General features: G+C 66.3%; 59 protein-coding genes, 4 tRNA genes and 1 pseudogene (1 of these 64 cut by a window edge). 36 read left to right on the top strand and 28 right to left on the bottom strand.

Features of this window, described 5'->3' with window-relative positions; genetic code table 11:
- Positions 1-90, bottom strand: the 5' portion of a protein-coding gene (locus B9A95_RS23355) for a peptidylprolyl isomerase (protein ID WP_084049463.1). It extends 912 nt beyond the left edge of the window; only the first 90 of its 1002 coding nucleotides appear in the window; it begins with the start codon at positions 88-90; the stop codon falls past the left edge of the window.
- 88 nt (positions 91-178) lie between these two features.
- Here B9A95_RS23355 and B9A95_RS23360 point away from each other — a divergent pair, with 88 nt between their 5' ends.
- Positions 179-1243 (top strand): lipid II:glycine glycyltransferase FemX, encoded by a 1065-nt coding sequence (locus B9A95_RS23360; RefSeq protein ID WP_084049464.1) that lies wholly within the window; start codon positions 179-181, stop codon positions 1241-1243.
- Between the two features lie 21 nt (positions 1244-1264).
- On the opposite strand, the gene B9A95_RS23365 is transcribed toward B9A95_RS23360, so the two are convergent.
- A complete protein-coding gene (locus B9A95_RS23365; protein ID WP_084049465.1) occupies positions 1265-1750 on the bottom strand; it encodes an anthrone oxygenase family protein in 486 nt (161 codons plus the stop codon).
- Positions 1751-2143: 393 nt separating this feature from the next.
- On the opposite strand from B9A95_RS23365, the gene B9A95_RS23370 reads away from it, so the two are divergent.
- Entirely contained in the window at positions 2144-2785 is a 642-nt protein-coding gene (locus B9A95_RS23370) for a TetR/AcrR family transcriptional regulator (RefSeq protein ID WP_084049466.1), read from the top strand.
- 69 nt (positions 2786-2854) lie between these two features.
- On the opposite strand, the gene B9A95_RS23375 is transcribed toward B9A95_RS23370, so the two are convergent.
- Entirely contained in the window at positions 2855-3448 is a 594-nt protein-coding gene (locus B9A95_RS23375; RefSeq protein WP_425429965.1) for a DedA family protein, read from the bottom strand.
- A 249-nt stretch (positions 3449-3697) separates the two neighbouring features.
- On the opposite strand from B9A95_RS23375, the gene B9A95_RS23380 reads away from it, so the two are divergent.
- The gene (locus tag B9A95_RS23380; protein WP_084049467.1) at positions 3698-4837 is read left to right on the top strand and encodes an acyl-CoA dehydrogenase family protein; all 1140 of its coding nucleotides are present in this window, start codon (positions 3698-3700) and stop codon (positions 4835-4837) included.
- Between the two features lie 19 nt (positions 4838-4856).
- Here B9A95_RS23380 and B9A95_RS23385 read toward each other — a convergent pair whose 3' ends face one another.
- Positions 4857-5273 carry a hypothetical protein gene (locus tag B9A95_RS23385; RefSeq protein WP_084049468.1) on the bottom strand — a complete coding sequence of 139 codons (417 nt, stop codon included), beginning with the start codon at positions 5271-5273 and terminating at the stop codon, positions 4857-4859.
- Positions 5274-5503: 230 nt separating this feature from the next.
- On the opposite strand from B9A95_RS23385, the gene B9A95_RS23390 reads away from it, so the two are divergent.
- From B9A95_RS23390 to B9A95_RS23410, 5 genes are all read left to right on the top strand, one after another.
- Complete coding sequence (locus tag B9A95_RS23390) at positions 5504-6661, top strand: ABC transporter substrate-binding protein (RefSeq protein ID WP_084049469.1); 1158 nt, start codon at positions 5504-5506, stop codon at positions 6659-6661.
- 86 nt (positions 6662-6747) lie between these two features.
- The gene (locus B9A95_RS23395; RefSeq protein ID WP_084049470.1) at positions 6748-7722 is read left to right on the top strand and encodes a branched-chain amino acid ABC transporter permease; all 975 of its coding nucleotides are present in this window, start codon (positions 6748-6750) and stop codon (positions 7720-7722) included.
- A gap of 3 nt (positions 7723-7725) precedes the next feature.
- Positions 7726-8658 (top strand): branched-chain amino acid ABC transporter permease, encoded by a 933-nt coding sequence (locus tag B9A95_RS23400; protein ID WP_084049471.1) that lies wholly within the window; start codon positions 7726-7728, stop codon positions 8656-8658.
- A complete protein-coding gene (locus B9A95_RS23405; RefSeq protein ID WP_084049472.1) occupies positions 8655-9419 on the top strand; it encodes an ABC transporter ATP-binding protein in 765 nt (254 codons plus the stop codon). Before B9A95_RS23400 ends, B9A95_RS23405 begins: the two co-directional genes overlap by 4 nt.
- Positions 9419-10129, top strand: coding sequence for an ABC transporter ATP-binding protein (locus B9A95_RS23410; RefSeq protein ID WP_084049473.1), 711 nt, complete (start codon positions 9419-9421; stop codon positions 10127-10129). The genes B9A95_RS23405 and B9A95_RS23410 overlap by 1 nt, the downstream gene beginning before the upstream one ends.
- Positions 10130-10215: 86 nt before the next feature.
- On the opposite strand, the gene ftsY is transcribed toward B9A95_RS23410, so the two are convergent.
- From ftsY to B9A95_RS23440, 6 genes are all read right to left on the bottom strand, one after another.
- Positions 10216-11181, bottom strand: coding sequence for a signal recognition particle-docking protein FtsY (ftsY, locus tag B9A95_RS23415; protein ID WP_084049474.1), 966 nt, complete (start codon positions 11179-11181; stop codon positions 10216-10218).
- A 22-nt stretch (positions 11182-11203) separates the two neighbouring features.
- Complete coding sequence (locus tag B9A95_RS23420; protein WP_084049475.1) at positions 11204-11461, bottom strand: glutaredoxin family protein; 258 nt, start codon at positions 11459-11461, stop codon at positions 11204-11206.
- A gap of 14 nt (positions 11462-11475) precedes the next feature.
- Positions 11476-13524 (bottom strand): protein kinase domain-containing protein, encoded by a 2049-nt coding sequence (locus B9A95_RS23425; protein ID WP_245808453.1) that lies wholly within the window; start codon positions 13522-13524, stop codon positions 11476-11478.
- Between the two features lie 152 nt (positions 13525-13676).
- The gene (gene ruvA, locus B9A95_RS23430; protein ID WP_084049476.1) at positions 13677-14273 is read right to left on the bottom strand and encodes a Holliday junction branch migration protein RuvA; all 597 of its coding nucleotides are present in this window, start codon (positions 14271-14273) and stop codon (positions 13677-13679) included.
- A 30-nt stretch (positions 14274-14303) separates the two neighbouring features.
- On the bottom strand, positions 14304-14795 hold the full coding sequence (locus B9A95_RS23435; RefSeq protein WP_084049477.1) for a CAP domain-containing protein: 492 nt from the start codon (positions 14793-14795) through the stop codon (positions 14304-14306).
- A gap of 344 nt (positions 14796-15139) precedes the next feature.
- Positions 15140-17200 carry a M3 family metallopeptidase gene (locus tag B9A95_RS23440; RefSeq protein ID WP_084049478.1) on the bottom strand — a complete coding sequence of 687 codons (2061 nt, stop codon included), beginning with the start codon at positions 17198-17200 and terminating at the stop codon, positions 15140-15142.
- Positions 17201-17286: 86 nt separating this feature from the next.
- On the opposite strand from B9A95_RS23440, the gene B9A95_RS23445 reads away from it, so the two are divergent.
- Positions 17287-18276, top strand: coding sequence for a GNAT family N-acetyltransferase (locus tag B9A95_RS23445; RefSeq protein WP_084049479.1), 990 nt, complete (start codon positions 17287-17289; stop codon positions 18274-18276).
- 636 nt (positions 18277-18912) lie between these two features.
- On the opposite strand, the gene queA is transcribed toward B9A95_RS23445, so the two are convergent.
- The 4 genes and pseudogenes from queA to B9A95_RS34755 all read right to left on the bottom strand — a co-directional run bounded on the left by queA (position 18913) and on the right by B9A95_RS34755 (position 21213).
- Positions 18913-20010: a tRNA preQ1(34) S-adenosylmethionine ribosyltransferase-isomerase QueA gene (queA, locus tag B9A95_RS23450; protein WP_084049480.1), complete on the bottom strand. Its 1098-nt coding sequence runs from the start codon at positions 20008-20010 to the stop codon at positions 18913-18915.
- Between the two features lie 5 nt (positions 20011-20015).
- The gene (locus tag B9A95_RS35655) at positions 20016-20600 is read right to left on the bottom strand and encodes a LabA-like NYN domain-containing protein (protein ID WP_139807079.1); all 585 of its coding nucleotides are present in this window, start codon (positions 20598-20600) and stop codon (positions 20016-20018) included.
- A 276-nt stretch (positions 20601-20876) separates the two neighbouring features.
- A pseudogene (locus B9A95_RS35660) lies at positions 20877-21050 on the bottom strand (DUF805 domain-containing protein); the annotation flags it as partial.
- On the bottom strand, positions 20977-21213 hold the full coding sequence (locus tag B9A95_RS34755; protein ID WP_212648373.1) for a DUF805 domain-containing protein: 237 nt from the start codon (positions 21211-21213) through the stop codon (positions 20977-20979). The gene B9A95_RS34755 and the pseudogene B9A95_RS35660, both read right to left, overlap by 74 nt.
- 71 nt (positions 21214-21284) lie before the next feature.
- Here B9A95_RS34755 and B9A95_RS23460 point away from each other — a divergent pair, with 71 nt between their 5' ends.
- The gene (locus B9A95_RS23460) at positions 21285-22337 is read left to right on the top strand and encodes a metallophosphoesterase (RefSeq protein WP_245808454.1); all 1053 of its coding nucleotides are present in this window, start codon (positions 21285-21287) and stop codon (positions 22335-22337) included.
- 192 nt (positions 22338-22529) lie between these two features.
- Here B9A95_RS23460 and B9A95_RS23465 read toward each other — a convergent pair whose 3' ends face one another.
- Together B9A95_RS23465 and infC are read right to left on the bottom strand one after the other, a co-directional pair.
- Positions 22530-22775 carry a glutaredoxin domain-containing protein gene (locus B9A95_RS23465; protein WP_084049482.1) on the bottom strand — a complete coding sequence of 82 codons (246 nt, stop codon included), beginning with the start codon at positions 22773-22775 and terminating at the stop codon, positions 22530-22532.
- Between the two features lie 136 nt (positions 22776-22911).
- Positions 22912-23535, bottom strand: a complete 624-nt coding sequence (gene infC, locus B9A95_RS23470) for a translation initiation factor IF-3 (RefSeq protein ID WP_084050934.1) — start codon at positions 23533-23535, stop codon at positions 22912-22914.
- Positions 23536-23718: 183 nt separating this feature from the next.
- Here infC and B9A95_RS23475 point away from each other — a divergent pair, with 183 nt between their 5' ends.
- Positions 23719-25734: an amylo-alpha-1,6-glucosidase gene (locus tag B9A95_RS23475; protein WP_245808455.1), complete on the top strand. Its 2016-nt coding sequence runs from the start codon at positions 23719-23721 to the stop codon at positions 25732-25734.
- A 33-nt stretch (positions 25735-25767) separates the two neighbouring features.
- A complete protein-coding gene (locus tag B9A95_RS23480; RefSeq protein ID WP_084049484.1) occupies positions 25768-26445 on the top strand; it encodes an NUDIX hydrolase in 678 nt (225 codons plus the stop codon).
- Positions 26446-26459: 14 nt separating this feature from the next.
- On the opposite strand, the gene B9A95_RS23485 is transcribed toward B9A95_RS23480, so the two are convergent.
- A complete protein-coding gene (locus B9A95_RS23485; protein WP_084049485.1) occupies positions 26460-26936 on the bottom strand; it encodes a hypothetical protein in 477 nt (158 codons plus the stop codon).
- A 154-nt stretch (positions 26937-27090) separates the two neighbouring features.
- Here B9A95_RS23485 and B9A95_RS23490 point away from each other — a divergent pair, with 154 nt between their 5' ends.
- The 5 genes from B9A95_RS23490 (at position 27091) to B9A95_RS23510 (ending at position 29959) form a co-directional block, all read left to right on the top strand.
- Complete coding sequence (locus B9A95_RS23490) at positions 27091-27381, top strand: YbaB/EbfC family nucleoid-associated protein (RefSeq protein ID WP_084049486.1); 291 nt, start codon at positions 27091-27093, stop codon at positions 27379-27381.
- Between the two features lie 46 nt (positions 27382-27427).
- Positions 27428-28027 carry a recombination mediator RecR gene (recR, locus tag B9A95_RS23495; protein WP_084049487.1) on the top strand — a complete coding sequence of 200 codons (600 nt, stop codon included), beginning with the start codon at positions 27428-27430 and terminating at the stop codon, positions 28025-28027.
- 81 nt (positions 28028-28108) lie between these two features.
- Positions 28109-28729, top strand: a complete 621-nt coding sequence (locus B9A95_RS23500; protein WP_084049488.1) for a GNAT family N-acetyltransferase — start codon at positions 28109-28111, stop codon at positions 28727-28729.
- Positions 28730-28775: 46 nt separating this feature from the next.
- A complete protein-coding gene (locus B9A95_RS23505) occupies positions 28776-29276 on the top strand; it encodes a hypothetical protein (protein WP_084049489.1) in 501 nt (166 codons plus the stop codon).
- 68 nt (positions 29277-29344) lie between these two features.
- The gene (locus tag B9A95_RS23510) at positions 29345-29959 is read left to right on the top strand and encodes a TetR/AcrR family transcriptional regulator (protein WP_084049490.1); all 615 of its coding nucleotides are present in this window, start codon (positions 29345-29347) and stop codon (positions 29957-29959) included.
- 90 nt (positions 29960-30049) lie between these two features.
- On the opposite strand, the gene B9A95_RS23515 is transcribed toward B9A95_RS23510, so the two are convergent.
- Positions 30050-30802 (bottom strand): helical backbone metal receptor, encoded by a 753-nt coding sequence (locus tag B9A95_RS23515; protein ID WP_084049491.1) that lies wholly within the window; start codon positions 30800-30802, stop codon positions 30050-30052.
- A gap of 116 nt (positions 30803-30918) precedes the next feature.
- Here B9A95_RS23515 and B9A95_RS23520 point away from each other — a divergent pair, with 116 nt between their 5' ends.
- The 3 genes from B9A95_RS23520 (at position 30919) to B9A95_RS23530 (ending at position 34507) form a co-directional block, all read left to right on the top strand.
- Complete coding sequence (locus B9A95_RS23520) at positions 30919-31785, top strand: c-type cytochrome (RefSeq protein WP_084049492.1); 867 nt, start codon at positions 30919-30921, stop codon at positions 31783-31785.
- Positions 31786-32045: 260 nt separating this feature from the next.
- Positions 32046-32888, top strand: coding sequence for a group III truncated hemoglobin (locus B9A95_RS23525; protein WP_084049493.1), 843 nt, complete (start codon positions 32046-32048; stop codon positions 32886-32888).
- A gap of 5 nt (positions 32889-32893) precedes the next feature.
- Positions 32894-34507 (top strand): S49 family peptidase, encoded by a 1614-nt coding sequence (locus B9A95_RS23530; protein ID WP_084049494.1) that lies wholly within the window; start codon positions 32894-32896, stop codon positions 34505-34507.
- A gap of 88 nt (positions 34508-34595) precedes the next feature.
- Here the strand turns inward: B9A95_RS23530 and B9A95_RS23535 are convergent, their stop codons facing one another.
- Together B9A95_RS23535 and B9A95_RS23540 are read right to left on the bottom strand one after the other, a co-directional pair.
- Entirely contained in the window at positions 34596-36395 is a 1800-nt protein-coding gene (locus B9A95_RS23535) for a M3 family oligoendopeptidase (protein ID WP_084049495.1), read from the bottom strand.
- Positions 36396-36463: 68 nt separating this feature from the next.
- A complete protein-coding gene (locus B9A95_RS23540; RefSeq protein ID WP_084049496.1) occupies positions 36464-37126 on the bottom strand; it encodes a phosphate signaling complex PhoU family protein in 663 nt (220 codons plus the stop codon).
- Positions 37127-37429: 303 nt separating this feature from the next.
- On the opposite strand from B9A95_RS23540, the gene B9A95_RS35665 reads away from it, so the two are divergent.
- From B9A95_RS35665 to B9A95_RS23550, 3 genes are all read left to right on the top strand, one after another.
- On the top strand, positions 37430-37921 hold the full coding sequence (locus tag B9A95_RS35665) for a hypothetical protein (RefSeq protein ID WP_245808456.1): 492 nt from the start codon (positions 37430-37432) through the stop codon (positions 37919-37921).
- Between the two features lie 75 nt (positions 37922-37996).
- Positions 37997-38338 carry a hypothetical protein gene (locus B9A95_RS35670; protein ID WP_245808457.1) on the top strand — a complete coding sequence of 114 codons (342 nt, stop codon included), beginning with the start codon at positions 37997-37999 and terminating at the stop codon, positions 38336-38338.
- 4 nt (positions 38339-38342) lie between these two features.
- Positions 38343-38657, top strand: coding sequence for a hypothetical protein (locus B9A95_RS23550; RefSeq protein WP_084049497.1), 315 nt, complete (start codon positions 38343-38345; stop codon positions 38655-38657).
- 216 nt (positions 38658-38873) lie between these two features.
- Here the strand turns inward: B9A95_RS23550 and pstB are convergent, their stop codons facing one another.
- The 6 genes from pstB to B9A95_RS23580 all read right to left on the bottom strand — a co-directional run bounded on the left by pstB (position 38874) and on the right by B9A95_RS23580 (position 46657).
- Positions 38874-39632, bottom strand: a complete 759-nt coding sequence (gene pstB / locus B9A95_RS23555) for a phosphate ABC transporter ATP-binding protein PstB (protein ID WP_084049498.1) — start codon at positions 39630-39632, stop codon at positions 38874-38876.
- A gap of 80 nt (positions 39633-39712) precedes the next feature.
- Positions 39713-40576, bottom strand: a complete 864-nt coding sequence (pstA, locus tag B9A95_RS23560; protein ID WP_084050935.1) for a phosphate ABC transporter permease PstA — start codon at positions 40574-40576, stop codon at positions 39713-39715.
- Complete coding sequence (pstC, locus tag B9A95_RS23565; protein WP_084049499.1) at positions 40576-41580, bottom strand: phosphate ABC transporter permease subunit PstC; 1005 nt, start codon at positions 41578-41580, stop codon at positions 40576-40578. The genes pstA and pstC overlap by 1 nt, the downstream gene beginning before the upstream one ends.
- 182 nt (positions 41581-41762) lie before the next feature.
- A complete protein-coding gene (gene pstS / locus B9A95_RS23570; RefSeq protein ID WP_084049500.1) occupies positions 41763-42785 on the bottom strand; it encodes a phosphate ABC transporter substrate-binding protein PstS in 1023 nt (340 codons plus the stop codon).
- Between the two features lie 114 nt (positions 42786-42899).
- Positions 42900-44771 carry an ABC transporter ATP-binding protein gene (locus B9A95_RS23575; protein ID WP_084049501.1) on the bottom strand — a complete coding sequence of 624 codons (1872 nt, stop codon included), beginning with the start codon at positions 44769-44771 and terminating at the stop codon, positions 42900-42902.
- On the bottom strand, positions 44768-46657 hold the full coding sequence (locus tag B9A95_RS23580) for an ABC transporter ATP-binding protein (protein ID WP_084050936.1): 1890 nt from the start codon (positions 46655-46657) through the stop codon (positions 44768-44770). The genes B9A95_RS23575 and B9A95_RS23580 overlap by 4 nt, the downstream gene beginning before the upstream one ends.
- 396 nt (positions 46658-47053) lie before the next feature.
- On the opposite strand from B9A95_RS23580, the gene B9A95_RS23585 reads away from it, so the two are divergent.
- The 13 genes from B9A95_RS23585 to B9A95_RS23645 all read left to right on the top strand — a co-directional run bounded on the left by B9A95_RS23585 (position 47054) and on the right by B9A95_RS23645 (position 53360).
- A tRNA-Thr gene (locus B9A95_RS23585) sits at positions 47054-47129 on the top strand.
- A gap of 58 nt (positions 47130-47187) precedes the next feature.
- Positions 47188-47273 (top strand) — tRNA-Tyr (locus tag B9A95_RS23590).
- Between the two features lie 3 nt (positions 47274-47276).
- Positions 47277-47349: transfer RNA gene (locus B9A95_RS23595), tRNA-Gly, on the top strand.
- A gap of 12 nt (positions 47350-47361) precedes the next feature.
- Positions 47362-47436, top strand: a tRNA-Thr gene (locus tag B9A95_RS23600).
- A gap of 140 nt (positions 47437-47576) precedes the next feature.
- Positions 47577-48794 (top strand): elongation factor Tu, encoded by a 1218-nt coding sequence (gene tuf, locus B9A95_RS23605; RefSeq protein WP_084049502.1) that lies wholly within the window; start codon positions 47577-47579, stop codon positions 48792-48794.
- Positions 48795-49483: 689 nt separating this feature from the next.
- Complete coding sequence (gene rpmG / locus B9A95_RS23610; RefSeq protein WP_012692576.1) at positions 49484-49651, top strand: 50S ribosomal protein L33; 168 nt, start codon at positions 49484-49486, stop codon at positions 49649-49651.
- Positions 49652-49727: 76 nt separating this feature from the next.
- Entirely contained in the window at positions 49728-49907 is a 180-nt protein-coding gene (gene secE, locus B9A95_RS23615) for a preprotein translocase subunit SecE (RefSeq protein ID WP_084049503.1), read from the top strand.
- Positions 49904-50476 (top strand): transcription termination/antitermination protein NusG, encoded by a 573-nt coding sequence (nusG, locus tag B9A95_RS23620; protein ID WP_084049504.1) that lies wholly within the window; start codon positions 49904-49906, stop codon positions 50474-50476. Before secE ends, nusG begins: the two co-directional genes overlap by 4 nt.
- 150 nt (positions 50477-50626) lie before the next feature.
- Positions 50627-51061 (top strand): 50S ribosomal protein L11, encoded by a 435-nt coding sequence (gene rplK, locus B9A95_RS23625; protein ID WP_084049505.1) that lies wholly within the window; start codon positions 50627-50629, stop codon positions 51059-51061.
- The gene (rplA, locus tag B9A95_RS23630) at positions 51054-51755 is read left to right on the top strand and encodes a 50S ribosomal protein L1 (RefSeq protein WP_084049506.1); all 702 of its coding nucleotides are present in this window, start codon (positions 51054-51056) and stop codon (positions 51753-51755) included. Before rplK ends, rplA begins: the two co-directional genes overlap by 8 nt.
- A gap of 193 nt (positions 51756-51948) precedes the next feature.
- Positions 51949-52479, top strand: coding sequence for a 50S ribosomal protein L10 (rplJ, locus tag B9A95_RS23635; RefSeq protein WP_084049507.1), 531 nt, complete (start codon positions 51949-51951; stop codon positions 52477-52479).
- Between the two features lie 48 nt (positions 52480-52527).
- The gene (rplL, locus tag B9A95_RS23640) at positions 52528-52890 is read left to right on the top strand and encodes a 50S ribosomal protein L7/L12 (protein WP_084049508.1); all 363 of its coding nucleotides are present in this window, start codon (positions 52528-52530) and stop codon (positions 52888-52890) included.
- 203 nt (positions 52891-53093) lie between these two features.
- On the top strand, positions 53094-53360 hold the full coding sequence (locus tag B9A95_RS23645) for a cold-shock protein (RefSeq protein WP_084049509.1): 267 nt from the start codon (positions 53094-53096) through the stop codon (positions 53358-53360).
- Between the two features lie 577 nt (positions 53361-53937).
- On the opposite strand, the gene B9A95_RS35675 is transcribed toward B9A95_RS23645, so the two are convergent.
- On the bottom strand, positions 53938-54396 hold the full coding sequence (locus B9A95_RS35675; RefSeq protein ID WP_245808458.1) for a hypothetical protein: 459 nt from the start codon (positions 54394-54396) through the stop codon (positions 53938-53940).
- Positions 54317-54703, bottom strand: coding sequence for a hypothetical protein (locus B9A95_RS35680; protein ID WP_245808459.1), 387 nt, complete (start codon positions 54701-54703; stop codon positions 54317-54319). The genes B9A95_RS35675 and B9A95_RS35680 overlap by 80 nt, the downstream gene beginning before the upstream one ends.
- Positions 54704-54861 lie beyond the last annotated feature (158 nt).

Genomic DNA, 54861 nt, shown 5'->3' on the forward strand with positions numbered 1-54861 from the left:
CGGAGGGGTCGTGGTGGCGGGCGTCGTGTCGGTCTGGGCGAGGGCCGCGCCACCCAGCAGCAGGGCGAGCGTCAAAAGCGTCTGTCTCATTCTCTCACTGTAGCGTCCCGCACCTGCCGGGGCAGGTTGGCTCAGCGGCAGGTAAAGCCCGCCGCGCCCCCTGCTACAATCCCCCCCGATGCGCCTGACCCTCTCGGAAACCACCAACCCCCGCGCCTATGACGACGCCGTGCGCTCGCTCCCCCTGACGAGCGCGCTGCAGGGCTGGGGCTACGGCGAGGCGCGGCGGGTACTGGGACAGGTGCCCGTGCGCTACCTGATTCAGGGAAATGGGCAGACCGTGGGCGCGCTGCAGCTGATCCGCAAACGCCTGGTGCCCGGCCTGAGCACCCTGTACGCCCCACGCGGCCCGGCCCTGGAATCGCTGGACCTGCTGCCGGACGTGGCGGAGGCGGTGCGGAAAATCGCCAAACCCACCGACACCCTGCTCAAGATTGAGCCGCCCTCCCCCATTCCCGCCGACGACACCGTGACCGTTCCGGGAGAATACGGCCCTTTCCGCCGCGCCGAGAGCGAGCAGCCCGAGCACACCATCGTCGCGGACTTGACCCGCAGCGAGGACGAGATGTTTGCGGACCTGAACCAAATGGCGCGGCGCAACGTCCGCACCGCGGGGAAGCTCGGCGTGGTGGCAGGTCGGGACGACGATTTCGAGGCGTTCTGGGAGATTTTTACCGCCACCAACGAGCGGGCCAAACTCGGGGCCTTTCCGCGCGCCTACTACGAGACGATGCTGCGCGAGGGCAACGCGTACGGCGGCGAGGCCTATATCGTGCTCGCGCGGCACGAGGGCAAGGCGCTCGCCGGGGGATTTTTCCTGGCGATGGGCACCGGCACCTATTACCTTTTCGGCGGCAGCGTGCGTGACGACCGCCTGCGTGAGGACGGCACGCCCCACAAGGACGTGAAGGCCCCCGACGCCTTCTACTGGAACGCCATGCTGGACGCCAAGCGCCGGGGCTATACCCTGTTCGACTTCTGGGGAATTCCGCGCAAACTCGACGAGGAAAAGCATTCCTACGGCGTCTTCAAGATGAAGCTGAAGTTCTCCGAGCAGCGGGTGTGGTATCCCGCCTACGACCTGAACCTGAACCCCGTCGCGCCCGCCATCGTCAGGGCCCTGCGCTGGCGCAAGACGCAGAACAACCTGCGCAAGCGGGGAAACGCGGACGACGTGCTCTAGGGCCGAGGCCGCGCAGAGCCATCATTCGCCTCTCCCGGCAAGAACGGCGAGGATCAGGGCGGCAGAAGCGAGAAGGGAAGCGGCGGCCCGAAGGCTGTTCCACAGTGTCCAGCTCTCCAGGTAATGTGGCCAGAGGGAGACGGCGCTCCGGGGCGTGGAGGCGATCAGCGCGTCATTGAGGGGCACGTTCCGCAGGGCAGTGACGCCGAGTGAACCCACCAGGTAGAGCAGGGCACCGCCGAGCAGCCAGAAGCTGGAGGGCTCACGCGGAGCAAACAGGGCCGCGCCTGCCAGGACCAGGCAGGCCAGCGCCGAACCCATAAAGACGGGCATAAAGGGTGAGGTCAAGATGGTGGTGTTCACGGCGTTCATGGCCGCCACGCCTGAAGCGGCGGGAAGGCGGGCGAGGGCCGGCATCACGAAACCCGAAAACGCGAAGAAGGTGCCCGCCACCAGACCGCTGCCCAGCGCCGTGGTGAGGGTCAGCAGGGTCATCCACCGGGGCATCAGGAGCCTTCCTTTCGTATCCCACCGGCGGCAAGCGGCGGGACAGCGGCAAAGTGACGCGGTTGGCGGAGCAGCACGTGCTGCTCCGCCAGGGTGACGAAACCCTCGCCGGCTCCACGCTGCTGGGGAAACAGCCGAGTGCTCCGGTCCTGTGCGGCAGCCAAGGCTTTCTGGAACCCTTGCCCGCTGAACCGTTGGCAGGGCCGGATCCGTCGTCCCGGTCCGGTGAAAAGTGGCGTGACGCCCCATCCAGTTTTGCCGCTGCGACCGATCACGGAAATGGGCGCTTGGAGAGAAGCTTCACTTCGGTGCATACCCATCCTCCAAAACATGAACACTGCTCATGTTTGAAAAAGATGATATTTGTTCATATTCTGGACGTCAAGGAGCGTTATGCCGTCGTCCAACCCACCCGCAGACTTCCCCGGGCACCGCCTGCCCGTTCAGCGCCGCAGCCGAGAGCGTGTGGACCGCATCCTGGCGAGCACCCGCAGCCTGATCGAGCAGCAGGGAAGCGACCACCTGAAGATGCGTGAGGTGGCCCGGCACGCCGGTATTCCCATCGGTTCGCTCTACCAGTACTTCGCAGACAAAGGGGCCCTCATCGCGACCCTGGCCCAGCAGTACAACGCGCTGGGCCGCGCCTGCACGTCGGCCGAGCTCGCGGGCGTGCAGGTTCGCGCCGACCTCCCGCCCGCCCTGCAGCGGATCACCGATGGATTTTACAAGTTGTATCTCGAAGAGCCCGTGATGCACGACCTCTGGGCCGCCACCCAGACGGACAAGGCCTTGCAGGCGCTTGAAACCGAGGACGCTGAGGCGCACACCCATATGCTTGTGGACGTCCTCACCCGGCTTTACCCGGAGCGCGAGCCAAACCAGCGCCAAACAGCAGCGCTGCTGGTCATGCACCTCCTCGCCACCACCGTTCGCTTGGCCATCACCCAGGACCGGCCCCGTGGAGAAGCGCTGATCACCACTTTCAAACGCAGCGTGCTGGGCGAACCCCTGAGGGCCTTGTCCGAAGAACCGTGAGGGGTTGGTCGCCGCCCGGGGAACGAATGATTCAGAATCCGCGCTCCAGTACCTGAAGCCGGGGCTGGCCTACAGCCGCCCCCGCTCACGCCGCCAGACCCAGCCCAGCAGCAGCACCACAGCGGCCACAAGCAGCAGGGGTGCCAGGTGGACCTCGGCGCGGCGAAAGACCTGCAGGGCCGCCTCACCGAACTTCCACAGGGCGTACTGCCACAGTCCCACGTGCAGCAACGCCCCCACCAGGGACCACCCGGCAAAGGTGGAAAACGGGACCCCCAAGGTGCGGGCGGTCCAGGTGACCGGGGTGCGAAGAGAACCGACGCTGCGGCTCAGGGCGATCAGGAGGGGAGCAGTCTTCTCGGTCAGGCGGCGGGTGCGGCCGTGCCCGGCCCAGGCGCGCCAGCGCGGCGGCAGATGGGTCAGAATCCAGCCGCCCAGCGCGTAGCCGGCCAGACTGCCCAGAAGATTGCCCAGGGCGCCCCAGAACACGGCGTCCACGTACCCCGTCTTGCCCTCGGTGATCAGCGCGGCCTGCGCCAGCATGGGCAGGACGCCAGGTACACCGGGCACGCCCGCACCCTCAACGAACATCAGGCCGAAAGTGGCGGCGTTCAGCCACAGGGGGTCCAAGGCAGTCAGCCATTCCGGCAGGGGCACTGCCACCTGCGTCATCGGAAAACCGGCAATGGAGGGAAGGGCGGCCAAGTGGGAGGAGCGGGAAGGACCTTCACGTGGAGGTCCATCTTGTCAGGGAAGCGGGACACGCGGCAAGTCGAACCGCCGCGCGCTCCCCAGAGCGTAAGGCACCGTGATAAATTGAACCCAGTTCAGCAAAGTGCTTGGAGGGGCGTTCCACCAGCCTTCCCACCCGTGCTCCCCCGCCGCCCCCGTTTCCTCCCAGGAGCCTCCACCATGATCGACTTTACCCTCACCGACGAGCAAAAGCAGCTTCAGCAACTCGCCCGCGACTTTACACGCAGGGAAATCATTCCCATCGCCGCCGAGTACGATCAGCGCGAGGAGCTGCCCTGGCAGGTGGTGGAAAAAGCCTTTGAGGTGGGCCTCCTGAACGTCGCCATTCCCGAACACGCGGGCGGCCTGGGGCTGGGCATGCTCGACGAGTGCCTGCTGGGCGAGGAGCTCGCCTACGGCTGCATGGGCATCTATACCGTGCTGATGGCCTCTGAACTGGGCATCACGCCCATCCTGGTGGGCGGCACCGAGGAGCAGCAGCAGCGCTTCCTGGGGCCGATGACCGAGAAACCGAGCCTGGCCGCCTTCGCGCTTTCTGAGCCCAACAACGGCTCCGATGCGGCGGCGATGCACACCACGGCGGTGCTCGATGGTGACGAGTGGGTCATCAACGGCACGAAGATGTGGATCAGCAACGGCGGCGTGGCCGAAGTGACGGTGGTGTTCGCCACCACCGACCGTCAGGGGGGGCACAAGGCGACGGTGGCCCTGGTGGTGCCCAAGGACGCGCCGGGCTTCACGTACAACAAGATCAAACACAAGATGGGCCAGCGGGCTTCGCTGACCTCCGAACTCGTGTTCGAGAACGTGCGGGTGCCGCGCGAGAACCAGCTCGGTGGACTGGGCGACGGCTTTCGAATCGCCATGAAGACGCTCGACAAAACCCGCATTCCGGTGGCGGCAGGCTCGGTGGGCATTGCCCGGCGGGCACTGGACGAGAGCGTGAAGTACGCCAAGGAGCGGGCCGCCTTCGGACGCCCCATCGCTCAGTTTCAGGCGATCCAGTTCAAGCTCGCCGAGATGTCCATGGGCATCGAGACGGGCCGACTGATGTACATGAAAGCGGCGTGGCTGGCGGACCAGAACCAGCCCCACGGCACCGAGAGCGCGATTGCCAAGGCCTACTGCTCGGAAATGGCTTTCGACGCCGCGAACGAGGCGATTCAGGTGCACGGCGGATACGGTTATGTGGGCGAGTACCCTGTGGAAAAGCTGCTGCGCGACGTGAAACTCAATCAGATCTACGAGGGCACCAACGAGATTCAGCGCGTGGTCATTGCGCGCAACCTGCTGAAATAGGGCAGAGCGGAGCCGGGTCCTAGCCTTTGGCGTTCATTACGAGCTGCAAGATGCTCAGGGCCCACCAGCCTCCCAGCAGTGACACCGGCGTGGTCAGAAAGAGCGAAGCCCTGACCGGGCGCAGGCGGGACGTGTCCAGGGCCCTCAGCTGCCGGAGGCGCCACAGACTGACCAGCAGCATCGGGGTAGGCACCACCGTGAGCAGCAGGACGGCGGCGGCAATGGGCAACCACAGGGCGGCCGTGGCGCCATAGATGAAAAACGGAACCACCACCAGGGTGCAGCCGAACAGCAGCAGCGCCCGCAGGGCCAGGAGCAGCGCCTCCCGCTCGGGCACCGACGCCTCCCCGTACTCCCGGAGGATGGTCCGGACCAGCGCGAAGGGGAGCACCAGAAAGACGACGCTGCTGAGCAGCGCTACTGCGGCAAAACCCATAATGCCCGGAGTATAGGGAGAAGCGGGGGAGAACCCGGAGCAAGAGGTCTACGGGTGAACTGAACATCTGGCTGGACGGACAGAGCGCCGACGAAGGGTCTTGCGCAGACCGGGACGTAGAGCGTCTCTCCCGCGCTTGACTTCCCTTCCCCTCCACCGGATAGTGGGCCCACCTGAAATACTGTTTATCGGCCGCTCACAGTCAGGCAGCCGATTCCCGGAGGCACCCTATGAAACGAATCTCCACGATGATCATCCTGGGTCTGCTCACGGCGGCGCGCGCCGAGAAGGTCCAGACGCCCGTGCCCATCGGTGTGGCGCTGGCGCAGACGAGCAACACGGCTTTGCTGGGGCAGGAACAGGTGATCGGCGCGCGCCTGGCCGAGAAGTTCATCAACGCGCGCGGCGGCATCAACGGCACGCCCATCAAGCTGGTCTTTCAGGACGCGGCGGGTGACGAGAACAGCGCCATCAACGCCTTTCAGAACCTGATCGGCAAGGGAAACGTGGTCGGCATCGTGGGTCCCACGCTCTCGCAGCAGGCCTTCGCTGCCGATCCCATCGCCGAGCGCGCCAAGGTGCCGGTGGTGGGACCGAGCAACACGGCCAAGGGCATTCCGCAGATCGGGGACTACATCGCCCGCGTGTCCGCGCCCGTCGCAGTGGTGGCCCCCAACGCCGTCAAGCAGGCCCTGAAACTTGATCCCAAGATCAAGAAGGTGGCCGTGCTGTACGCGCAGAACGACGCGTTCTCGACCTCGGAGACGGGCACGTTTCAGGAGACGGCCAAGGCGCAGGGCCTGAACGTCGCCACCGTGCAGAAGTTTCAGACCACCGACACCGATTTCACCACCCAGGTGACCTCCGTGCTGAATGCAGATGTGGACCTCGTGATTATCTCGGGGCTGGCGGCGGATGGCGGCAACTTGGTCAAGCAGCTGCGGCAACTGGGTTACAAGGGCCTGATCATCGGCGGCAATGGGTTGAACACCTCCAATATGTTCCCCGTCTGCCAGAAGTACTGCGACGGCGTGATTATCGCCCAGGCGTACAGTCCAGCCCAGCCCAGCGCCGCCAACCAGGTGTTCGTCAAGGAATACCGCGCCCAGTACAAGAAAGACCCGCCCCAGTTCGCCGCGCAGGCCTACGCGGGCGTGCAAGTCATCGTGGACGCCCTGCGTGCGCTCGACCGCAAGAAGAAACTCGCGCAGTGGGACCTCGACGACCTGCGCACGGCCCTGAACAAGCAGATTCTGGCGGGGAAGTACAACACGCCCCTGGGCGAACTGCGCTTTGAAAAAGACGGTGAGATCATCCAGAAGGAGTTCTACGTCGCGCAGATCAAGATGAAGGACGCGAAGACGGGCTCGTTCGTTTATCTGAAATAACTCGTCAGTTGCCAGTCGCCAGTGACCAGCCCGGAACTGCTGGCGACTGGCGACTGATTGCTGGCGACTCTCCCGAAAGGAACCGCATGGAATTCAGCCAACTCGTCCAGAACCTGCTTAACGGCCTCGCCATCGGCAGCGTGTACGCCATCTTCGCGCTGGGATACACGCTGGTGTTCTCGATCCTGGGCATCATCAATTTCGCGCACGGTGCCGTATTTACCCTGGGTGCGTACTTCACGTACACGCTGGTGGTGGGACAGTTCGAGAACAACGGTCTCCTCAAGGGCATCAATCTGTTCGGGGACAGCTCACCCTTTTCGGGCAACCCGTGGATGTTTGCCCTCGCCACGCTGATCGGCGCGGGGCTGGCGGGGCTGGTGGCCGTGCTGATGGAACGGGTGGCCTTCCGCCCCATGCGGGCGCGTGGCGCGGACCCGCTGCTGGCGCTGGTGAGTAGCCTGGGGGTGGCCCTCGTCGTCGTGAACCTGATTCAGCTCCTCGTGGGCGCGGAGATCTACAACTTTCCGTCGGACGCTTACGGCGACGTGCGCCCGGCCCTGAGCTTTCGCATCGGGGAAAAGACCGTCATCATCCGTACCGTGCAGCTCATCATCTTTGCGGTCAGCCTGGTGATGCTCGCCGTGCTGGGCTACGTGATCGGGCGGACGAAGGTGGGCAAGGCGCTGCGGGCCGTGGCGGAGAATCCCAGCACGGCCAGCCTGCTGGGCATCTCCGTGGACCGTTTCATCCTGATGACCTTCTTCCTGTCGGGCTTTCTGGGCGGGCTGGCGGGCACACTGGTGGGCACGGCCTTCGGCGTGGCGGGGCCGTACTTCGGGGTGACCTACGGACTCAAGGGCCTGGCCGTGATCGTGCTGGGTGGGCTGGGGAGCATTCCGGGGGCGGTGGTGGGCGGCCTGGTCATCGGGCTGGCCGAGGCGTTCGTGCCCTCGCAGTTCAGCGCGTACAAGGACGCGGTGGCCTTCGCGCTGCTGTTCCTGATCCTCCTCGTGCGGCCCCAGGGGCTGCTGGGCCGCGCCCAGATTCAGAAGGTTTAAGGTATGGGCGATTTTCTCGGACAGTACGGCTTCCTCATCGTCACCATGATTCAGGCGGGGTTGCTGGGCCTGAGCCTTTATTTTCCACTTCAGGCGGGGCAGCTGAGCCTCGCCAGTCCGGGCTTTTATGCGGTAGGTGGCTACGTGGCCGCGATTTTGCTTACCAACCCTGCGTTTGCGGACCTGCGCGGCGGGCTGGGCAACTTCATGTTTCCCTTCACCTGGCTTGCCGCGGCGCTCGCGTGCGGCGTCCTCGGCCTGATCGTGGGCATTCCAGCCCTGCGGCTGCGCGGCATCTACTTGGCCCTCGCCACCATCGCCTTCGTCGAGATTCTGCGGGTGGTCAGCCTGAACCTGTCCATCACAGGCGGCGCGGTGGGCATCTTCGGCATTCCGCAGGCGTTCGGCTTTGAAGACCGCTGGCAGTACCTCTGGCTGTTCGGGCCGCTGCTCCTGCTGACGCTGCTGTTCGCCCGGCAACTGGAGCGTTCGCGCGTCGGACGGGCCTTCCGCGCCATCCGCGAGGACGAACTCGCTGCCGACGCCATGGGCGTACCGCCCACGCACTACAAGGTGCTCGCCTTCGTGATCGGCGCGATTCTGGCGGGCATCGTCGGAGCGATGAGCGCGCCCTTCCTCAACACCTGGAATGCCAAGCAGGGCACCTTCGACGCCTCCATCGCCATGCTGGCCTTCGTCCTGATCGGCGGCTCACGCAACATCTGGGGGCCGGTGGTGGGCGGCGCGCTCCTCACAGCGGTGCCCGAATTGCTGCGCTTCCTGGCCGACTGGCGGCTGGTGATCAACGGGCTGGTGCTTGTGGTGGCGAGCCTGTATCTGCCCCAGGGCATCGTGGGCGCGCTGGGACGGCTGCGGCGGCCTCCTCCACCGCGTCGCCCCCCCCATGTCGCTGAAGCCAAGGGAGGAGCGTCGTGACGGCGGGCACCGTGCTGGAAGCCCGTGGCCTGACCCGCCGCTTCGGTGGCCTGGTGGCCGTGGGCGACGTGTCCTTCGACGTGCGTGAGGGCGAGATTTTCGGCCTGATCGGACCGAACGGAGCGGGCAAGACCACCCTTTTTAACCTCATGACGGGGCTGACGCCTCCCAGCAGCGGCACGCTGACGTACCGGGGCCAGAAGGTAACGGGACTAGCGCCCCACCGCATCGCCACGCTGGGCATGAGCCGCACTTTCCAGAACATCCGGCTGTTCCGCGCCCTCTCTGCGCTAGAGAACGTGAAAATTGCCCAGCATGTTCGGACGCGGGCGGGGATCTGGGCTGGGGTCTTCGGCACCTCCCGCGCCGAGGAACAGCGGGTGGAGGAACGCGCCTGGGCGCTCCTGGACCTCGTCGGTCTGGCGGACCGGGCCGGAGAAAGTGCCGGGAACTTCAGCTACGGCGACCAGCGGCGGCTGGAAATCGCCCGCGCCCTGGCGACCGAGCCGCGCGTGCTGCTGCTGGACGAACCGGCGGCGGGCATGAACACGTCCGAGAAGGGACAACTGACGGGCTTTATCCGCGAGGTGCGCGACCGCTTCGATCTCACCGTGCTCGTGATCGAACATCACGTGCCCCTCGTGATGAACCTGTGTGACCGGGTGGCCGTGCTGAACTTCGGACAACTGATCGCCATGGGAGACCCGGCCAGCGTGCAGCGTGACCCCAAAGTGATCGAAGCGTACCTGGGAGGCGAGTGATGGCGCTGCTGGAGATCGAGAACCTGAGCGTAAATTACGGCGGTGTGCAGGCGGTGCGGGGGCTGTCACTGCGGGTGGAAGAAGGCGAGGTGGTTACCCTGATCGGCGCGAACGGGGCGGGCAAGACGACGACGCTGCGGGCCGTATCGCGTATGGTCCGCCCACGTGAAGGCCGCCTCTCCTTTGCTGGGCGCGACATCACCCGCACCGCTCCCGATGAGGTGGTGCGCCTCGGCGTCGCGCAGAGCCCGGAGGGGCGGCAGGTGCTGGCCCGCCAGAGCGTGCAGGACAACCTGGAACTGGGCGGCTACACGCGGAAGAGTGCGGCCGACGTGCGTGCCGACATAAGCCGGATGTACGAACGCTTTCCCCGCCTGGGCGAGCGGCGCAATCAACTTGCGGGCACCCTCTCCGGAGGCGAACAGCAGATGCTTGCCATCGCCCGGGCGCTGATGAGCCGCCCCCGGCTGCTGCTGCTCGACGAGCCGTCGCTGGGCCTGGCCCCCATCATCGTGCGCGAAATCTTTTCGATCATCCGCGAATTGAACGATGACGGCACCACGATCTTGCTGGTGGAGCAAAATGCCAGATTGGCGATGGGACAGAGCCACCGCACCTACGTGCTGGAGGCCGGAGCGCTGACACTGGAGGGCGAGAGCGCAGCCATGCTTAACGATGAGCGCGTGCTGCACGCGTACCTGGGGGGGTAGAGGGCCCGGAGGGCCAGCCCCCTCACCCCTTGCTCCGCATGGCCCTCGAAGGGAGAGGGGAAACCCACAGCCCCACCCTCCGCTTCCTACCGCGCTTCCGCCTGCGGAACGTCCACATCGAACAGCGCCCGCACAAATTCCCGACTGTCGAAGGGGCGCAGGTCCTCGGCACGCTCGCCCACGCCGATGAACTTGATGGGCACGCCGAGTTCACGGACGATAGGCACGAGGATGCCGCCCTTGGCCGTGCCGTCGAGCTTGGTCACGATCACGCCCGTGATGGGCGTGGCCTCGTGGAACTTCTTGGCCTGGGCGAGACCGTTTTGCCCGGTCACGGCGTCCAGCACCAGCCAGACCTCGGTAGGCTCGCCGGGATCGGCCTTGTCCACCACGCGGCGAACCTTTTTCAGCTCCTCCATCAGGTTGTGCTTGTTGTGCAGGCGTCCGGCGGTGTCGATAAACAGCAGGTCCGTGCCGCGGGCGGCGCGGGCGGTGGCGCCGTCGAAAGCGACGGCAGCGGGGTCTCCCCCATCCGCTCCCTGGACTACAGGCACGCCGAGCCGCTCACCCCACACGCCGAGCTGAGCGCCCGCCGCCGCGCGGAAGGTATCGCCCGCCGCGAACATCACGGTCTTGCCCCGGCCCATGTAGTACTCGCCGAGCTTGGCGATGGTGGTCGTCTTGCCCACGCCATTCACGCCCACCACCATCACCACGTGGCCTTTGGGGTCCACCACGGTGCGGCTCGCGTCGGGTGAGAAACCCAGCTTGCGAAACTGCGCGCGCCGGGCATCGGGCTCGAGCTGCAGGGTCAGGGCCTCCATCAGGGCTTCTTGCAGGTTGGACTTGTCGCTCGCCTTGATGTCCTCCAAGATCTCCTCGGTGGCGGCGCGGCCCACATCGGCGGCGATCAGGGCGTACTCGAGGTCCTCGATGGAATCCAGGCGGTTTGTGAAGACGTCCCGCAGGTCGTTGCCGAGGTTGCCGGCGCTGTCGTTCAGTTGCTTGCGGGTCTTGCTCAGGCCGTCCCGCAGGCGCTCTAGCCAGGTCATGCGCTCACCATAGCGCGTGGGCTCAGCCCGGGGCCGTCTCGCGCAGCAGCTGGAGCTTGAGGACACTCAGCCGCCCACGGTTCAGCACCCCCTTGAGCAGCGCGCGGTCTTCCAGGGCCAACACGGGCACGTCGTTGCCATAGCGGGAACGCAAAAGGGGGTCCGAGTCCACGTCCACAGGCACGTAGCGGTAGGCCAGGGCGTTCAGCGCCGCCTGCGCCTGCTCGCACAGGTGGCACCCCGCGCGGGTGTAGAGGGTGAGTTCAGGAAGGCGGGGCACCGTGGCGGGGGTGCTCAGACCCGGACCGGTACGGCCCGCTTAACGAGGGACATGGCCTGCACAGGCGCGTACATATCGCGCGAGGAGAGCAGGTCTCCGGCGGAGGAGTACATCCGCAGCACCTGGCCGCCCTGACGCACGGCGTAGATCTGCCCGGTCTCGGTGACCTGGAGCAGCCACGGCGCGCCCTCGGGTTCCCCCACCAGGGTCTCCAGGGTAAACGCGGGGCCCGGGGTCCCGTCGGGTTCGATGCGGCGCACCTTGCGGGCCACCGAATCGACGATATAGACCGAGCCCGATGGATCCACGCCCAGACCGTCAAGGTCGCGCAGGGCCTCGCTCTTGCGGTCAAGGCGGAAGGCGTAGCGGCTGAGGTACTCGCCCTCCGGGGTAAAGCGCTGCACCTCCTTGTTGCCCACGTCCAGCACGTAGATGTGCCCATCAGGCGCCGACACGATGGTGCGGGGCTTCTCGAAGCGGCCCATGCCCGGTCCCCGGCCTCCGAAGCGCCACGCGAAGCGGCCGGCGGTGTCGTAGACCGTGACCGTACAGGCCTCGCCGTCCAGCACATACACGTGTCCGCGCGACACCGTGAGGCTCACGGGTTGCAGCAGCATGCCCTCGCCCAGCCCGTAGGCACCGAACGCGCCCACCTCACGGCCGTCGGGGGCGAGCTTGCGGACCAGCGCGTTCGTCTTGCCCTGCCGGAACTCCAGCAGGCTGAGGTACAGAAAGCCGTCTGCGTCGCTGGCCAACGCGTTGGGCACGTTGGGCAGTCCGCCCTCGGCCACCGAGAGGTCGCGCAGGCCCACCCGCAACTTGCCCTGCAGGTCCAGCAGGCGCAGCGCTGCCCGCTGCTCACCCACGCCCAGCGCCAGGGCGAAGGGATCGGTAAAGGCGTCGTCGGTCAGCACGCCCTTGTCCAGGCGGGAAATCACCTCATCGAGCGTGGGACGGCTGGCGGCGTCTTTCTCGATCATGTTCAAGATCAGGTCGCTCAAACGGCCCGGCACCTCGATGTTCATCTGCTTGGGCGGCTTGGGGGCCTCGAACACCTGCTGGTGCACCACAGCCTCGTAGCTGCCCTTGAACGCGGGCTCGCCCGTCACCATCTCATAGGCGAGCAGGCCCAGCGAGTACACGTCGCTGCGGGCATCCACCCGGTGGCCCTTGGCCTGTTCGGGCGCCATGTAGATGGGCGTGCCCACCCGCGCGCCGGTCATGGTCAGCCGGGTCAGCACGCGTCCCACCGCGATGCCGAAGTCCATCAGCTTGACGCCGCCCTCACGCAGCAGGCCATCCACAAAAGCCCCTTTAAGGACCATCACGTTGGCAGGCTTGATGTCGCGGTGGACCACGTTCTGCATGTGGATGTGCCGCAGCGCATCGGCAAGCGCCCGGACGATCTGCACCGTCTCGGCAAAACTTAGGGTGCGGTCGTCCAGCACGGCTTCCAGGCTCTCACCATCGAGGAACTCCATGGCGATGTAGTGCTCGGGGTCCTCCATCTTGTAGTCGTACACGCGCACGATGTTGGGGTGGTTGAACCGTTTGAGCACCTCGGCCTCGCGGTAAAAGCGCTTGACGAATTTGGTGTCTTCCAGGTACTTCTCCTGCGGGACTTTCAGGGCCACAGTGCGCCCATCGGTCTTGCGCCGCCCCCGGAACACGCTGCCCATGCCGCCGCTGCCGATGCGCTCCAGCACCTCGTACTCCTGAAAGTGCAGGTCCGGCACCGTGTTGTTGCTCGGCGTGGGAGGTGGGGGAGGCGCGGTCCGCTGAAAGCGCAGGGTCCGCAGAGGACGCGAGTTCGCGAGGTTGGCGATCTGCCCCGGCAGTGGACGCGAACCCAGCACAAAGGCCCCGCTGCCCACGAGCACCGCCGCCACGGCCGCGAGGCCCTGCACCCGGTCGAGTTGACCGTTGCCAAAAGCCAGAAACGTCATGGCGCCGGTCAGCGCAAGCGCGAGCGCCGCCAGCAGCATTCCCAGCACCCGCTCACCCATCCGCAGGGTCAGCAGCAGGCCCACCAGAAACAGGGAGGCGAGCAGCAGGAGATTCAAGCGCTCTCCCCCCCGTCGGACCGCCCGGAAGCGGGCCGTGAACACATTCGCACAGCGGAAGACCTTGTGGGCATGTCCTAAGTTATACCCAATGGGGCCTGTCTAAGACCTTGCAGACGTGCGGCAGACCCCCGAATGCGTTCCTCCCCGCCTCAGCGCAATTTGCCCAGGCTCTTCCGGATCAGGGCGTCGGCGCTCTGCTCTGGGTTCTCGGCCAGCAGCTCGGCCACCACCCCGCGTACCTGCGCCTCGCGGAAGCCCAGCGCCAACAACGCGTCCACCGCGTCGCGGCCCGCCGTACTCGTAACGGCGGCGGGTTTGGTCCCGGGGCCCGCCCCCGCCGTGAGGTGCTCGGGCACCTTGTTCTGCAACTCCAGCACCAGGCGCTCAGCGGTCTTCTTGCCCACGCCCGACACGCTGGAGAGCAGTTTGACATCGCCCGTCAGCAGCCCCTGGGCGACGGCGCTCACCGGCAGGGCAGACAGCAGCGCGAGGCCCAGCTTGGGGCCAACGCCGCTGACCCCCGTCAGCAGGTCAAAGAGGCGCAGGCTGTCGGCATCCATGAAGCCAAACAGCAGCTGCGCGTCCTCCCGCACCACGAAGCGGGTGCTGAGTTCGGCAGGCTGCCCCGGCGAGAGGCGGCCCAGGGTAGAGGTGGGGCAAAACACCTCGTAGCCCACACCCCCCGCCACGATCACGGCGCTCGACTCGCGCACCTCGCGCACGACGCCACTCAGGTAAGCAATCACGCCCTGATTGTAGAGGGCGTGGCCGACGCCCTACCGTGGCCCGCTGCTGAGCACCACGACGTAGGCGGTGCCCCGGCGGCCCTGCACCACGCCCGCCCCGGCCCGGGTGTAACGCGCGTCGGTCAGCACCGAGCAGTGAATGGGCGAGTGCAGCCACCAGTTCACCGCCGCCGCCAGATTCAACCCCGCTCCCAAGTAGATGATCTCGGTCACGCTCGCCGCCCGCACGCCCGTACTCGCGGCGCGAATGCGGGGCGTGCTGCCCCCGGCTCCGAAATGGCTGATGCGTCCGCTGCTGCCCATGTACCCGGCCTGGGTACGGGCGGCAAGGGCGTGGGAGAGGCTGGCTGTCAGGGGCGCAGCGGTGGGACGCCGACCCAAGCCCGGACAGTTCACGCCCCCAGCGCGGGCCCGATTGAGCCCGGCCAGAAGCTGCGCTTCGGCGGACGACTGCGCCTGAACGGTGGGAAGCGTCAACGCCAGAAGCCCGGCCGTCAGCGACAGGAATCGTTGAGCAAGCATGTGAGGGGAGAATAAGAGCTGCAGCAGTGCCTCGGCGTGACGTTGAGGGCAGACAGGGCGGCCACGCTCTGCTAAGGGGAAGCGTGCAGAGCGCCCTCACGCTCCGCTCGCGCGGTCCTCCTCCTTGGGAAGAAGGTCAAACAACATGCGCCTCCGGCATTTCCCGGGCCATTCAAAAGCGTGGGCTCCCACCGGAGTGAGGGCCCGTCCTCATAAAAGAGGTTTAGCGCATCTGTCCGGATGGCGCGGCGCGTGGAAGGGCACCCCTCACGGCGTCATTCTCCTCCTTGCGCAGTTCGCTTGCCAGGCCCGGTCAAAAAGAAGTCCGCACGTTGACAAGTGCTCTAGGCCAACACCAGTCCGCTCCGGCGCAGCAGCGCGCCCGCATCCGGATCGCGGCCCATGAAGTTGCGGTAGAGCTGCGCGGCGTCGGCGCTGTTGCCCTTGCTCAGGATGGCATCGACGAAGGCGCGGCCCGTCTCGCGGTTGAACAGGCCCTCGGCGGCGAAACGAGAGAAGGCGTCGGCGTCGAGCACCTCGGCCCACTTGTAGGAGTAGTACCCGGCCGCGTAGCCCACCGGGCCCGAGAACAGGTGACCGAACTGCGCGACCCGGGCGTAGTTTTCGGGCAGCGGCGCAGGGTAGAAGCGCACCATCACGTCCCGCGCGAAGGCGATGGGGTCTGCTCCAGACGCGTCCGGATCAAAGTGGATGTGCAGCTCGAGGTCCACCGTGCCGAAGGACAGCTGACGCATGGCAGTATTTGCGGCGCGGTAGTTGCGCGCGGCGATCAGGCGGTCAAACAGCTCGTCAGGCAAACGCTCGCCGGTTTGCCAGTGACGGGCGAAGAGGTCCAGGGCCTCGCGTTCGGTCACCCAGTTCTCCATAATCTGCGAGGGCAGCTCCACAAAGTCCCAAGCCACGCGCGTGCCGCTCAGGGAGCGGACCTCCACCTTCGACAGGGCGTGGTGCAGCAGGTGGCCGAACTCGTGAAAGACCGTTTCGACTTCCCGCAGCGAGAGCAGCGCGGGCGTGTTCCCCGAGGGCGGCGTCATGTTGCCGCACATGAGGCCCAAGTGGGGCTCGGCGCCGTTCTCACGCGGCCCACCCGTAATCAGGCCGTTCATCCAGGCCCCGGCCCGCTTGGTGTCGCGCGGGAACCAGTCGGTGTAGAAAGACGCGACGTGCTTCTCTTCCTCGTCCAACACGTCGTAATACTTGACTTCGGGGTGCCAGCCGGGGGCCAGGGCTTCGCGCACCGTCACGCCAAAGACGCGCCGGGTGATCTCGAACATCCCCGTGAGCACGTTCTCCAGGGCGAAGTAGGGACGCAGCGCTTCCTCGTCGAAGCTGTATTTGGCCTGGCGCTGCTTTTCGGCCCAGTAGGCCACGTCCCACGCTTCGGGAGGCGGCGCGTCCCCCCCCGCCTGCTCCCGGTAGAAGGCTTCCAGTTCCGCATTCTCGCGATCGTAAAAGGGCCGGATGCGCGCCTCCAGATCACGCTCGAAGGCCAGCGCCCGTTCGCCTCCGCCCGCCATGCGGTCTTCGAGCACATAGTCGGCAAAGTCGCGGAAGCCCAGCAGCCTCGCCCGCTCGCGGCGGAGCCGCAGAATCTCTGCGACGAGGGGCCGGTTGTCGCGGCCCTCCTGCATTCCGAGCGCGTCCTGGGCCAGCCAGAGTTCGCGGCGGAGCTCGCGGTCGTCCGCGTAGGTCAGGAGGGGGTCCAGGGTGGGCAGGTGCAGCGTCAGGCGGTGACCCTCCCGGCCGCGTTCCTGGGCGTCACGGCGGGTGGCGTCCAGGACGCGCTGCGGCACGCCCGCCAGCCGCTCTGTGGGCGCGTAGAGTTCATACGCGGCAGTGGCGTCCAGCACGTTCTTGGAAAAATCGTTCGTGATCTCGGCCAGCCGGGTGCTGACTTCGAGGAGCCGCGCTTTTTCTGCCTCGGGCAGGTCCGCGCCCTCGCGGCGGAACTCGTCGAGGGTGAGCCTGAGGTGGCGGGCCTGCACGGGGTCCAGGCCGCGCGCCGCCTGCGTTTCCGAGAACGCCTTCAGCGCTGTCCACAAGCCCGGATGTAGGCTCAGGCGGGTGTAGAACTCGGTCAGCTTGGGCAGGATGGCCCGCTTGGCGGCCTGCCACTCCGGCGAGGTGACCACCGCGTCGAGGTGGCTCACGATGGTGCGCACCGTGTCGAGCTGTTCGGTCAACGTATCGAGATCTGCCATAAAGCCCGTAAAGTCGCGTTCGCCCGCTCCAGCCAGGCGTTCGAGGCGCTCTGCGGTGGCGGCGAGCAGGGTATCCACGGCGGGTTCGGCATGCTCAGGGCGAATCCGATCGAAGGGAATGCGGAAGCCCACGTTCAGCAGAGGGTTGGCACCCAGGATGGGTGCCGCTGGCACTTGAGTCATGGAGGCGAGTATAGACAGAGTAGCTGCAGGCTGTACCCGGCAAACCGGCGGATGGTGGGCATGGTAGGCGCGTGCTTTACTTCCGCATGGACGCCCCAACAGACGCCCAGCGCCTACCGCCCTCACGCGCCCTGCGGCCCGCTGCACTGAAGGACCTGCCCGCCGTGGCCGCCTTCCTGACGGAAGCCCACCCCGAATCCCCGGTGGCGGTCGCGGACCTCGAGCGGATGGAGAGCATGCGCCTGGAAGGCGAGCCTTTCATCCGGACGCTGGCCTTGGAGGGCACGCGCATCGTTGGTCTGGCGGAAACAGGCGTGCCGAGGATGGACAGCCACCCCGGCTGGCGGGACGTGACGGTAAGGACGTTGCCCGAACTCGCGGGAAGCGAACTGGCCGAGGCCCTGCTGGCCGGCGGCGAGGCGGCGGCGCTGGACCAGGGCGCGCACACCCTGGTCACCCGCGTGCGCGAGGACTGGTGGGAGAGAGCTTTTTTCGAGGCGCGCGGCTACCGCGAACACGACCGGATGTGGCCGAGCACCCTCGACCTGCGAACGCTCGACTTTGCGCGCTTCTCGGGGTACGAGGACCGGGCGCGGGCGGTGGGCGTGCGGATCGCCCCGCTTGCTGAACTGATCTCCAATTTCGGCGAAACCGAGCAGCGTCGCCTGTACACCCTCATCTCGGCCCTGCTGCGCGACGTGCCCAGCACCACGCCCATCTCCGTGTGGCCCTTCGAAACCTGGCAGCACCGGGTGGCGGGACGGGTACAACCGGAAGGGCTGTTCGTCGCCGTGGCCCCCGACGGCGAGTGGGTGGGCGTAAGCGAGTTGTATCTGCCCGTTACAACCCGACCTCGCACCCTGCACAACGGTTTGACGGGCGTGCGGCCCGCGTGGCGTGGCCGCGGGGTGGCCTACGCCCTCAAGCTCGCAGCGGCCCGGGCAGCGCTCGCGCGGGGCTTTACGCACTCGCGGACCAGCAACCATTCGGTCAACCGGCCCATGCTCGCGGTCAACGATCGCCTGGGGTTCGTGCGTGAGGCAGCGGCGGTGACGCTGCTGCGGGAGCACCTTTAACACCTGCGGGATAGGCATCCTATGCGTTCCGGTTCACCGGTTACAGGGGCCACCAGAGGGTGAGGGAGCAAACGCGCTTCCCTCTGGTGCTCCAGACGGCGACGCGGCACGGCGAGCAACTAAGGGCTTCGGGGGTTTGGAAGAGTTGGTGCTTCAGAGGCGCACCGCTCAAGGACCAGAGGCGTTTGACAGGTTGCAGCGCTGCGGAACAGGGAGGCGGCCAGACGAATGCCCGGCGGGCACTGCAACTGCATGGCGTGCAAGACCAGGACGGTCTCCCGGCTCTTCCCCCTGGAACGCCGCGGTATTGGCCGTGGGTCACAGCCCGTCCTGGCGTTTTCCCACCTGCGGGCAGACGCAGGCACAGACGTACAGCCACCCGTAACGGTGTTGGGCGCGCACAGTGGGCGCTTTGCCTCGCTTGGCCCGGCGCCTGCCCACCAGGGGCCTTAACCCCTCACGGTGCTCCTCGGTGCCCGCTTCTAGCGCCTTTGTCCGAATGGGGCGCCGCGCGTGGAAGGGCAGCCCTCACGGCGCCCCCCATTCTCCCCCATGCGCATTTCGCTCGCCGGGCTCGGTCAAAAAGAAGTCCTCCTCTTGACCAATGCGCTAAATGTCCTCCCACTTCTACGCAGCCTACCGCTGGCCGCTCAAGCTTTCCCGCTCCAGCAGCATCGCGTCACCCAGCGAGTAGAACCGGTAACCTTCCGCAAGCGCGGCGTCATAGGCGCCCCGAATGCGGTCCTCGCCCGCGAAGGCGGCCACGAGCAGCATGAGCGTGCTGCCCGGCAGGTGCAGATTGGTGATCAGGAGGTCTGGCACCCGCACCGGCACGCCCGGCACGATGAAGATGGCGGTGTCGCCCTCGCCCTCCCGCACCGTGCCGTCCTCGTTCGCGCTGCTTTCCAGCGCCCGCACAGTGGTGGTGCCCACGGCCACGACGCGCCGGCCCTCCGCCTTCGCGCGGTTGATGGCGGAAGCGGTGGACGCGCTGATTGCGTAGCGTTCGGCGTGCATCACGTGCTCCGACACGCTGCCCGAGATGGGCCGGAAGGTGCCCGCTCCGACGTGGAGGGTAATCGCGCGGCGCTCCACGCCCAGCGCGCCGAGGTGCGCGAGCAGTTCGGGCGTAAAGTGGAGGCCCGCTGTGGGAGCGGCCACACTGCCCGGTTCGCGCGCATAGACGGTCTGGTAGCGCTCGCGCCACGTCTCGTCGCTGTCCCCGGCGTCGATGTAGGGGGGCAGAGGCAGGCGGCCGATCTCGTCGAGGTGAGGCTTGATGTCGCGCTCGAAGCGCAGCAGGCGGGCGCCACCGGGCAGCGTACCGACCACCTCGGCGCGGTGCCTCGCCTCGCCCTCGCCCAGCCACAGCTCCTTGCCTGCGCGCCTCGCCGGCTTGAGGTAGGCGGACCAGACGCTGCACCCCAGTTCTGGCACAGCCTCCTCTCGCAAAAGCAGCACCTCCACCTGGCCGCCGCCGAAGCCGTTCTCCACAGGTTTGCGGGCCATGACCCGCGCTGGAATCACGCGGCTTTCGTTGAAAACAAGCACGTCTCCGGCGCGCAGCAGTTCGGGCAAGTCGTGGAAAATGCGGTGCTCCAACCCTTCGCGCCCCACCACCATCAGCCGAGAGGCGTCGCGCGGCTCGGCCCCCGTCTGGGCGATTCGTTCGGGCGGCAACTCAAAGGCGAGGCGGGCCAACACGGCGTCGGCCTCTGTTCGGGGGTCCGGCATCCCGCTCAGACCTTCTCCACCTTTTCGGCTTTCTCGGCCGACTTGTCGGTGGCCTTCTCAGGACGGGGCTGCCGAGCGGGCATCAAGGCCTGGTCAATGTCGGGCAGGTGGGTAAAGCGGTCCGCCGCGTCGATCAGTTTCTGGGCGGTGTGTTCGCGGAAGGAGATCACCTCCACCCGCTTGCCGCGCTCCTGCAACACTTCCACGATGTCGGTAAAGTCGCCGTCGCCGCTGCCCAACACCACCACGTCGAGGTGGTCCACGAGCCGCACCATGTCCGCTACGATGCCCATGTCCCAGTTGCCCTCGTAGATGGCCTTGCCGCCGTCGGTCACGTGATGCAGCGTCAGGTTCATGCGCCGCACCTTGTAGCCCAGCGCGCTGAGCTTGTAGATGAAGGGCCGCGCCGTGGCCTCGCCCTCGCGCTCCACGGTGTAGGCGATGGCGTGGACGAGTTCCCGGTCCTGGGTGGCGCAGCGCAACAGCGTCTCGAAGTTGACGGTGCGCTCCAACAGGTCGCGGGCAGAGTGGTAGAGGTTCTGGGTATCGATAAAGACGCCCACCCGGGGGCGCGAGACCACGTAGTGCATTGGAGGTTCTCCTGTTGGGGAAAGAAAAGAGGGCCGGGGAAAAGTTGTGCCCAAAGGCAAGGGAGAGCAAAAAGGAGGGGCTGGCCCGCGCCAGCCGGAAGCGCAGGGTTCCCAGAGTCTAGCAATGGAAAAAGACCCGGCGCCGGGGGCCGGGCGCTCTGCGGAAAACGCCCCCCACCAGTTGGCGGCCTGGCCGCTGCCCATCCCCTGGGGGCTGGGTCCCCACTTGTTGGTTCCCGGTTGGCTGTCCATGACCAGAAACACCAGCGCCAGGCCACCCAGCGGGATGAAGCTGATGAGGTACCACCACCCGCTCTTGCCCACGCCGTGCAGTTGGCGCGCCGACACGGCGAGGGCGGGGACCAGCAGGGCCAGGTTACACGCCGTAAACAGCAGGGAAAAGGTCAGCGCGGTGCCGGTGAAGCCAGCGCTGGGGTGGACGCCCCCCATTCTGACGCGGCAAAGCCAGACTGATGAGCGCGCCGTAAATCGCGATCAGCGGAAGAAAGGCGGTTACCCCCTGGATGAGGGCGAACATCCAGTATTCGCGCTCCCGGGCCCGGCCTGTGAAGTCGGCGTCGTGGTTGCGAATGACATTCAGAAATCCGTTCATCCTCTTCCCCGCTGGGCCAGAAAGGCAGCCTTGTAAAGGCAAGCCCCTTCTTAAGCCAGCATAATGGGCAGGTGAGGCTTTGGGAGTCCAGAAGGCTGGTTGCGCGCAACGCACACCTGTTGCTGGCGGCGCTCCTCGCAGCGTGCGCGCCGACCACCGCCCATACGCCGCTCCTTCCCGATACCGCCGCTTCCCTCCCGCCTCCTGCCAACGCTTCTCTCCTCCGCGTGGTGGTGATGGGCGATCAGGGGACGGGCAGCGAGCTTCAGCGCCGGGTGGCGAAGGCCATGCAGACGGTCTGCGGGCAGGAGGGGTGCGACTTGGGCGTGGCGCTGGGCGACAACTTCTACCCTTCGGCGCCGCGGAACGCGCACTCTCCCCTGTTTCGTGAGCGCTTCGCCGACGTGTACGGGCCCCTGAAGATGCCCTTCTTGACGGTGGCGGGCAACCACGACGAATCCTGGATCATCGGTGGAGACGGCGCAGACCCGCGCGGAGCCGAAACTGAAGTCGCCTACGGGCAACTCAACCCACAGTGGGTCATGCCTGCCCGCACCTACCGCGCGCCGGTGGGCGATCTGGTGGAGTTCTTCGCGTTGGATACGTCGCCCCTGGCCGCCTACCTGCCGGGGACCAGGGTGAACGAGCGGCCCGGGGGCTCCTGGGACGCGGCGCAGCGGGCCTGGCTCTCCGGCGCGCTGGCGAGCAGCCAGGCCCGCTGGCGGCTGGTCCTGGGACACCATCCCCTCTTCAGCAACGGCAAGCACGGAGACGCGGGGCGCTACGACGGCCTGCCCTTTGCCTTTCAAAACGGCGGTGCCGTGCGGGACCTGTACGCGCTGGCCTGCGGCAAGGCCGACGCCCTGCTCAGCGGACACGAGCACATCCTGATGGGCTTTGCGCCTCAGCCGGAGTGCCCCGGGACGCGGGTGTGGATCAGCGGGGCGGCGGGCAAGCTCGAACCGGGCGGCCACGGCACGCGCCCCACCACCTTCGCCGTGCAGGACCAGCCCGGTTTTCTGTGGCTGGGCATCACCCGCCAGACGCTGACGCTGCGGGTATGGACGGTGAGCGAGAACGGGGAAGCGCGGCAGGTGTATGTGGAGACGCTGACCAAGCCGTAGGGGATCTGACCGCCGAACAACCAAACGTTCCGGCGGTCATCAGGATTCCGGTGAAGCCGTGATGAACGGATTGACCCCGGCGGCGCAAGCAGGAAAAACGGTGATACAGAGGCGCGAAATCCCGGGAGCGGATGGTCCGGAAACCGGATCAGATCGTCCGGCAGTTTTGCCTCTGGAGCGCGCGCGCGTGCCCTACAGCCCCGCCGCCGCCAGGAAGGCGTCCAGCTTCTGGGGCCGGAAGCCGCTGAGGCTCTGGGCCACGTCGCCGCTGACCAACGTGGGCACGCTGCGCTTGCCGCCATTGACGCTCATCACGTACTCGGCAGCTCCTGCGTCCTGCTCGATATTGATTTCCTCGAAGGAAATCCCCTTGCTGCTCAGGGCACGCTTGGCCGCCACGCAGTCTGGACACCAGCTCGTCGTGTACATCTTAATCATCTCTGACCTCCTGGCCTTACTTTACAAAACAAAGCATAGAAAAAGAACCGGCCCGCTCACCTTCGCTGGACGGCGCGGCCCGGAAAAGCTGAATCGGCCCGCCAAAGAGGCAGGCCGCTGCGAAGACGGTGAAGGTTTAGGCCGGCGCGGGAGCCGGCGTCTCGGTGGTTGCGGCCTCGGCGGCTGGGGTCGCCGGGGCCTCGCCCTGCGTACCCTCACCCACACCCTCGGCGCGCTTGGGGGCGGCTTTGGGAGCCATGATCATGTTCATGTCCATGCCCATCATCGACGGCATGCCCTCGGGAGTACCCACATCGGCCAGGGTGTCGGCCACGCGGTGCAGGATGCGCTCGCCCAGTTCGGGGTGGGTGCGCTCGCGTCCGCGGAACATGATCGTAACCTTGACCTTGTGGCCTTCCAGGAGGAACCGCCTGACGTGCCCAGCCTTGGTCTCGAAGTCGTGGTCATCGATCTTGACGCGGAACTTGATCGCCTTGACTTCATGGGCGCGGGCGCGCTTGCGGGTTTCTTTCTCGTTCTGCTGCTGCTCGTAGCGGAACCGGCCATAGTCGAGCAGGCGGCATACGGGCGGAATGGCCTGTGGGCTGACCATCACCAGATCGAGGCTCTGCTGACGCGCCATGGTCAGCGCCTCGCGCGTGTCGATGATCCCGATCTGCTCGCCCTCAGCGCCGATCAAACGAATCTGACGGACGCGAATTTGCTCGTTGACCTTATGTTCTTTCGCTATTGTCATCACCTCCGCACGCCGGAGCACACGCTGGTGCCCCGGCGGCTCGCAAGCCCTCCATTGTGGGCATGACGGATCATTTTACCACGCACGGCCCCTCAACCGGAAAACGGGCAGGCTTCATGCCCTTCAGGGCGGCCCTTCATCTGTTCATCTGCGCCGCCCTCCTCGCTTGGCTGCGATGCTGCGGGCGTGAACGCCTTCCCTGCCCCCACCCTCCGAACCTTTGGCCCCCAGGCTGCGCGTAACCCAGACCTCGAAGTCCTGCTGACCGACGGCCTGGGCAGCTTCGCCCTTTCCAGCCTGGCGGGCGTGCCTACCCGCTGCTACTCGGGGCTGGCCGTCAGTCACCTGCCGCCCGCGAAACGGTGGCAGCATCTGGTCTCGCCGCTGGAGGTGTTGGAGACAGGCGTGGGAGCCGTCACGCTGCACGCCCTGGAACTTGCGCCCAGCGTGTATGAGGGAGACGGCCTGCGCTGGCTCTCCGGGGCTACGCTGCGGGACCTGCTGCCCGAGCGTGAGCAGTGGGCGCACGGGGTGCGGGTGCGGCGCCGCGCGTGCATGCCCCGGGCCTCGGGCAGCGTGGTGTTCCTGTACGACGTGGAAGCGCGGGACGCAGTGGCGCTGACCCTGGGGGGCTTTTTTGCGGACCGGGACATGCACGCCACGCACGGGGAAGCTCCGGCCCTGACCTTTGAGACGGAAGGAACGCGCGGGACGGTACGCGGAACCCAGAAGACCTGGGTGGAAATGCAGATTTCTGGAGGTGAGGTGGAGGCGGTGCCGCCCCAACCCTTTTCACAGCGGGTGTATTACCGGCACGACGCGGCGCGGGGCGAGCAGGAACATGAGCGGGTCACGGGCGCGGCGCTGTGGCGGGTGACGCTGCCGCCGGGAGGTGGACGGGTGGCCCTCACCGTATCGGGGCTGGAGCAAACGCTTTTCGCCGATCCCTGGGCCGCCTACGAGGAGGAAGCGGCGCGGCGGCGGGCCCTGGCGACTCGGGCCCAGGACGCCGCGCAGCTTCCCAAAGACGAATTCGTCGCCACCCTCGCCGTAGCCGCCGACGCCTACCTCGTGCGGCGGGCACAGCCAGCGGGAGGGAGCGTGATCGCGGGCTATCCCTGGTTCGCCGACTGGGGCCGCGACGCCATGATCGCGCTGACGGGCCTGACCCTGGTGACCGGGCGGCACGCGGAAGCCCGCGAGCTGCTGGACACCTTTCTCCGAACGCTGCGCCGGGGACTGACCCCAAACAATTTTCACGACGACGGCGCTGGGGCCGGGTACAACACGGTAGACGGGGCCCTGTGGCTCGCCGTGGCCCTGGAGCGGTACGTGGAGGCGAGCGGTGACTTGGCCTTTGCGCGCAAAGCCCTGCCCCAGCTACGCGCGTTGCTGAACTGGCACGCCCGGGGCACCGATCACGGCATCGGCATGGACCCGGCGGACGGATTGCTGCTGGCAGGCGAGCCCGGCGTGCAGCTCACCTGGATGGACGTCAAGATCGCGGACTGGGTGGTGACGCCCCGGCACGGCAAACCGGTGGAGGTGCAGGGGCTGTGGCTGGCAGCGCTGCGGGCAGAGGGGGTTCTGGCAGGGAAAGTGGGCGAGGCGTCCCAGTGTGCGGAGGTGCTGAGCCAGGCCCGGGAGGGTTTCGCTACGCTCTGGCAGCCGGACGCCCCTGGAGGCGCGAGATTTGCGGACACCCTGGGCATGGACGGGGAGGCGGACCTCAGCGTGCGGCCGAACACGGCCATTGCCATCGCATTGCCGGAAGTGCCTGCCACCCCCGAGCAACGGGAAGCGACTGTGCGCCAGGCCGAGGCCGAGCTGCTCACTCCGCTGGGGCTGCACACCCTGAGCCCACGTGACGGGCGCTACCGGGGCAACTACGGCGGCGATCAGGTGCTGCGCGACGCGGCGTACCACCAGGGCACTGTCTGGCCCTGGCCGCTGGGCGCGTATATAGATCTGCTGCTCGCGCAGGGTGAGGCGGAACGCGCGGACGCCGCTCTCGACGGCCTACGGGGCCATCTCTGGGAGGCTGGACTGGGCCACGTCAGCGAGGTCTTCGCGGGAGAGACCCTCGTGCCGGGCGGCTGCCCCTTTCAGGCGTGGAGCGTGGCGGAGGTGCTGCGCGCCCACGTGCGGGTCCGGCAGACCCGGGGTGCAGCACGTCCAGACGAGTCTCCCACTGCGCCTTGACGCCCCTTCGGACGCACGCCTAGTGTTTGTGTCATGGAGACACTCTCGCTTCCGCCCCAGGCCACACAAGTGGGTCTGGCGGTGGACGTGGCGGCCTTCGCCATGCACGCGGGAGAGCTGAGGGTCCTGCTGGTGCAGCGTGGCGAATTGCCCCACGCCCGCACCTGGGCGCTGCCGGGCGGTTTCGTGCAGGTGGGCGAGGCCCTGCACGAGGCCGCCCTGCGTGAACTGGGTACCGAAACCACCGTGAAGCTTGAACCCCGCCACCTGGAGCAGTTCTATACCTTTGGGGAGGTTAACCGGGACCCACGCGGGCGCATCGTGTCCGTCGCGCACCTGGCCGTGCTGCCCCACGGTACGGTCGAAGTGGCGGGAGGCGGGCACACCCTGGGCGCGGCGTGGTTTCCGGCCCACACGCCTCCCACCCTGGCCTTCGATCACGCCGCCATCCTGGACCGCGCGATCAAGCGGCTGCAGCTGCGGCTGGAGTACGCCAACCTGGCGCTGGAATTCCTGCCCGACACCTTTACGCTGCCGGAGTTGCAGGGTGTGTACGAGGCCATCCTCAACCGCCCGCTGGACAAGCGGAATTTCCGCAAACGCCTCCTCGCCCAGAGCATTCTGGTGGCAAGTGGCGAGCGGCGCAGCGGCGTGGGCCGCCCCGCCCAGCTCTACCGCCGGGCCAAGGGAACGCGAACGGCGGCGCTGTAGGGGTCAGCGGAGCTTCAGGGCTGAAACGTCCTCGGATCTGGCGCGGCCTCGCACGTTGGCTCCACGATGTCCACCCACCCCAGGGGCTTCAGGCTGCGGCCACAGGCCTTGATGTAGGCCTCGGCGTAACGCTCGGGCCACTGTTCCTGAATCTGCTGGTGGTAGGCGCTCAACCCTGCCGTATTCGCTCCCAGCTTCAGGTAACGCCCCGCCGCACAGTGGCCGTACTCGTGCGCCGCCACCCGCACGAGGTCCCCGCGCGAGAGGGCCGGATCGATGTCCACCACGCACGTTTGCCCCAGTGGCCCGGTCAGGGTATAGCCCGCGTAGAATCCGTCTGACCCGCGCTTGAGTGTTCCGGGCGTGACCCAACGCCACGTCACGCCCACGCCGTACACGGTGGTGGTCCACTGGGCCGTGTCGCGGGGCGAGGCAACGAAGGTGCAGCCGCCCAGGAGGCAGGCCAGGAGGCAAAGCGGACGTCGGCGCATGACAGCCGCAGTAGAGCGTACCCGGATGTGAAGAGCCCTGAGCGTGAGCCGGGGCAGGGCAAGCGGAAGCGGGGCACGGTAAACTGACGCCGCACCTGAAGGCGGGCTGCCAGTCGGACGAGCCCTCAGCGTACAGACGAGGAGAAACGCGCGTATGGACATGAAAAAATTGATGAAACAGATGCAGCAGGCCCAGGCCGCCGCTTCCAAAATCCAGGAGAATCTCGCTGCGCAAACGGTGGAGGGCACGGCCAGCGGCCTCGTGACCGTCACCATGAACGGGCACGGCAAGGTGCTGGGACTCAAGATCAACCCAGGGGCCGTGGACCCGGACGACGTGGAAGCCCTTGAAGACCTGCTGCTCGTCGCGCTGCAAGACGCGTCGGGCAAGGCCGACGCGCTGCAGCAGGAAGCGACGAACGGGCTGAGGATTCCCGGCTTCTGATGGGGAGGCGCCTGTTGCCAGTCGCCAGTCGCCAGGGAGGGAGGGCGTGAAGTACCCGCCCTCTCTGGTGGCGCTTATCCGGGAGTTGTCGCGGCTCCCGGGCATCGGACCCAAAAGCGCGCAGCGGCTCGCGTTCCACCTGTTCGAGCAGCCACGCGAGGACATCGAGCGGCTGGCAGGAGCGCTCCTGGCAGCCAAGCGGGAGCTGCATACCTGCCCGGTCTGCTTCAACATCACGGACGCCGAACGCTGCGACGTGTGCAGCGACGCCTCGCGCGATCAGGGGCTGGTGTGCGTGGTGGAGGAACCCGGCGACGTGATCGCCATTGAGCGCAGCGGCGAATACAGCGGGCTGTACCATGTGCTGCACGGCGTTCTGAGCCCCATGAACGGCGTCGGGCCTGAGCAGCTGCATATCCGGCCCCTGCTGCCGCGCGTGCAAGAGGGCATGGAGGTGATCCTCGCGACGGGCACCACCGTGGAGGGTGACGCCACCGCGCTGTACCTTCAGCGGCTGCTCGAACCGTTGGGGGCCACCGTGAGCCGCATTGCCTACGGTCTGCCGGTGGGCGGCGCGCTGGAATACGCCGACGAGGTAACGCTGGGCCGAGCGCTGACCGGGCGGCAACGGGTCAGCAAGGCGTAGCCGCCGCTTCCCCTCCGGCCCTGCCTGAATCTTCCAGGCAGGGCCGCTTTCTCTGGCCCACCGCTGCCTTACCGTAATCCCATGACGCGCGCCTCCAACCCCCGGCCTCCCGCCCCGTCTGACGCGTGGCTGCGGCCCGTTCCCCTGACCGGCAGGCGCGTCTCCCTCGTGCCGCTCACGCCAGACCATGCGCCTGACCTGCACGCGGGAGCGGACGAGGACACCTACGCCCTGCTCTCGCGGGGGGGACCGGAACCGCGCAGCGTGGAGGGCTGGGCCAGCTACATCACGCGGCTCAACGCTCTGCCCACCCGGATCAACTGGGCCGTGCTCGTGGAGGGACGGGCGGTGGGCCGCATCAGTTACAGCGAGGTTCGCGCGGGAGACCGCTGGGTGGAGGTGGGCACCATGCTCGTTCCCAGCGCGCAGGGGGTGGGCGTGAACCCGGAGGCCAAACTGCTGCTGATGGACCGGGCCTTCGACGTGCTGGGCGCGAACCGCGTTCACTTTAAGGTGGACGCCCGCAATGCCCGCAGCCTGCGCGCGGTGGAAAAGCTGGGGGCTGTGCGGGAAGGGGTGCTGCGGCAGTACCAGGTGCGCCCTGACGGTTACGCCCGCGACAGCGTGATGTTTAGCGTCTTGCACAGCGAGTGGCCGGAGGTGCGCGCCGGACTGGAGGCCCGGGTGGAAGCTGGAAGATGAGAACGCCTCCGGAAACGGGCACATGGCAGCGGGTAGACTGCCCCCCATGCCTGCCGCCTCCCTTCTCCGCTGCGCCCGCCTTCGCCGCAACTGGACGGCCCTCGCGCTGCTGCCGCTGCTCGCTGCTCCCGCCGGGGCGCTGATCGTGCCCATGGGCGGCTGGACGCCGGTGAACGGCGACGCAAACCTCTGGACCGATTCGCTCGGGGCGTGCGTGCTGCGTGAGGAACGCCACGGCCAGGCGTTTCCCCTGCTGAAGACGGAGGCCGAGGCCCTGACCTTCGCCCGCCGCCTGCAGACCAGTCTGTCCCGAAGCCTAAAAAAGAGCGGCGTGGGCGATCTGGTCACGCAGCCTGTGTTTCGCAACGACACCTGGGGCGTTCTGGCCGCCTACAGCCAGGAGGCGAACGGAGTCACCTACGAGATCAGCCAGCTGTACCTCAGCGACTCGGGTCTGCTGCGCACCGTGACGGGCAGCAGCGCCCAGCGCGAGGCCAGTCCCTGCGTAAACGAAATGCGGGAGTTTTTGCGCTACGAGGTGGATTAGGCATTTCCCGCCCTGAAGGCCCAACCGGTTTGACGGCCAGACCCTTCCGAGGAGTACCCTGCCCTCCTATGGCCCGCCGAGTCAATCCCATTCAGGACCGGAGGCGACGCGCGGCGCTGGAGCAGGCGGCGTACCTGGCGATCTACGAACGCGGCTACGCGGGCGTGACGCTCTCCGACGTTGCGGGGTACGCTGGCGTGAGCAAGGGCACGCTGGCCTACCACTTCGGCAGCCGCTCGGGCCTGCTCGCCGCCGTGATGCGCCGCTTTACCCGCACCATCACCGTCGCCACCCGGCGGGCGCTGCGGCAGGCGGCCACGCCCGGGGCCAAGCTCGCCGCCTACGTGGACAACCAGTTTTACGGCGTCGAAAACACCCGGCGCTTTTACACCGTCGCGCTGGACTTCCTGGCTGCCGCCACCCGGGACCCCGAACTGATGGCCGTGCAGCGCGACTTTCAGCGCGAAACCCTGACGCTGGATCTGGAGCTGGCGCGGCTGGGCGGAGAAGCGGGAGCCGAGGAGCGGGCGCGGCTTATGCGCGCCGTGGTGGAGGGCCTGAGCGTGCGCTTTCTGGCCGACGCGGAGCCCGATTTGACAGCTTATAGGGCGGAGTGCTTGCGGGGACTGCGGGCGCTGCTGGGGTGGCCGGCGGAGGCGGCGCCCGCAGGAGAAAGCGCCTGAGGCGGGAGAATCTCCCCTGACGCAACGTACACAGCTGCGAAGCAGCGAGGGTCCTCCGGACCAAGGGGTGAGGGGCTCCAAAACGCCGTCCTACCCCACCTCCAGCCGCCCCAATGCCGCCGCGATCTGCCGCGCCCCCTCAATCAGACGCGGCCCCGGACGGCCCAGTCCGCTCTCGGGCACGCAGGCGACAGGCACGCCCAGCCCCCGCGCCTCAATCACTTCAGGACGCAGTTTTTTCGCCCCACACCACGAGCAGACGATCAGATCGGGCCTTGAGGCGCGCACCTCGTCCAGCGTTAGCGGCGTGCTGCGGCCTGGCCTGTCTTTCAGCGCGTTCTCGGCCCCCAGCGTCTCCAGCAGGTCCGTGACCCACGACTCGCGGGTCGCGGCAATGATGGGCCTGGGCCACCACTCCACCAGGACGCGCGGAGGACGGGGGTAGCTGCGGGCCAGGGCGTGCAGTTCGCGCTCCAGCAAGGCGGCGATTTCATCGGCGTGGCCCTCCAAGCCGATGGCCCTCCCAATCTCGCGGATGCTGCCCAGGGTGGCCGGCACGCTTACGGGATCGAGGACGAGCAGGGGCAGGCCCGCCGCCCGGACCGCCTCCACCACCCGCGCCATGCCAGGCACGCTCAGGCTGCCCAGCACGAGGTCCGGCCGTAACTTTCGCAGCGCTTCCACGTCGATATTCAGGTCAGGACCCAGCCGCACGGCCCCGTCCATCCCCGGCGCGTCACTGTGGCTGTCGGCGGCGACCATCCAGCCGCTGACCCCCAGCGCGGCGAGAATGTCCGAGTTCGAGGAGGTCAGCGAGGCGAGGCGGAGGGGCACGGCGGACATGGGGAGAGGATAACGAACCGACCGCAGAACGTATGGGAATTCCCCGACCGAAACACCAAAGAAAGGCCCACCAGCCGCAGTCAAACGCCCCCTGACCGTGTGGTAGGGTGACGGGTATGAAGAACACGTTTGCCGTCACCATGACGCTGCTGCTGGCGCTGACGCTGGGCGGCTCGCTGACGGGTTACCGCATGGCCACCACCCCCCACGAGGCCGAGAAGGCCGGGGCCCAGGGCACCGCCGAGAGCGCGAGCACCCCCTCGGGCGCGGGTACCAGCAACGTCGCCGTGGGCACCAAGGGCGACGGCGTGGTGTCCAACCAGGAGGCGGCCGTGAACGCCGGCGAGAGCCGTCCCCTCGCCGCACCCGGCGGCGACGGCCCCAACGCCACCATGAACGGCGCCACCGTAACCCTCCAGAACAAGGCGGGCGGCCCCAACGCCGGTGTGACCGGCGAGGTCCCCCAGACCGGCAAGGTGGCGGGCGCGGCCACCTCGGCTCCCGGCGGTAACTCTGACGTGGCCCCCGGTGCCCAGACAGACAGTGGGGCCGAGCAGAGCCCGGGGGGCGTGAGCGGCGACAAGACCCAGTCGCCCACCTCCAACGACACGGACAAGACTGAACTCGGCCAGACCGGGGCCTCCAACACCGAGAAGGCGGCGGCGGGCAGCCCCGGCATGAGCGACTCCAAGGCCGCTGAGGTTTCCAGCGCCCTCAGCGGCGATACGGCCGAGGGCCAGAAGAAGTTCGTCGCCACCTGCTCGGGCTGCCACGGCCCCGATGGCAAGGGAGGCATAGGTCCGGCCCTGAACGGCGACAAGGGCCCCGGCACCTGGATGATCGAGCAGTTCCAGGCCGCCGTCCGTCAGGGCCATGCCCCGGACCGCGAACTGGGGGCCGTCATGCCGCGCTTTACGACCGAGCAACTCAGCGACGAGGACCTTACCGACATCTACGCTTACCTCAAGACGCTCCGGCAATAGGCTGCGCGTCGGAGCGCCTGTCCTTCGGGGCAGGTTTTTCGTTGTCAGGCCTGAAGGTCCAAGGGTCTGACCGCCTCATAAGGATGCGGGTAAATCCGCGACTTCATCACGGGCCAACCCGAGCGGACGTGCAGCGCTGCGCCGCAAAGCGAGTAGGAAAAACGGTGACACAAAGGCGCGAAATCACCGAAGCGGAGGGGATAGAACGGATGATCCGGAAAGCGTATCACCGCTGAGTATCACCGCCGTATCCTGGGCCGGTGACCTCCAGGCTGCTGCTCTCCACCCCCCCCCTACCCCAGTTTGGACTGGAGGTGGAGGAGGCGACGTTGGAGGGACTGACCGGCGCAGTGGGTCTGCTCGTGCCCCATGACGGTGAGCCTGTCGCGGATGTGCGGGCGCGCCCGGACCGCTGGGCGCGGCTCACGCTGGTGTCGCAGGCCGTGCGGCGAGGACTGCCGGTGCTGGGCTGGGGTGCAGGCGCAGCGCTTTTGGGCCGGGTCCTGGGCGCGAAGGTGCGGGCCGAGCCGCAGCCCGGCCTCGCGGACGAGTGGGCCGAGTTGCCCCGCGACGCCGAGGTTGTGCAGCGGCAGGGCGAAGCGCCGCTGCTGTGGCAGGCGGGGCAGGTCACGGCCTGGGCGGGCGTAGACTTGCCACCCGAGGTTCTCGCCGAGTTTCTGGAAGGGCGAACGCTGCCGAAGGGCGCGCGGCAGATCGACGCACTCGAAACGGTAGGTGGCGAAGCTGGCCTGCGCCTCCTGCTGGATGATTTCTATGCCCGTATCCAGCACGACGAGGTGCTGGGTCCAATCTTTGCCGTCCACGTCGAGGACTGGGACGCACATCTGGACCGGGTCACGGCCTTCTGGGTAACGGTGCTGAGCGGCGCTGCGGTATGGCGGGGCAACCTGAATCACGTACACGCGAGGCTGGGTATTCGGGGCGTTCATCTGGAACGCTGGCTGACCCTCTTTCAAGAAGCGGCGGAGCGGCACCTCTCCCCCGAAGCAGCGAGGCTCCTGACCTGGCGGGCTGGGGCGATGGGCGCACGCCTGGGTCGCCGGGGGGTGGGGAACCGTCCTCATTCAAGACGCGTACCGTAGGGGGTATGGCTCCCCTGAACATTCCCTTCCTGAAAACCCTCGAGGACAAGCTTCCCGACGGCGTGACGCACCCCACCTGGATCGTCCTCGACGTGACCGGCTCCTACGCGGCGCGGCAGCCCAGCAATCCAATCCAGGCGCTCCTGAACCGTGAGGAAACGCTGGAGGGACTGGAGGCGCGCATCGAGAAACTCCGGGGGGCGGGGTGGCTTCACGGGGTCCTCATCCGCATCTCGGAGTTCACGGGTTCGCCCGCCACGGCGCACGCCATCCGGGGCCTGCTCGCGCATCTGGCAGAAGCCAAGCGCGTCGTCGCGTATCTGCCGCAGCTCACCATGACGGCGCTGCTCGCGGCCAGCGGCACCACCGAGATTGTGGCCCCCGAATCGGCGGATGTGATGGTCCCCGGCTTCGCGGTTCAGCCCACCTTCCTGGGCGCGTTCCTGAAAAAGAACGGCATCGAGTTCGAGAACCTGCGAATCCGGGAATACAAGGCGGCCCTGACCCGCTTCTCGCAGGAGCACATGGACGAGGCCAACCGCGAACAGCTCACGGCGTACCTGAACGGATTGGAAACGGCCTGGGCGCTGGACCTTGCTGACGCGCGGGGCGTGAGCGAGAACGCGGCCCGTTCATGGCTGACGGGCGAACTCACGAGCGCGCAGGCGGCGCTGGACGCCGGGCTGATTACCCAGGTGGCCTACGAGGACGAGCTCGTCGGCCCCGGTACCCGGCCCATCGCCGCGGTGCTGGACTTGCTGATGCCGCAAAAGCCGTCTCAGCCGAAAGCCGGGCGGGTGGCAGTGGTGTCCGTGATCGGCGCCATCGTGACTGGCAAGAGCCGCAACAACCCGCTGCCCCTGCCGCTGCTGGGCGGCCCGCAGGCAGGCTCCGATACCGTCGTCGCTGCGCTTCGCCGAGCCAAGAAGGACGACAAGACCAAGGCCATCGTGCTGTACGTGGACAGTGGCGGCGGCTCGGCGCTCGCCTCGGACCTGATCTGGCGCGAGGTGGCGACCTCGGAAAAGCCCGTGGTGGCCGTGATGGGCGAGTATGCCGCGAGTGGGGGCTACTACGTCCTGACCCACGCCAAACACGTGGTTGCCAGCCCTTACACCCTAACCGGCAGCATCGGCGTGGTGAGCGGCAAGCCCGTGATGCGCGAGTTCAACGCCCGCCACGGCCTGAATCCCGAATCGGTAGGCCGCGAACGTGCCCTGATGTATTCGGCAGCCCGGCCCTTCAGCGACGAGGAACGCTCGCACGTGGAGCGGAGCATCGCCGAGGTCTACGACCGCTTTGTCTCACGGGTGGCCGAAGGCCGCAAGCTGAGCACCGATCGCGTCAACGCGATCGGTCGGGGCCGCATCTGGAGCGGTCTGGACGCCCTGAACCTCGGCCTGGTGGACGAATTGGGTGATTTGCGCGTGGGGATTCAGAAAGCGCGTGAACTCGCGGGGCTCCCCGACGACGCCCCCACCTGGAACGCCGCGCCCGCCCGCAACGGCCCCCTGCCCGAATTCATGCAGGAAGCCGCCCGCGCCGCGCAGGTGGGCGTATGGCCCTTCGGCCGCGAGCGGGTGCTGACGTGGCTGGATCAGGAAGTCAAAGTTCGCTAGGTGGTGGGGAACAGAGAGGGGAGGTGGACGCACCCGGGCGTCCACCTCCCCTCCTTCTCGGCTTGGAGCTCGCCCCAGTCCACGGCCACTACCCAATGATCTTCTCGTACTCCCGAATTTGCCCCCGGATCAAGTCCAGGCTTTCTTCCCAGAACTCGGGCGCGTGCAGATCAATGCCAAAGCGGGCAGCGAGGGTGCGGGCGCCGGCCAGTCCAGTGCTGGAGAGCAAATCGTCGTAGCGGGCCTGGAAGTCGGCCTCACGGCCTTCGGCCTTGGCCTGCCGGTACTGGGCGTACAGGCCGAGCCCGAACAGCAAGCCGAAAGTGTACGGATAGTTGTAAAAGCCCAGGCTGTAGTAGTGCGGCTTGACGGCCCACATGTAGGGGTGCGTGGTGTTTAGCGCGTCGCCGTACGTCTCGCGCTGCGCCCAGGTCATCAAGTTGTTCAGTTCCTGCCCCGTCAGGTCCCGCTCGGCCCGTTTCTGGAAGACGGCCCGCTCGAACAAGAAGCGCGAGTGAATATCCACCACCACCTGCGCGTGCCCCAGCAGTTGGGTTTCCAGCACGTAGAGCCGTTCCTCGCCCGTCGCCCCCTCCAGCGCCGCATTCTGAATGATCGTCTCGCAGAAGATGGAGGCGGTTTCGGCCAGCGTCATGGGCGTCTCGCGCTGTAGGGCCGTCTTGGGCGCCTTCAGCAGGTTGTGGTAGCCGTGCCCCAGTTCGTGCGCGAGGGTGGATACGCTGTCGAGGCTGGGATCGTGGTTCATGAGGATGCGGCTCTCGTCGCCGCGCCAGCCCATGCAGAAGGCCCCGCCGCGCTTGCCTTCCCGCGGCCCGGCGTCGATCCAGCCTTCACGAAAGGCGCGCGCGGCGTAGTCTCCGAGCTTTTGCGAGTAACCCCGGAACTGCCGTTCGACAAAGCGTGTCCCCGCCTCGTAGGTCCACTCGGTTTCACTGCGGCCCAGCGGCGCGAAGAGGTCCCACCAGTCCATCTTGTCCTTGCCCAGCGCGCGGGCTTTGGCTGCGAAATAGCGGCGGAAGTCGGGGAGGGAACGCACCACCGCGCTCTGCATGGCCTCCAGGGTCTCGCGGTCGATGCCGTGGGTAAGCAGGCTGGGGGCCACAGCGTCAGGGAAACCCCGGCGGACGGCGAGGGTGCCCTCCTCGCCCTTGACGCCGTTCATGGCAGCGGTGAGCACCACTTCGCAATCCTGCCAGACGTTCAGCTCGGCTTCAAAAGCGTCGCGCCGCACCGCTTCGTCCGGATCGGTGGCAAGGGCGCGCAGGGCCGTCACGGGAAGCCTCTGGCCGCGGTACTCCCCGCTCAACTGGCTGGACACGTTGCCGTGCAGCTTGGCCCAGCCGCCCGCCCCACTGGGACGCAAGCGCGCGGCGAGGTCCTCCTCCTGCGGGGTCATCTGGTGCTGGGCGTACACGGTGCTGCGGCGCAGGAGGTGCTCGTGGGCGCGGGCCACTTCCGATGCGGCGAGCAGCGCGTCCACGTCCGCCTCGCCCAGCCACGCGGTCAGGCGCGAGCGCAACGGCCCCAGGGGCAGGGCCAGGGTGGTCAGTTCGCCCATCATCTGCTCAGCGGCAGCGTTGCGGCTGTCGGTGGTCACGAAGGCTTGGAGGTAGCCGCGCACGGGAACCAGATGCAGGACGAGGGTGTTCATCGCGCCCAGCACCTGCTCCAGCGCTTCCGGCGTCGCCACGTTTCCGCCCTTGCGCACACCCAGAGCGTCGAAGATGGCTTCCAGCGCACGGACTTCCCCGCCCAGCGCTTTGAGGTCAGCGGAAAGCTGGGGATCGTTCAGGCCCGCGTACAGGTCATCGGTTCGCCAGCGGGGCAGTTCATGCGCTCCGGCCTCAAGCCTTTCGGTGGTGGTCATGCCGGGCAGTCTAGCCAGACCAGGTGAGGACCGGGATCTCGGCCAGATGGCTTAGGGCAGGCGGGCCCTCATCCTGCCTGCGCCTCCACCTGGCCCTGTCCGCGCAACACCATCGTCTCCAGCCGCTCGGCCACGTTGACGAGGTGATCGCCCAGCCGCTCCAGGTTACGGGCCATGCGGTTGGCGGTCAGGGCCACCTCCACGTCGTCGGGGCGCTCGTGCAGCCGCGTGAGGCTGGCGCGCAGCATCTGTTCGTACAGGGCGTCCACCCCCTCGGCATCCAGGCGCATCACCTGGCGGGCCGCCTGCACGTCGCGCTCCGCAAACGCGTACGCCAGCTTTTCCAGCATCTCCACCAGCAGGTTGACCAGCGGCAGCACGTCCTGCAGGGTGGCGCTGCGGGTACGGGGGGCGAGGGCCTCGAGGTCCCGCGCCACCCCGAAGGCGTAGTCGCCCACGCGCTCCAGATTGGTCAGGCTGCGAAACACCATCAGGTGAAAGGCGAGGGCGTCCGGCGAGAGCGGCCCGGCAAAGGCGCGCAGGCAGGCGTCCTCAATCTCGCGCTCCAGCGCGTCGGTCTCGCGCTCCAGGGCCCCGGCGCGCAATGTCAGGCCCGCATACTCGGCGCGGCGGAAGGCGTCGCGCACGGCGTCCAGTTCCTCCAGCGCCAGGCTCAGCATCCGCAGAAAGCGGGCGGTCAGGTGCGTGGTGCTGGTCTGGCCGTTGGTCATGCGGGGAGTATTATGGCCGGTTGTGAGGCCAAGGTCAGGGGCAGGTGCCCCATGGGAAGGCCCGCCAAGACTGTGCCGTAGTGTTCAGGCGTGGAGGGGGCCCGCATGCGCGCCTCCCTCCGCCGTGAACCGGCGCCGAAGCCCTGGACGCTGACCGCCGCGCGGACGAGCAGATTCACCCCATGCTCGACGCCGCAGCGCGGCACGTGGGCTCGGAGCTGGACTGCGCCTGGAACGCTTTTACCCTCCAGACCCTGGGCGACAAGATGCTGGAAGCCGGCGCAGTGGCGGACCCCCCCCACCATGGGTTTCGTTCCGCCCGTGACCTTCGGCCAGGTGAAGGCCTACCGCACCGAGGTGCAGCGCCGACTGGGCTACGCGGGTCAGGCCGCCCATGACCCCGGCATTGATCTGCCTGCCGGAACCCTGCCCGGCCGGCGGCCCGGGTGGTCCCCGGTAGAACCCTGTCCCCGCGCACGGCGCCATACGCTTGCACGCCGCAGCGGCCGTACACACCTTGGAACACGCTGCGCCCGGGGCCGGCCGCGTCTCACCACCTTGCAGGGCCAGCTTGCCCAGGCCCTGTCGCGCGCCAACTACACCGCGAGCATGTACCGACCTGGGGCGCCGCTGGCCCTGCACAAGCAGGTGGAGGAGCGGGCCAAGGCAGCCATCGAGGACCTGCTGAGCTATCCCGCCCTTCTGGACAAGGAAAAGGGAGGACAGAATACGTCCGCCCGCCGGGGTGGGGGTACGGGCGGCGCCGCTGCCCCGGCTTCGGTCCCTGGGTCATGACAGACCCAGACGGCGCGCAACCCCGACGCCACGCGCCTCATCGGGGAGATATGGACGCTGGACCCAGACGCCAGCTTGGCCCTCTGGAACGCCCTGGTTCAGGCGGTGAAGGCGGGCGGAGCACAGACCGCCCGCCACCCTGGCGGCGGGCCCACCGGCTTCTCCTTTTGCAGCCCCCACTGCGCCGTGTGCGGGGCCAAGCGCCCGCTGGTGATCGGAAACACGCCTGTGCCCAAAGGAACGCGCTTCACGCCGGAGTGTGCCGCTGAGGGGGCGCGCGCCGGCGACCCCTTTAAGCGCGGAGCCGTGGTGGGCGAGTTCCAGGCGGCGGCCACCGATTACTGTGACCGGACCAGCCGCCACCGCACGAGTAACGGCAAACGTGCGGCTCCCACTGGGGGTGTGGGCGTAGCATAGGGACATGCGTTACAAAATGCTCGACTACCGCAACCAGAGCTTCATGCTGATGAGCGCCCACGAATATGACCGCTGGCAGGACAATCTTCAGCGCCGCTTCGAGGACTGCGGCGAGGCAGGCAACGTCCACATCCACGTCCGCCTCAATGGCGAAGACCGCGCCTACGCCCATGTGGACGAGTACCTCGAACAGTTCACGGTAAAGGACGTGGCCGAGGACGAGGCCAGGGTGCTGATCCGCCTGTTTGCCGCTGACGGGGATGCCAACCACGCCTGGTACGGTCCCCACGAAATTTTCCAGCCCCGGGCCGGGAAGTAAGGCGGGACGCCCCTGACCCTCTCCCCTCGCGGGACAGGCACAGTTTCGCAGGAGGGAGGGCCCCGCGTATCCAGGGATGAGGAGGGAGGCCTGCAACGGGCAAAGCGGCCCCGTAACCGCCAGTTTACGGGCGCTGTACAAAGTTGAGGTCCACGTCTGAACGAGGGCCGCACCGGGACGATTCCCGTGCGGCCCCCTTCCCCTTTCCTCTTCCTCTCAGCCGAAGCGGCCCGTCACATACGCCTCGGTCCGCTCGTCACCTGGGCTGGTAAAGATACGGTCCGTCTGGCCGTGCTCCACCAGATCGCCGTTCAGAAAGAACGAGGTGGTATCGGACACGCGCGCCGCCTGGTGCATGTTGTGCGTGACGATGATAATGGTGGTGACCTTTTTCAGGTCCGTCATCAGGTCCTCGATCTTGGCGGTGCTGGCGGGGTCAAGCGCCGAAGTCGGCTCGTCCATCAGCAGAATTTCGGGTTCTACCGCCAGCGCGCGCGCAATGCACAGGCGCTGCTGCTGACCGCCCGACAGACCCGTCGCCGGGGTTTTGAGTCGGTCTTTGACCTCATCCCACAGCGCCGCGCCACGCAGGGAACGCTCTGCGACTTCCATCAGGCGCTTGCCGTCGCGGATGCCCGCGAGCTTCAGGCCGCTCACCACGTTGTCGAACACGCTCATGGTGGGAAAGGGATTGGGCTTCTGAAAGACCATACCCACGCGGCGGCGCATAGACACGGGGTCCACGCCCGAGCCGTACACGTCCTCACCGTCCAGCAGGATGGTACCCGTTACCCGCGCGCCGGGCGTCAGGTCATGCATGCGGTTGATTGCCCGCAGAAAAGTGGTCTTGCCGCAGCCGGAAGGGCCGATCAGGGCATTCACGGTGCCACGGTTGACGTTGAGATGGACGTTTCGCACAGCCTGTTTCTCACCATAAAAGATGCTGACGTCGCTGGCGCTGAGAAGAGGGGTCATGAAGCTCCTTTGGGGAAAGCTGTCAGCGGTGGGCCGTCAGCTCTGGGGAAGGGTTTTGCTGACTGCTGACGGCCGGCTGCCTACTTACGGCGGCTGAAGCGGCGGGCCAACAGGCTCGTGACAAAAATCAGCGTGATCAGCAGCAGCGCTCCAGCCTTCGCCATCCGCTGGTTTTCCTCGTAGGCGCTGGTGGCTCCGCGGAAAATCTCCATCGGCAGAGCGCTCATCGGCTTGGTGGGATCGAAGTTGACCTGCGGGTTGCCGAAGGCGGTGAACAGCAGGGGCGCAGCCTCTCCAGCGACGCGGGCCAGCGCGAGCATCACGCCGGTCACGATGCCCCCGGCGGCGGCGGGCAGCACGATCCGCAGGGTCACGAGCCACTGGGGCAGACCCAGCGCCAGCCCCGCCTCACGCACCGTCTTGGGCACGAGCTTGAGCACTTCCTCAGTGGTGCGGACCACAATGGGAATCATCAGGAAGCCCAGCGCCAGCCCGCCCGCCAGGCCTGAGAAGCCGAATTTCAGCACAATCAGACCGTAAGCGACGAGGCCCATGACGATGGCCGGAATGCCCGCCAGCACGTCGCTGATCATACGGATGGTGGGCATCAGCGGGTGCTTGGGGTATTCGGCCAGGAAAATTCCGCCCGCCACACCGACGAGAACGCCAATCACGCTCGCCATCGTCAGCATTTCCAGGCTGCCCAGAATGGCGTTGAGCAGGCCGCCACCCGTCTCGCCTTCGGGAGCGGGAGTCTTGGTGAAGAAGTCGAGGTTCATCGCGCCCACGCCCTCGCGCAGCAGGTACACGAAAATCAGGATCAGGGGCGCAACCACCAGCAGCGTGGCGAGCAGGATCAGGCCGCCCATCGCCATGTTCTTCAGGCGCCGGGCTGGACTGAGGGCGGCGCGGGGGCGGGTGGAAGTGGCGGCAGCGGTCCGCATCATTGAATGCCTTTCGGCGTCAGGCGCGCGATGATCAGTCGGGCCGCGTAGTTCACGACCACGCTCAGAAAAAAGAGGCTCAGGCCGAGCGTGACCACGCTGGAGCGGTGCAGCGTTTCCTGCGCGTCTCCGAACTGGTTGGCGATCACCGACGCCATCGTGCTCGCGTTGCCCCACAGGCTCTTCAGGATTTCCTGGCTGTCGCCGATCACCATCGCCACCGCCAGCGTCTCGCCGAGGGCGCGGCCCAGGGCCAGAATCACGCCACCCAGAATTCCGGCGCGGGCATAGGGCAAGATGGCGCGCGAGATCACTTCCCACTTCGTCGCACCGAGGGCATACATCGCTTCGCGCTGGTCCTGCGGCACGAGGCGGATCACGTCTCGTGCCACCGAAGCCGTATAGGGCAGGATCATCACGGTCAGGATGATGACGGCCAGGGCCAGGCCGCGCCCGCCTGCCCCCGAGGGCACGAAAAAACACTGCAGGTTGGTCGTCTGCTCGGCCCACAGCGCATTGCACTTTGTGATGGTGGCGGCGTTGCCTGGATTCAGGAAATAGGCCGTCTGCCACCTGCCCAGCACTGGAGCAATCACAAACAGCGCCCAAAGTCCGTACACCACGCTGGGCACGGCGGCCAGCAACTCAATCAGGTAGCCCACCGGGTTTGCCAACCACTTCGGCGCGTACTCGGCGACGAAGAGCGCTGAGGCGATGGCAAGGGGCACGCTGATGGCGAGCGCCACCAGGCTGGTCACCAGCGTACCCACGATCATGGTCGCAGCTCCGTAGGTGCCCGCCACAGGGTTCCAGGTGCGCTGGGTAAAGAACTCCAGCCCAAATTTCTGCAGGGCAGGCCAGGACTCGCGGGTCAGCTGAAAGACACTCAGCAAAAACACGAGCACGATGACCGAGGCGAGCGCGAGAATCAGGATCTGGAACACGCGGTCGCTGGCGCTGGACAGCGAGGTGCGTAAGGGGAGACGTTGGGCGGGTTTGCTCATAGTGTCATGACCTCTCGGAGGCGAACTTCCCCCAGTTCACAGGGCAACCGTCAGGAGCAGGTCAGCTCGCGCAGGCCAAGGAGAACGGCCCCCACCTCGGAGGGCCGCCCACATGGAAGTTCAGAAGTTGGGGTGGGGAGAGAAGTGGCGACCTCGCGCCATTCATCCTCTCCCCCAGAAGGTCAGAGCTTCTTGCCGCCGTAGTTCAGCTTGCCGATGATGCTCTTGGCCTTGGCCGCCACGTTGGAGGGCAGCTTGGCGTAGTCCAGCGGCTCGTTGTACTCCTGCCCGGAAGTAACCATCCATGTCAGCAGGTTTTTCAGGGTCTTGGCCTGCGCCTCGGTGCGGCTCCCGTACTTCTGGTCCTGGTAGAAGATCACGTAGGTGAAGCTGGCGATGGGGTAGGCGTCGGCGTTCGCGCTGTTGGTGATGCTCACGCGGGTATCACTGGGAATGACCACGCCCTTGGCTGCCGCGGCAGCGGGGCCGTTGTCGGCCAAGACAAACTTCCCAGCGCGGTTTTGCACGCTGCCGAACGTCAGCTTGTTCTGCTTGGCGTACACCAGCTCCACATAGCCCAGCGCGCCGGGGGTGCTCTTCACGATTCCCGCCACGCCGTCGTTGCCCTTGGCTCCGGTGCCCACGGGCCACTGGAGGCTGTTGCCCACGCCCACCTTGCTCTTCCACTCGGAGGAAACCTTGCCCAGGTAGTCCGAGAAGACGTAGGTGGTGCCCGAGCCGTCGCTGCGCCGGGCCACAGTCATAGGCAGCGGGGGAATGGTCACGCCGGGGTTGAGCGCCGTGATCGCCTTGTCGCCCCAGGTCTTGATCTTGCCCAAGTAGATGTCGGCCAGCACCTTACCCGTGAACTTCAGGGGCTGGGTCACGCCAGGCAGGTTGTAGGCAGGCACCACGGCCCCAATTGCCATGGGCACGTGCAGCAGGGGTGCGGGCGCGGCCTTCAGCGCATCATCGCTCATGGGGTTGTCGCTGCCCGCGAAGTCCACGGTGCGCTCGGTGATCTGCTTCTGACCTGCGCCGCTGCCCACCGACTGGTAGTTCACGTCCACACCCGCCGACTTCTTGTACTCGGCGAACATCTTGGAATACAGGGGGAAGGGGAAGGACGCGCCCGCGCCTGTCAGGCTCTGCGCGCTCGCGGTGGTTGCAACCAGGGCCAGGCCCAGGAGGAAAGTCTTCTTCATGCCTGACAGGTTGCGGGCGAAGTGTCAGCCGCGCGTCACTGGGTTGTCATCAGAAGGTCAGGCCGGAGCCAGAAGGGCGGGCGGCGAAGTCTCCCCCACCGCCCTCCGACCGTTTCAGTCCGCCGCTTCCCCCTGCGCGTATTGCAACCGGTGCAGCCGCGCGTAATACCCGCCCTTGTCCAGCAGTTCCCGGTGGCTGCCCTGCTCCACCACACGGCCCCGGCGCATCACCACGATGCGGTCGCAATTCTCGATGGTTGACAGGCGGTGGGCGATGATGATACTGGTGCGCCCCCGCATGACCTTTTGCAGCGCCTGCTGAATGCGAATCTCGGCCTCGGTGTCCACGTTGGCGGTGGCCTCATCGAGCACGAGCAGGATGTCCGGGTTCTGGATCAACGCGCGGGCAAAGGCGAGGAGCTGCTTCTGCCCAGTGGAAAGCGTTGCCCCGCGCTCGCGCACCTCGGTGTTGTAGCCCTCGGGCAGCGAGAGGACGTAGTCGTGGACGCCCACATAACGGCACGCCTCCACCACCCGCGAGTGGGGAATGTCAGGGTTGTTCAGCGTCAGGTTGCTCTCGATGGTGCCCGCAAAGAGAAAGACGTCTTGCAGTACCACGCCGACGTGTTTTCTCAGGTCATGTTGCGCCAGATCGCGCACATCTACGCTGTCCACCTTCACCGCGCCGCGCTGCACGTCGTAGAAGCGGCTCACCAGCGCCGTTACGCTCGTCTTGCCCGCGCCCGTCGCGCCCACAAAGGCCACGCTCTCTCCGGGCTGAATGTGCAGGTCAATGCCGCGCAGAATCCAGCGGTCGTCCGTCTCGGGGGCCTCTGCCGTGACCGTCTGGTCATAGGCAAACCACACGTTCTCGAAGTCCACCCGGCCCTCGAAGTTCCCCAGCTTCTGGGCATCCGGCTTGTCCGCGATCTTCTCCTCGGTGTCCAGCACCTCGAAAATGCGCTCGCTGCTCGCCATCGCCGCCTGCAGGTTATTGAACACGTCGGCGAGGTCCTGGATGGGTTGAAACAGCTGTTGCGTCCACTGCACGAAAGCGAACAGGGTACCCACGGTGACGGCCCCCGCCACGCCGCTCTCCACCGCGTCCGCCCCCAGCAGTTGCCGGGAGGCGAAGTACAGCACGAGCGCCACGGCCACCTGTCCCAGAATTGCCACCGTGGGCATGAACAGCGAGAACCAGCGGACGCTGTTGATGTTGGCGTTCAGCAGCGCCCGGTTGGTGTGATCGAAGTCGAAAGCGGTGCGGGCCTCACGCCCGAACAGCTGCACGGTCAGCATCCCGGTGATGTTCTCGTTCAGGCGGCTGTTGACGATGGCCTGTTGAATCCGCGTGACCCGAAAAGCGTCGCGCAACCGCGCGCGGAAGAAGTTGGTGGCGAGGAACAGCACCGGCAGCACCGTGAAGCTAATCAAGGCCAGCTTCCAGTTCAGCCGCAGCATGAAGCCCATGTACACCAGGATCAGGAAGCTGCTCGTGATCATGCTGATCAACCCCCCCGTAATGAACTGGTTGATGGCGTCCACGTCGCTCGTCACGCGGGTGATCAGCCGTCCCACCGGGTTCTGATCGAAAAAGGCCAGGTGCAGGCGCTGCAACTTGGAAAACACGTCGGCGCGGATGTCGCGCAACACGTTCTGGCCGAGGTACCCGATGGCGAGCGTGGAGGCGTAGTTCAGCACGAACTCCAGCCCTTTCAGGCCCATATAACCCAGCGCGGCCAGCGTCAGACCGTGGTAGAGCGTCTCTGCGTTCAGCCCCGGATTCCGCACAAAAGGTGTGAGGTAGGTGTCAATGGCGTGCTTTTGCACCAGCGTGGGCAGCGGTGAAAGGACGGCAAGCAGCAACGCGACTGTCAGTGCGGTCACCACCAGCGGTACGTAGGGCCGCAGGTAGGTCAGGATGCGGAGGGTCAGCTTCAGGTCAAAGGCTTTTTTAAAGGCGTCGTTGGAATCGGGCACCGTCACTTCACGGCCTCCTGGGGAGAGTGGCGTTCGAGTTCATCGGCCGCGTCTTCTGGGTCACGCACCGGCTCATCGTCGTTGTCGAGGTCTGAGGCCAAGCGCTGCAGGCGTTCCAGGCCTGCGTAGTGCCCGCCCGCCGCAAGCAGGTCGTCGTGCGTGCCCTGTTCGATCACGCGCCCGTGATCCAGCACCACGATTTGATCGGTGTGCCGCAAGGTGCTGACCCGGTGGGCAATCAGGATGACGGTGCGGCCCTTCGTGACTTCGCGCAGCCCGTCCAGAATGCGGCGCTCGGTCTCGGTGTCCACCGCAGACAAGCTGTCGTCGAGAATCAGGACGGCGGGTTCGCGCACGATGGCGCGGGCAATCGCCGTGCGCTGCCGCTGGCCACCCGATAAGGTCACGCCGCGCTCGCCCAGCATGGTGTCGTATCCCAGGGGAAACTCGTCCACATCTCCGGCCAGCCCAGCGAGCCGCGCCGCGTTCCGCACCCGCTCCAGATCGGGCTGCTGGGGGATTTCCGGCGGAACGGGAACGGTGGAGACGCCCACACGCGTGGGAACGGGGGGCAGTTCCCGGCTTTCCAGCCCAAAGGCAATGTTGTTGGCGATGGTGTCGCTGAACAGGAAGGGTTCCTGCGGCACCACGGCGATATGGTCGCGCAGCACCCGCAGGGGAATGTGCCGAATGTCGTGCCCATCAATGCGCACCACACCGCCCGTCGGATCCATGCTCCGCGTGATGAGCTGGCCCAGCACGGTCTTGCCGCTGCCCGTCGGCCCGGTGATGCCCAGGAACGTACCGGCAGGAATATGGAGGTTCACGCCGTCCAACACGTTGGCCTCACCGTAACGCAGCGTCACGTTCTCCAGGCTCAGCTCGCCGCGCAGCCTGCGGATAGAAGGCTCTGTACGCCCTGGCGCGTCATGGACCTGGGGGCGGGCGTCGAGCAGCTCACGCAGGCGCAGCCAGGAAGACAGGCCGCGCTGCGTGACCCCCGTGATCCAGCCGATCATCATCATGGGCCAGGCCAGGCGGTCCAGGGTGGCGACAAACTGCACAAATTTCCCGATGGTAAAGGCGTTGCCCGCTTCGGGGAAAAGGATCAGCCGTCCGCTGAGCAGCAAGATCACACCGAATGTCAGGCCGATCAAGAGGCTCATCACGGCCCGGAGTGGTCCATCCACCTTCGTCAGGGCGACGTTGCGCCGCAAGAGTTCGAGGTTCATCGCGCGGTAGTCCTCAATCTCGCGGTCCTCGATGGCGTAACCCTTGACCACGCGCGCCCCGCTGAAGTTTTCCTGCGCCTTGGCAGCGATGAGGCTATTCTGCTCCTGCACCTTGGTGTGCCGCAGGTTGATCAGGCGCGCCAGGTAGTACAGCAGGCCCACGATCACGGGCATCACCGTGATCACCACCAGCGTCAGTTGCCAGCTCAGGCTGAACATGACCGCAAAGGCAGTGGCAAACCCCGACGTGATGTTCGCCACCTGCCACAGCCCGAAGCCCAGCATTTCGCGCACGGCGTTCAGGTCCCCCGTCAGGCGGTTCATGATGTCGCCTGTGCGGGAGCGGTCGTAGAACTTCTTGTCCAGCGTCTGCAGGTTGCCGTAGATGTCGCGCCGGATTTCGTACTCGGTCTGCCGAGAGGCAATTACGATCTGCCGGCGCATCACCAGCATCAGGGCCCCCGCCGTCAGCGAAGCCAGCACCGTACCCAGGGCGTAGAGGCCCACCTGCGGCAGGGTGATGCCCACGGTCCGCGCGCTGTTGTCGGTGGCCCGCGTCAGTCCGTCGATGGTCAGGCGAATAAAGAAGGCGGGCAGGAGATTGACGCTGTTGGCGATGATGACGGCCACAATGCCGATCAGGTATTGCCGCCGGTGCATGCTCAGGTAGGGCCAGAGCGTTCTTAAGCTGTCCAAGGCACTTCACCTCAAATGAAGGGGAAAGAGGCGGGGAAACGCAGGAAAGATCAGGGCGCAGGACCGGAAAAGGCCTGTGCCCGAAGCCTCGCCAGTGTACGCGCGCTGGCGGAGCGGAGAATGCGCGTAATGGCGGAGTGTGAGGCAAAAATGCACGCCTCAAGGTCTGCTTAAGGGTGCCGAACCCCCCACCCACCCCAGAGGCAGGAAAGAGGGGCGGGGGAAGCGGGAGGAGGCATCAACGCCGTGTTGACACCCTTGGGGGCCGGTGCTACTATTCACAGCCGGAAGTGACCGCGAGAGCGCGAAACTTCCGAACCCCAGAGGCAGAGATTTTCTCCGCCTTCCAGCGGGAGAGGTGCCACCCTAGCTCAACTGGTAGAGCACCCGACTTGTAATCGGAAGGTTGGGAGTTCGATTCTCCTGGGTGGCTCCAAGTGGCGCGCCACACGCCACCACAATCCGGGCCGAGACGATAGGGGCCGACATAATATGGGTAGGTGGCCGAGTGGTTAAAGGCGACAGACTGTAAATCTGTTCACGTACGTGTACGGCGGTTCGAATCCGCCCCTGCCCACCACACGCGGGAATAGCTCAGTTGGTAGAGCGTCAGCTTCCCAAGCTGAATGTCGCGAGTTCGAGTCTCGTTTCCCGCTTTTCTTCCCCACGCTTCTGTAGCTCAGTGGTAGAGCACTCCCTTGGTAAGGGAGAGGTCGTCGGTTCAATCCCGACCAGAAGCTCCATTCGAGAGTCGGCCCGCTTTATGCGGGCCGTATTCTCATGTACGGGCCATCACAGCAGGCTCCGCGTAGGTATGCTGTTGGGGCCAGATTCTCCGGGAGCTGCTGACAGACCGGGGAACACCATTCAAGGAGGAATCCACATGGCAAAAGGAACGTTTGAGCGGACGAAGCCCCACGTGAACGTGGGAACGATCGGGCACGTGGACCACGGGAAGACCACCCTCACGGCCGCGATCACCTTCACCGCCGCCGCTTCGGACCCGACCGTCGAAAAGCTCGCCTACGACCAGATCGACAAGGCCCCCGAAGAAAAAGCCCGTGGCATCACCATCAACACCGCCCACGTCGAGTACAACACCCCCACCCGTCACTACTCCCACGTTGACTGCCCCGGCCACGCCGACTACGTCAAAAACATGATCACGGGTGCGGCCCAGATGGACGGCGCCATCCTCGTCGTCTCCTCGGCGGACGGCCCCATGCCCCAGACCCGCGAGCACATCCTCCTCGCGCGTCAGGTCGGCGTGCCCTACATCGTCGTCTTTATGAACAAGGTCGACATGGTCGACGACGAAGAACTCCTCGAGCTCGTCGAGATGGAAGTCCGCGAACTGCTGAGCAAGTACGAGTTCCCCGGCGACGACCTTCCCGTCGTCAAGGGCAGCGCCCTCCAGGCCCTCGAAGCCCTCCAGAGCAACCCCAAGACCGCCCGCGGTGAAAACCAGTGGGTGGACAAGATCTGGGAACTGCTCGACGCCGTGGACTCCTACATCCCCACCCCCGAGCGCGCCACCGACAAGGCCTTTTTGATGCCCGTCGAAGACGTCTTCACCATCACCGGCCGCGGGACCGTCGCCACCGGCCGCGTTGAGCGCGGCGTCGTCAAGGTTCAGGACGAAGTCGAAATCATCGGCCTGACCGACACCCGCAAGACCACCGTCACGGGCATCGAAATGCACCGCAAGCTGCTCGATCAGGGCATGGCCGGCGACAACGTCGGTGTGCTGCTGCGCGGCGTCGCTCGCGACGACGTGGAGCGCGGCCAGGTGCTGGCCAAGCCCGGCAGCATCAAGCCCCACACCAAGTTCGAGGCCAGCGTGTACGTCTTGAGCAAGGACGAGGGTGGCCGTCACAGCGCGTTCTTCGGCGGCTACCGTCCGCAGTTCTACTTCCGCACGACGGACGTCACCGGCGTGGTGGAACTGGCCGAGGGCGTGGAAATGGTGATGCCCGGCGACAACGTGACCTTCACGGTGGAACTGATCAAGCCCATCGCCATGGAAGAAGGTCTGCGCTTCGCCATCCGCGAAGGTGGACGCACCGTCGGCGCTGGCGTCGTCGCCAAGGTCCTGGAGTAATACTTGGGTGACAGCAATGCTGTCCGCTGGGGAGGCCGCGAGGTCTCCCCTTTTTCATTGCCTCTGGGCATACGCCCGGTCATGGCGAAGCGGAGGGCCGAGACCGGTTTCACCTGAGGGCGCTTCCCAAACGCCAGCCCCTCTTCTTCGCGGGAACCGCTGCGCCGGGAGGCCCCGTCCATAGCTCCCCAAGGGAATGGGGGCAGTCTTCGGCCCGGGCCGAAGCAGCTGGCGTGGCGTCTCCCCGGATGCCGCTGATGTTCTGCGCCTCCGAGGGCGCGCCGCTGACCACGCGGTTGTAGGGAGCGGCGACGACGCTTCAACCGGGTGACGGTATACGGCGCGTAACGTCGGCCCTCTTCCCGCCCCTGCCCGGCGCGCGGCAGATCTTCCTGCCGACGGCCGATCTGGTACAGACCGCGGTGACCTGCACAACAGGACCAGCAGGAAATCGCCGCAAGAGCTGGCCAAGTACGAGTGGCGGAAAAATGGCCTGGGCATCGTCGGCTTTCCCAGCGGGCTGGAAGGTGGCGCCCTCAGGGTGGACACCTCTCGCCAAACTGCCTATAATCGGAATGTTGCCCGCCACAAGGCGGGCTTTTACCAGCGACTGCGTCCGAGGGGCGAAGGGCTGGGAGCGCCTCCCCCGAGCTCACCGGAGCGAAGGCGGCGCGAAAGGAGCAGGAATCATGGCGAAGGACGGACCGCGCATCATCGTGAAGATGGAAAGCACCGCTGGCACGGGCTTTTACTACACGACCACCAAGAACCGCCGGAACACGCAGGCCAAGATGGAACTGCGCAAGTACGACCCCGTGGCGAAAAAGCACGTCGTCTTCAAGGAGAAGAAGGTCTGATCCTGCCTACCGGGAAGGATACCCGGTGAACGGTGAACCTTCTTTTTCGAGATGATGGGACGGGCAAGGTGAGCGCATGAATCTGTTTCAGTACTTGAAAGACTCGCGCGCCGAGCTGGCCCGCGTGACCTGGCCGAGCCGCCAGGAGGTCATCGAGGGCACGCAGGCGGTGCTGATCTACGTCGTGGCGCTGACCCTGATCGTGTTTGCGCTGGACGCGGTATTTGGCGCATTGGTGAAGGCGGTGCTGCGTTGAGCATCGAGTGGTACGCCGTTCACACCTATGTGGGTCAGGAAGACCGCGTGGAGCAGCACCTGATGGAGCGCGCCAAGAAGCTGGGCATGCTCCGCACCAAGATCTTCCAGGTGCTGCAGCCCAGCGAAAAGGCCGTCGAACTGCAAGAAGGCGGGAAGAAGGTCGAGGTCGAGCGCAAGCTTTTTCCCGGCTACGTTTTCGTCCAGATGGACGTGGAAGACGATGACGCGCCGGGTGAACTTGGCGAGTCCTGGGAAGTGGTGCGCGGGACCAACGGGGTGACGGGCTTTGTCGGCACCGCCACACGCCCGGTGCCCCTCTCGCAGGATGAGGTGCAGCGCCTGCTCGCCTCGGTGGGTGTGGCCGCACAAACTGCGGAGGAGCCCGCCCCAAAAGTCAAAGTGGACCTTAAGCCGGGCGACATGGTGCGCGTTACCAGCGGACCCTTTGCCGATTTCAGCGGTGTGGTCAGCGAGGTCAACGCGCCCCAGGCCAAAGTCAAGGTGCTCGTCAGCATCTTCGGCCGCGAGACGCCAGTGGAGCTCGACTTCGCGCAGGTCAGCAAGTAAACCCCGCAGGGCTGGGCTAGGCAGAAGCCGCCCGGCCCTGTACACTGGAAAAGTTGCTGCCACGCCGCGCCTTACAGGCGGGCGCGGCAGAACTTAGCGCCAGCACCCCTGTTTGCCGTTCAAGAACTGGGGGAGCTAAGGAGGAAACGCATGAAGAAAGTCACAGGGCTCGTGAAGCTCCAGCTTCCTGCGGGCAAGGCCACGCCGGCCCCGCCCGTTGGTCCCGCGCTCGGTCAGTACGGCGCGAACATCATGGAGTTCACCAAGGCGTTCAACGCCCAGACCGCCGACAAGGGGGACGCGATCATTCCCGTGGAGATCACCATCTACGCGGACCGCTCCTTTACCTTCATCACCAAGACCCCGCCCATGAGCTACCTGATCCGCAAAGCTGCGGGCCTGAGCAAAGGCAGCGCAACGCCGAACAAGGCCAAGGTCGGCAAGCTGAACTGGGACCAGGTGCTGGAAATCGCCCGGACCAAGATGCCTGACCTGAACGCTGGCAGCGTCGAAGCCGCCGCGAACACGGTCGCCGGCACCGCGCGCTCCATGGGCGTCACCATCGAGGGGGCCCCGAATGCCTAAGCACGGCAAGCGCTACAACGCCCTGCTGGGCAAGGTGGACCGCAACAAGCAGTACACCATCGAGGAAGCCACCAACCTGGTCAAAGAACTGGCGACCGCCAAGTTCGACGAGACCGTGGAAGTTCACTTCCGCCTGGGCATCGATCCCCGCAAGAGCGACCAGAACGTGCGCGGCACGGTGGCGCTGCCCCACGGCACCGGCCGCAGCGTACGCGTGGCCGTGATCACCAAGGGTGACAACGTGGCCGCCGCCGAGGCCGCTGGCGCGGACGTGGTTGGCGCGGAAGAGCTGATCGAGCGCATCGCCGGCGGTTTCATGGAGTTCGACGCCGTGGTGGCAACGCCAGACATGATGGCCCAGGTCGGCCAGAAGCTCGCGCGTCTTCTCGGACCGCGTGGCCTGCTGCCCAACCCCAAGAGCGGCACCGTCGGTCCCGACGTGTCGGGCATGGTGCGCGGCCTCAAGGCCGGACGTATCGAGTTCCGCAACGACAAGACCGGCGTGGTTCACGCGCCCATCGGTAAGGCCAGCTTCGACTCCGGCAACCTCAGCGCCAACTACCAGGCCCTGATCAGCGCGCTGGAGGCCGCCAAACCTGGCAGCGCCAAGGGCGTGTACCTGCGCAGCGCCTACCTGACCAGCACGATGGGGCCGAGCATTCCCCTCACGCTGAGCGCGTCGGCCCAGGCGTAATTTTTCTCCAGGGAGGGGTTCACGCTTCACGGTCTGCACCTCTCTCCTGCCCTACGGCACCCCGGTGCGCTTTGCACCTTTCAATTCTCGGCAATCGTAGACAGCGGGGACCCTTGCCAGGTTTAAACATCCCGCCGAGTTGCCAGGGCGCAAACGCGTACCTGGACTTGTTCACCACTCAGGAGGTCACAGCGTGGCGAACGAAAAGAACCAGCAGGATCTGACCAGCCTGCGCGGCAGCCTCACGGGCGTCGAGACGTTTTACGTCGTCGATTACCAAGGTCTGACCGCCGGACAGCTCAGCAAGCTGCGTCAGGACATCCGCGAGAAGGGTGGGCAGCTCATCGTTGCCAAGAACACCCTGATCAACCTCGCCCTTCAGGAGTCGGGCCGTGAATTCAGCGACGCCCTGAAAGGCCCCAGCGCCCTCGTGCTGGCCCACGAAGATCCCGCTGGGGTCGCCAAAGCGCTCAGCGACGCGGCCAAGGGCAACGATAAGGGCATTCCCGCAATGAAGGGCGGCCTCGTCGAGGGCAACCGCGTGGATGTGGCCGTGATCGCTCGTCTGGCGAGCCTCGGCAGCAAGCAGAGCCTTCAGGCCGAAGTGGTCGGTGTGCTCAGCGCCCACCTCAGCAACTTCGTCGGAATTCTCGAAGCGTACCAGGCCAAGCTCGGCGGCGGCGACGCCAGCGCCAGCGAAGCCAGTGCCGAAGCTTCGGCTTAACCCCACTTTCAACCCTTTCCACCAATCCAAGTACCGGAGGACCTCACCATGGCTTACGACAAACAGGCTCTGATCGACCAGCTCAGCACCCTCACCATCATGGAACTCGCCGACCTCATCGACGGCCTCAAAGAAACCTGGGGCGTAACCGCCGCTGTGGCCGCTGGCCCCGCTGCTGGCCCCGCTGCCGTCGTCGAAGAGAAGACCGAGTTCGACGTGATCCTCGTTGACGCGGGCTCCAGCAAGATCAACGTCATTAAGGAAATCCGCGCCATCACCGGCCTGGGTCTGAAGGAAGCCAAGGACCTCAGCGAGAAGGGCGGCCCGATCAAGGAAGGCGTCAGCAAGGACGACGCCGACAAGCTCAAGGCGCAGCTCGAAGGCGCGGGCGCGCGCGTCGAAGTCAAGTAAGGCTTTTTCCCACCGGGAGTGCAGCCCCCGCCATCCGGCGGGGGTTTTTGCTGTCTCTTCACCCACAATGAATTGTGCGTATCTTACTATGGGCGTCCTGCCGGCCGGGCATATTGGGACCAGAGTTTTCCAGCAGATCCTCAAGTGAGACGCGGTAAACACCCCGCGTTTCTTTTTGCGTGGAACACTCATGAGGAGTTAAGATGGCTGTAGGTCGAGTGAAGTGGTTTAATGCGGAAAAAGGCTTCGGATTTATCGAGACGGAAGGCAGTGCCGACGTGTTCGCGCACTTCAGCGCCATCCAGGCTCAGGGCTTCAAGAAGCTCAATGAAGGCGACGAGGTCGAGTTCGAAATCGAACCCGGTCAACGTGGCAAGGGCCCTCAGGCCAAGAACATCGTCGTGACGAAGGCCGCCCCGGCTCCTGCCTACGGCGACCGTCCCCAGCGCCGCGACAACGACCGCTGGTAAGCATCACAACCGATAAAGCCCCCGCCAAGAGGCGGGGGTTTTTGCTGTATGACGCGAGCGGAGCAGCCCATAAAAGGTACCGATGAAATTACAGCACGCCCCACATACCCCTCTATGTGGAGCACAGGTGGACGGTTTTCAGGCATTTCCCACCCTTTGCCCTGATCGTCAGCAGGCGGAGGACATCCCACCCACTGCGGGGCAAAGGGGCTGTTTTGCCCGGCGTCTGGCAGGAGCAGGACGGCACGCGGCCCAGAATAGAGTTCGAATAGAGTTCTGCCAGGCCGTCGCCGCACCCAGCCGAAACGCCGGAGAGAAGGGAGAGCAAGGCAGGTCCTCATACGGCCTCCAGATCATCCGCCATCTCCCCTTCACTCCGGTGATCCCACGCCCCTGTGTCACCGTTTTTCCTGCTCGCTCGGGTTGAGCCGCAACACCAGAGGGGTTGAAATAAACGAACGCCAGGGTTTCGGCCGGGGCTTGTCCGTCGTTGGCGAGGATCACCCGGGAGGTCACCACTTCCGGCTCACCGCGACTCCCGCCTCAACCCAGCCGCCATTTGGAACCACTCGCGCGCCTACTTGCGGTACAGACCGGTGGCGCGGCGCTCAGCGTTCTCCGGGGCTTCAAGCTGTCCAGCAGCCTCCTCGCGCTTCCCCTGGTGAAGGAGGAAGGCGGCGTAACGGGCGCGGGGTTCTTCCGTCGTCGCCGCCATGGCCGCACGGTAGGAGGCATCGGCCCCAGCAGTCTTGCCCTGGATCTCCTGCGCCTGGGCGATCAGCGTCAGGGCCCGGGTGCGCGCGGCTGCGCTCGTCCGCAGGTCCACCTGCCGCAAGTACGCTTCGGCTCCAGCGGCGTTGCCACGACCCAGCTCCAGCCCGGCGCTGGTGAGCAACACCACCGGATCATCCGCGCAGATGCCCGAGAGCAGGGGTTGCCAGGTGAACTGCGCCTCCTCAGGCCGTCCGGCCCGGGCCTGCAGGGCGGCGGGGTCCGTGCGGTAGGCCAGGGTGTCGCTTGTCCGTGAGGCGTTCACGGGCTTCCCGGATGCGCGTTTCCAGGGGCTTGATCGCCTCCAGGCCACCTCGCAGGGCGGCTCCAACCCGCCTTCCTCCACCGCGCAGTTCGGGCAGGAATTCCAGAATCAGGTAGGCGAGCAGGGCCAGGTAGGAACCGATGAGCAGGATAAAAATCCAGTAGAAGTTGCGCCGCATCGCGACCGCGTGAATCAGGAACACGATCTGAAGCGCGCCGGAGGGGTACAGGAGCCGGGAGGGCAGATGCAGGCCGGGGAGGTTCACGTCGCCCGGCCGAAAGGCCTGGCGCTCGGCCCGCTTCAGCACCTGCCTCTGTGAGATGCTATGCTCCGCTTCAAAGCTTTGCCCCTCTAAGTTGACAGCGCCCCCCATAAGGCGTAGACTCTCCTGTGGCCGACCATGATGGGTTGGGCAGGAGATTTTTGAAGGCAAGCGGTCTCCACAATTAAAGCTTTTCTGCGAGA

The organism is Deinococcus hopiensis KR-140, assembly GCF_900176165.1.
GTDB classification, from domain to species: Bacteria; Deinococcota; Deinococci; order Deinococcales; family Deinococcaceae; genus Deinococcus; species Deinococcus hopiensis.

Excerpts from the sequence above, each read along its gene's own strand:
- B9A95_RS23360 (WP_084049464.1), top strand. The coding sequence starts at position 179 with ATGCGCCTGACCCTCTCGGAAACCACCAACCCCCGCGCCTATGACGAC.
- B9A95_RS23365 (WP_084049465.1), bottom strand. The coding sequence starts at position 1,750 with ATGCCCCGGTGGATGACCCTGCTGACCCTCACCACGGCGCTGGGCAGC.
- B9A95_RS23370 (WP_084049466.1), top strand. The coding sequence starts at position 2,144 with ATGCCGTCGTCCAACCCACCCGCAGACTTCCCCGGGCACCGCCTGCCC.
- B9A95_RS23380 (WP_084049467.1), top strand. The coding sequence starts at position 3,698 with ATGATCGACTTTACCCTCACCGACGAGCAAAAGCAGCTTCAGCAACTC.
- B9A95_RS23385 (WP_084049468.1), bottom strand. The coding sequence starts at position 5,273 with ATGGGTTTTGCCGCAGTAGCGCTGCTCAGCAGCGTCGTCTTTCTGGTG.
- B9A95_RS23390 (WP_084049469.1), top strand. The coding sequence starts at position 5,504 with ATGAAACGAATCTCCACGATGATCATCCTGGGTCTGCTCACGGCGGCG.
- B9A95_RS23395 (WP_084049470.1), top strand. The coding sequence starts at position 6,748 with ATGGAATTCAGCCAACTCGTCCAGAACCTGCTTAACGGCCTCGCCATC.
- B9A95_RS23400 (WP_084049471.1), top strand. The coding sequence starts at position 7,726 with ATGGGCGATTTTCTCGGACAGTACGGCTTCCTCATCGTCACCATGATT.
- B9A95_RS23410 (WP_084049473.1), top strand. The coding sequence starts at position 9,419 with ATGGCGCTGCTGGAGATCGAGAACCTGAGCGTAAATTACGGCGGTGTG.
- ftsY (WP_084049474.1), bottom strand. The coding sequence starts at position 11,181 with ATGACCTGGCTAGAGCGCCTGCGGGACGGCCTGAGCAAGACCCGCAAG.
- B9A95_RS23435 (WP_084049477.1), bottom strand. The coding sequence starts at position 14,795 with ATGCTTGCTCAACGATTCCTGTCGCTGACGGCCGGGCTTCTGGCGTTG.
- B9A95_RS23440 (WP_084049478.1), bottom strand. The coding sequence starts at position 17,200 with ATGACTCAAGTGCCAGCGGCACCCATCCTGGGTGCCAACCCTCTGCTG.
- B9A95_RS23445 (WP_084049479.1), top strand. The coding sequence starts at position 17,287 with ATGGACGCCCCAACAGACGCCCAGCGCCTACCGCCCTCACGCGCCCTG.
- queA (WP_084049480.1), bottom strand. The coding sequence starts at position 20,010 with ATGCCGGACCCCCGAACAGAGGCCGACGCCGTGTTGGCCCGCCTCGCC.
- B9A95_RS35655 (WP_139807079.1), bottom strand. The coding sequence starts at position 20,600 with ATGCACTACGTGGTCTCGCGCCCCCGGGTGGGCGTCTTTATCGATACC.
- B9A95_RS34755 (WP_212648373.1), bottom strand. The coding sequence starts at position 21,213 with ATGAACGGATTTCTGAATGTCATTCGCAACCACGACGCCGACTTCACA.
- B9A95_RS23465 (WP_084049482.1), bottom strand. The coding sequence starts at position 22,775 with ATGATTAAGATGTACACGACGAGCTGGTGTCCAGACTGCGTGGCGGCC.
- B9A95_RS23480 (WP_084049484.1), top strand. The coding sequence starts at position 25,768 with ATGGAGACACTCTCGCTTCCGCCCCAGGCCACACAAGTGGGTCTGGCG.
- B9A95_RS23485 (WP_084049485.1), bottom strand. The coding sequence starts at position 26,936 with ATGCGCCGACGTCCGCTTTGCCTCCTGGCCTGCCTCCTGGGCGGCTGC.
- B9A95_RS23490 (WP_084049486.1), top strand. The coding sequence starts at position 27,091 with ATGGACATGAAAAAATTGATGAAACAGATGCAGCAGGCCCAGGCCGCC.
- B9A95_RS23500 (WP_084049488.1), top strand. The coding sequence starts at position 28,109 with ATGACGCGCGCCTCCAACCCCCGGCCTCCCGCCCCGTCTGACGCGTGG.
- B9A95_RS23505 (WP_084049489.1), top strand. The coding sequence starts at position 28,776 with ATGCCTGCCGCCTCCCTTCTCCGCTGCGCCCGCCTTCGCCGCAACTGG.
- B9A95_RS23510 (WP_084049490.1), top strand. The coding sequence starts at position 29,345 with ATGGCCCGCCGAGTCAATCCCATTCAGGACCGGAGGCGACGCGCGGCG.
- B9A95_RS23515 (WP_084049491.1), bottom strand. The coding sequence starts at position 30,802 with ATGTCCGCCGTGCCCCTCCGCCTCGCCTCGCTGACCTCCTCGAACTCG.
- B9A95_RS23520 (WP_084049492.1), top strand. The coding sequence starts at position 30,919 with ATGAAGAACACGTTTGCCGTCACCATGACGCTGCTGCTGGCGCTGACG.
- B9A95_RS23530 (WP_084049494.1), top strand. The coding sequence starts at position 32,894 with ATGGCTCCCCTGAACATTCCCTTCCTGAAAACCCTCGAGGACAAGCTT.
- B9A95_RS23535 (WP_084049495.1), bottom strand. The coding sequence starts at position 36,395 with ATGACCACCACCGAAAGGCTTGAGGCCGGAGCGCATGAACTGCCCCGC.
- B9A95_RS23540 (WP_084049496.1), bottom strand. The coding sequence starts at position 37,126 with ATGACCAACGGCCAGACCAGCACCACGCACCTGACCGCCCGCTTTCTG.
- B9A95_RS35665 (WP_245808456.1), top strand. The coding sequence starts at position 37,430 with ATGGGTTTCGTTCCGCCCGTGACCTTCGGCCAGGTGAAGGCCTACCGC.
- B9A95_RS23550 (WP_084049497.1), top strand. The coding sequence starts at position 38,343 with ATGCGTTACAAAATGCTCGACTACCGCAACCAGAGCTTCATGCTGATG.
- pstB (WP_084049498.1), bottom strand. The coding sequence starts at position 39,632 with ATGACCCCTCTTCTCAGCGCCAGCGACGTCAGCATCTTTTATGGTGAG.
- pstA (WP_084050935.1), bottom strand. The coding sequence starts at position 40,576 with ATGCGGACCGCTGCCGCCACTTCCACCCGCCCCCGCGCCGCCCTCAGT.
- pstC (WP_084049499.1), bottom strand. The coding sequence starts at position 41,580 with ATGAGCAAACCCGCCCAACGTCTCCCCTTACGCACCTCGCTGTCCAGC.
- pstS (WP_084049500.1), bottom strand. The coding sequence starts at position 42,785 with ATGAAGAAGACTTTCCTCCTGGGCCTGGCCCTGGTTGCAACCACCGCG.
- B9A95_RS23580 (WP_084050936.1), bottom strand. The coding sequence starts at position 46,657 with ATGCACCGGCGGCAATACCTGATCGGCATTGTGGCCGTCATCATCGCC.
- tuf (WP_084049502.1), top strand. The coding sequence starts at position 47,577 with ATGGCAAAAGGAACGTTTGAGCGGACGAAGCCCCACGTGAACGTGGGA.
- rpmG (WP_012692576.1), top strand. The coding sequence starts at position 49,484 with ATGGCGAAGGACGGACCGCGCATCATCGTGAAGATGGAAAGCACCGCT.
- secE (WP_084049503.1), top strand. The coding sequence starts at position 49,728 with ATGAATCTGTTTCAGTACTTGAAAGACTCGCGCGCCGAGCTGGCCCGC.
- rplK (WP_084049505.1), top strand. The coding sequence starts at position 50,627 with ATGAAGAAAGTCACAGGGCTCGTGAAGCTCCAGCTTCCTGCGGGCAAG.
- rplA (WP_084049506.1), top strand. The coding sequence starts at position 51,054 with ATGCCTAAGCACGGCAAGCGCTACAACGCCCTGCTGGGCAAGGTGGAC.
- rplL (WP_084049508.1), top strand. The coding sequence starts at position 52,528 with ATGGCTTACGACAAACAGGCTCTGATCGACCAGCTCAGCACCCTCACC.
- B9A95_RS23645 (WP_084049509.1), top strand. The coding sequence starts at position 53,094 with ATGGCTGTAGGTCGAGTGAAGTGGTTTAATGCGGAAAAAGGCTTCGGA.